The 54144-nt window shown below is 70.1% G+C and carries 60 protein-coding genes and 3 tRNA genes (1 of these 63 only partly in view); 26 read left to right on the top strand and 37 right to left on the bottom strand.

Going from position 1 to position 54144, the window contains the following annotated elements; genetic code table 11:
• Together JFB92_RS01315 and JFB92_RS01310 are read left to right on the top strand one after the other, a co-directional pair.
• Positions 1-262, top strand: the 3' end of a protein-coding gene (locus tag JFB92_RS01315; protein ID WP_199034128.1) for a choice-of-anchor A family protein. The gene continues 1196 nt to the left of window position 1, outside the view; the window shows 262 of its 1458 coding nt (coding positions 1197-1458); its start codon lies off the left edge, out of view; the stop codon is at positions 260-262.
• A gap of 86 nt (positions 263-348) precedes the next feature.
• Positions 349-1011, top strand: coding sequence for a pentapeptide repeat-containing protein (locus JFB92_RS01310; RefSeq protein ID WP_199034126.1), 663 nt, complete (start codon positions 349-351; stop codon positions 1009-1011).
• Positions 1012-1503: 492 nt separating this feature from the next.
• On the opposite strand, the gene JFB92_RS01305 is transcribed toward JFB92_RS01310, so the two are convergent.
• The 8 genes from JFB92_RS01305 to JFB92_RS01270 form a co-directional block, all read right to left on the bottom strand.
• The gene (locus JFB92_RS01305) at positions 1504-1827 is read right to left on the bottom strand and encodes a hypothetical protein (protein ID WP_199034124.1); all 324 of its coding nucleotides are present in this window, start codon (positions 1825-1827) and stop codon (positions 1504-1506) included.
• 83 nt (positions 1828-1910) lie between these two features.
• Positions 1911-2702 carry a carboxymuconolactone decarboxylase family protein gene (locus JFB92_RS01300; RefSeq protein ID WP_199034122.1) on the bottom strand — a complete coding sequence of 264 codons (792 nt, stop codon included), beginning with the start codon at positions 2700-2702 and terminating at the stop codon, positions 1911-1913.
• 240 nt (positions 2703-2942) lie between these two features.
• On the bottom strand, positions 2943-3914 hold the full coding sequence (locus JFB92_RS01295) for an intradiol ring-cleavage dioxygenase (RefSeq protein ID WP_199034120.1): 972 nt from the start codon (positions 3912-3914) through the stop codon (positions 2943-2945).
• A 49-nt stretch (positions 3915-3963) separates the two neighbouring features.
• The gene (locus JFB92_RS01290; RefSeq protein ID WP_199034118.1) at positions 3964-5262 is read right to left on the bottom strand and encodes an RNA polymerase sigma factor; all 1299 of its coding nucleotides are present in this window, start codon (positions 5260-5262) and stop codon (positions 3964-3966) included.
• Positions 5263-5616: a YciI family protein gene (locus JFB92_RS01285; RefSeq protein ID WP_199034116.1), complete on the bottom strand. Its 354-nt coding sequence runs from the start codon at positions 5614-5616 to the stop codon at positions 5263-5265.
• Between the two features lie 4 nt (positions 5617-5620).
• On the bottom strand, positions 5621-6208 hold the full coding sequence (locus JFB92_RS01280; RefSeq protein ID WP_199034114.1) for a dihydrofolate reductase family protein: 588 nt from the start codon (positions 6206-6208) through the stop codon (positions 5621-5623).
• Positions 6209-6447: 239 nt separating this feature from the next.
• Positions 6448-6524: transfer RNA gene (locus JFB92_RS01275), tRNA-Pro, on the bottom strand.
• Positions 6525-6612: 88 nt separating this feature from the next.
• Complete coding sequence (locus JFB92_RS01270; protein ID WP_199034112.1) at positions 6613-7509, bottom strand: metallophosphoesterase; 897 nt, start codon at positions 7507-7509, stop codon at positions 6613-6615.
• A 24-nt stretch (positions 7510-7533) separates the two neighbouring features.
• Here JFB92_RS01270 and JFB92_RS01265 point away from each other — a divergent pair, with 24 nt between their 5' ends.
• From JFB92_RS01265 to JFB92_RS01240, 6 genes are all read left to right on the top strand, one after another.
• Complete coding sequence (locus JFB92_RS01265; protein WP_199034110.1) at positions 7534-7989, top strand: GatB/YqeY domain-containing protein; 456 nt, start codon at positions 7534-7536, stop codon at positions 7987-7989.
• Positions 7990-8268: 279 nt separating this feature from the next.
• Entirely contained in the window at positions 8269-9873 is a 1605-nt protein-coding gene (locus JFB92_RS01260; protein WP_199034108.1) for a peptide chain release factor 3, read from the top strand.
• 1 nt (position 9874) lies between these two features.
• Positions 9875-10720 (top strand): 16S rRNA (adenine(1518)-N(6)/adenine(1519)-N(6))-dimethyltransferase RsmA, encoded by an 846-nt coding sequence (gene rsmA, locus JFB92_RS01255; RefSeq protein WP_199034106.1) that lies wholly within the window; start codon positions 9875-9877, stop codon positions 10718-10720.
• The gene (locus tag JFB92_RS01250) at positions 10717-11649 is read left to right on the top strand and encodes a 4-(cytidine 5'-diphospho)-2-C-methyl-D-erythritol kinase (RefSeq protein WP_233162134.1); all 933 of its coding nucleotides are present in this window, start codon (positions 10717-10719) and stop codon (positions 11647-11649) included. Before rsmA ends, JFB92_RS01250 begins: the two co-directional genes overlap by 4 nt.
• Positions 11650-11775: 126 nt before the next feature.
• Entirely contained in the window at positions 11776-12117 is a 342-nt protein-coding gene (locus JFB92_RS01245) for a hypothetical protein (RefSeq protein ID WP_199034104.1), read from the top strand.
• Positions 12118-12127: 10 nt separating this feature from the next.
• Positions 12128-13528 (top strand): WXG100 family type VII secretion target, encoded by a 1401-nt coding sequence (locus JFB92_RS01240; RefSeq protein WP_199034102.1) that lies wholly within the window; start codon positions 12128-12130, stop codon positions 13526-13528.
• 7 nt (positions 13529-13535) lie between these two features.
• On the opposite strand, the gene JFB92_RS01235 is transcribed toward JFB92_RS01240, so the two are convergent.
• From JFB92_RS01235 to JFB92_RS01205, 7 genes are read right to left on the bottom strand one after another with little or no spacing between them, the layout of a single operon-like run.
• Positions 13536-14297: a type III pantothenate kinase gene (locus JFB92_RS01235; RefSeq protein ID WP_199034100.1), complete on the bottom strand. Its 762-nt coding sequence runs from the start codon at positions 14295-14297 to the stop codon at positions 13536-13538.
• Positions 14298-14300: 3 nt separating this feature from the next.
• On the bottom strand, positions 14301-15182 hold the full coding sequence (gene nadC / locus JFB92_RS01230) for a carboxylating nicotinate-nucleotide diphosphorylase (protein ID WP_199034098.1): 882 nt from the start codon (positions 15180-15182) through the stop codon (positions 14301-14303).
• Positions 15179-16840, bottom strand: coding sequence for an L-aspartate oxidase (locus JFB92_RS01225; protein ID WP_199034369.1), 1662 nt, complete (start codon positions 16838-16840; stop codon positions 15179-15181). The genes nadC and JFB92_RS01225 overlap by 4 nt, the downstream gene beginning before the upstream one ends.
• Before the next feature lie 58 nt (positions 16841-16898).
• The gene (locus tag JFB92_RS01220) at positions 16899-18368 is read right to left on the bottom strand and encodes a S10 family peptidase (protein WP_199034090.1); all 1470 of its coding nucleotides are present in this window, start codon (positions 18366-18368) and stop codon (positions 16899-16901) included.
• Positions 18369-18379: 11 nt separating this feature from the next.
• The gene (gene panD, locus JFB92_RS01215) at positions 18380-18802 is read right to left on the bottom strand and encodes an aspartate 1-decarboxylase (RefSeq protein ID WP_199034088.1); all 423 of its coding nucleotides are present in this window, start codon (positions 18800-18802) and stop codon (positions 18380-18382) included.
• On the bottom strand, positions 18795-19640 hold the full coding sequence (gene panC, locus JFB92_RS01210) for a pantoate--beta-alanine ligase (protein ID WP_199034080.1): 846 nt from the start codon (positions 19638-19640) through the stop codon (positions 18795-18797). Before panC ends, panD begins: the two co-directional genes overlap by 8 nt.
• Positions 19637-20530, bottom strand: coding sequence for a Rossmann-like and DUF2520 domain-containing protein (locus tag JFB92_RS01205; protein WP_199034078.1), 894 nt, complete (start codon positions 20528-20530; stop codon positions 19637-19639). Before JFB92_RS01205 ends, panC begins: the two co-directional genes overlap by 4 nt.
• Before the next feature lie 126 nt (positions 20531-20656).
• On the opposite strand from JFB92_RS01205, the gene JFB92_RS01200 reads away from it, so the two are divergent.
• Positions 20657-21598, top strand: a complete 942-nt coding sequence (locus tag JFB92_RS01200) for an SAM-dependent methyltransferase (protein WP_199034076.1) — start codon at positions 20657-20659, stop codon at positions 21596-21598.
• Positions 21599-21625: 27 nt separating this feature from the next.
• Here the strand turns inward: JFB92_RS01200 and JFB92_RS01195 are convergent, their stop codons facing one another.
• Both JFB92_RS01195 and JFB92_RS01190 read right to left on the bottom strand, forming a co-directional pair.
• The gene (locus JFB92_RS01195) at positions 21626-22495 is read right to left on the bottom strand and encodes an RpnC/YadD family protein (RefSeq protein WP_199034073.1); all 870 of its coding nucleotides are present in this window, start codon (positions 22493-22495) and stop codon (positions 21626-21628) included.
• 75 nt (positions 22496-22570) lie between these two features.
• Positions 22571-23410, bottom strand: coding sequence for an AraC family transcriptional regulator (locus JFB92_RS01190; protein ID WP_199034071.1), 840 nt, complete (start codon positions 23408-23410; stop codon positions 22571-22573).
• Between the two features lie 107 nt (positions 23411-23517).
• Between JFB92_RS01190 and JFB92_RS01185 the strand changes: the two genes are divergently transcribed.
• Positions 23518-24177: an NAD(P)H oxidoreductase gene (locus JFB92_RS01185; protein WP_199034070.1), complete on the top strand. Its 660-nt coding sequence runs from the start codon at positions 23518-23520 to the stop codon at positions 24175-24177.
• Here the strand turns inward: JFB92_RS01185 and JFB92_RS01180 are convergent.
• Positions 24169-24831 (bottom strand): phosphotransferase, encoded by a 663-nt coding sequence (locus tag JFB92_RS01180; protein ID WP_199034069.1) that lies wholly within the window; start codon positions 24829-24831, stop codon positions 24169-24171. The two genes, JFB92_RS01185 and JFB92_RS01180, sit on opposite strands and share 9 nt — an antisense overlap.
• Before the next feature lie 70 nt (positions 24832-24901).
• On the opposite strand from JFB92_RS01180, the gene JFB92_RS01175 reads away from it, so the two are divergent.
• Entirely contained in the window at positions 24902-26548 is a 1647-nt protein-coding gene (locus JFB92_RS01175) for an ABC-F family ATP-binding cassette domain-containing protein (protein ID WP_199034068.1), read from the top strand.
• A gap of 21 nt (positions 26549-26569) precedes the next feature.
• Here the strand turns inward: JFB92_RS01175 and JFB92_RS26420 are convergent, their stop codons facing one another.
• Positions 26570-27892: an outer membrane protein assembly factor BamB family protein gene (locus JFB92_RS26420; protein ID WP_199034067.1), complete on the bottom strand. Its 1323-nt coding sequence runs from the start codon at positions 27890-27892 to the stop codon at positions 26570-26572.
• Between the two features lie 200 nt (positions 27893-28092).
• On the opposite strand from JFB92_RS26420, the gene JFB92_RS01165 reads away from it, so the two are divergent.
• Positions 28093-28428 (top strand): hypothetical protein, encoded by a 336-nt coding sequence (locus JFB92_RS01165; RefSeq protein ID WP_199034066.1) that lies wholly within the window; start codon positions 28093-28095, stop codon positions 28426-28428.
• A gap of 35 nt (positions 28429-28463) precedes the next feature.
• Here the strand turns inward: JFB92_RS01165 and JFB92_RS01160 are convergent, their stop codons facing one another.
• The 4 genes from JFB92_RS01160 to JFB92_RS01145 all read right to left on the bottom strand — a co-directional run bounded on the left by JFB92_RS01160 (position 28464) and on the right by JFB92_RS01145 (position 31038).
• The gene (locus JFB92_RS01160) at positions 28464-28697 is read right to left on the bottom strand and encodes a helix-turn-helix domain-containing protein (protein WP_199034065.1); all 234 of its coding nucleotides are present in this window, start codon (positions 28695-28697) and stop codon (positions 28464-28466) included.
• Positions 28697-29191, bottom strand: coding sequence for a DUF2975 domain-containing protein (locus tag JFB92_RS01155; protein WP_199034063.1), 495 nt, complete (start codon positions 29189-29191; stop codon positions 28697-28699). The genes JFB92_RS01160 and JFB92_RS01155 overlap by 1 nt, the downstream gene beginning before the upstream one ends.
• A gap of 123 nt (positions 29192-29314) precedes the next feature.
• Entirely contained in the window at positions 29315-30145 is an 831-nt protein-coding gene (locus tag JFB92_RS01150; protein WP_199034061.1) for an HAD family hydrolase, read from the bottom strand.
• A gap of 44 nt (positions 30146-30189) precedes the next feature.
• Positions 30190-31038 (bottom strand): HAD family hydrolase, encoded by an 849-nt coding sequence (locus JFB92_RS01145; RefSeq protein ID WP_199034060.1) that lies wholly within the window; start codon positions 31036-31038, stop codon positions 30190-30192.
• Positions 31039-31154: 116 nt separating this feature from the next.
• Here JFB92_RS01145 and JFB92_RS01140 point away from each other — a divergent pair, with 116 nt between their 5' ends.
• Positions 31155-31514, top strand: coding sequence for a DUF488 domain-containing protein (locus tag JFB92_RS01140; RefSeq protein WP_199034059.1), 360 nt, complete (start codon positions 31155-31157; stop codon positions 31512-31514).
• 1 nt (position 31515) lies between these two features.
• On the opposite strand, the gene serS is transcribed toward JFB92_RS01140, so the two are convergent.
• Complete coding sequence (serS, locus tag JFB92_RS01135) at positions 31516-32772, bottom strand: serine--tRNA ligase (protein WP_199034058.1); 1257 nt, start codon at positions 32770-32772, stop codon at positions 31516-31518.
• 66 nt (positions 32773-32838) lie between these two features.
• Between serS and JFB92_RS01130 the strand changes: the two genes are divergently transcribed.
• The 5 genes from JFB92_RS01130 (at position 32839) to JFB92_RS01110 (ending at position 36342) form a co-directional block, all read left to right on the top strand.
• Complete coding sequence (locus JFB92_RS01130; protein WP_199034367.1) at positions 32839-33180, top strand: metallopeptidase family protein; 342 nt, start codon at positions 32839-32841, stop codon at positions 33178-33180.
• A 165-nt stretch (positions 33181-33345) separates the two neighbouring features.
• Complete coding sequence (locus JFB92_RS01125) at positions 33346-33756, top strand: TOBE domain-containing protein (RefSeq protein WP_199034057.1); 411 nt, start codon at positions 33346-33348, stop codon at positions 33754-33756.
• Positions 33753-34493, top strand: a complete 741-nt coding sequence (gene modA, locus JFB92_RS01120) for a molybdate ABC transporter substrate-binding protein (RefSeq protein WP_199034056.1) — start codon at positions 33753-33755, stop codon at positions 34491-34493. The genes JFB92_RS01125 and modA overlap by 4 nt, the downstream gene beginning before the upstream one ends.
• Positions 34490-35290 carry an ABC transporter permease gene (locus JFB92_RS01115; RefSeq protein ID WP_199034054.1) on the top strand — a complete coding sequence of 267 codons (801 nt, stop codon included), beginning with the start codon at positions 34490-34492 and terminating at the stop codon, positions 35288-35290. Before modA ends, JFB92_RS01115 begins: the two co-directional genes overlap by 4 nt.
• Complete coding sequence (locus tag JFB92_RS01110) at positions 35287-36342, top strand: sulfate/molybdate ABC transporter ATP-binding protein (protein ID WP_199034053.1); 1056 nt, start codon at positions 35287-35289, stop codon at positions 36340-36342. Before JFB92_RS01115 ends, JFB92_RS01110 begins: the two co-directional genes overlap by 4 nt.
• Positions 36343-36347: 5 nt before the next feature.
• On the opposite strand, the gene JFB92_RS01105 is transcribed toward JFB92_RS01110, so the two are convergent.
• The 4 genes from JFB92_RS01105 to pheA all read right to left on the bottom strand — a co-directional run bounded on the left by JFB92_RS01105 (position 36348) and on the right by pheA (position 40030).
• A complete protein-coding gene (locus JFB92_RS01105; protein ID WP_199034051.1) occupies positions 36348-37601 on the bottom strand; it encodes an MFS transporter in 1254 nt (417 codons plus the stop codon).
• A gap of 68 nt (positions 37602-37669) precedes the next feature.
• A complete protein-coding gene (locus tag JFB92_RS01100; RefSeq protein WP_199034050.1) occupies positions 37670-38299 on the bottom strand; it encodes a winged helix-turn-helix domain-containing protein in 630 nt (209 codons plus the stop codon).
• Positions 38300-38422: 123 nt separating this feature from the next.
• Positions 38423-39088: a GOLPH3/VPS74 family protein gene (locus JFB92_RS01095; protein WP_199034049.1), complete on the bottom strand. Its 666-nt coding sequence runs from the start codon at positions 39086-39088 to the stop codon at positions 38423-38425.
• Positions 39089-39112: 24 nt separating this feature from the next.
• Positions 39113-40030, bottom strand: coding sequence for a prephenate dehydratase (pheA, locus tag JFB92_RS01090; protein WP_199034048.1), 918 nt, complete (start codon positions 40028-40030; stop codon positions 39113-39115).
• 203 nt (positions 40031-40233) lie between these two features.
• Here pheA and JFB92_RS01085 point away from each other — a divergent pair.
• The 6 genes from JFB92_RS01085 (at position 40234) to JFB92_RS01060 (ending at position 44593) form a co-directional block, all read left to right on the top strand.
• Positions 40234-40306: transfer RNA gene (locus JFB92_RS01085), tRNA-Glu, on the top strand.
• A gap of 76 nt (positions 40307-40382) precedes the next feature.
• A tRNA-Asp gene (locus tag JFB92_RS01080) sits at positions 40383-40457 on the top strand.
• Positions 40458-40562: 105 nt separating this feature from the next.
• Positions 40563-41033 (top strand): type II toxin-antitoxin system RatA family toxin, encoded by a 471-nt coding sequence (locus JFB92_RS01075; RefSeq protein WP_199034047.1) that lies wholly within the window; start codon positions 40563-40565, stop codon positions 41031-41033.
• 30 nt (positions 41034-41063) lie between these two features.
• Positions 41064-41561, top strand: a complete 498-nt coding sequence (locus JFB92_RS01070) for a DinB family protein (protein ID WP_199034046.1) — start codon at positions 41064-41066, stop codon at positions 41559-41561.
• 105 nt (positions 41562-41666) lie between these two features.
• On the top strand, positions 41667-43715 hold the full coding sequence (locus JFB92_RS01065; RefSeq protein ID WP_199034045.1) for an RNA degradosome polyphosphate kinase: 2049 nt from the start codon (positions 41667-41669) through the stop codon (positions 43713-43715).
• The gene (locus JFB92_RS01060; RefSeq protein WP_199034044.1) at positions 43715-44593 is read left to right on the top strand and encodes an NUDIX hydrolase; all 879 of its coding nucleotides are present in this window, start codon (positions 43715-43717) and stop codon (positions 44591-44593) included. The genes JFB92_RS01065 and JFB92_RS01060 overlap by 1 nt, the downstream gene beginning before the upstream one ends.
• On the opposite strand, the gene JFB92_RS01055 is transcribed toward JFB92_RS01060, so the two are convergent.
• The 3 genes from JFB92_RS01055 to JFB92_RS01045 form a co-directional block, all read right to left on the bottom strand.
• On the bottom strand, positions 44590-45210 hold the full coding sequence (locus JFB92_RS01055) for an SRPBCC family protein (protein WP_199034043.1): 621 nt from the start codon (positions 45208-45210) through the stop codon (positions 44590-44592). The two genes, JFB92_RS01060 and JFB92_RS01055, sit on opposite strands and share 4 nt — an antisense overlap.
• Positions 45211-45470: 260 nt before the next feature.
• Positions 45471-46493, bottom strand: coding sequence for a DUF2332 domain-containing protein (locus tag JFB92_RS01050; protein ID WP_199034041.1), 1023 nt, complete (start codon positions 46491-46493; stop codon positions 45471-45473).
• A 10-nt stretch (positions 46494-46503) separates the two neighbouring features.
• A protein-coding gene (locus JFB92_RS01045; RefSeq protein ID WP_199034039.1) for an IS5 family transposase occupies positions 46504-47318 on the bottom strand; the annotation gives its coding sequence in 2 pieces (ribosomal slippage) (positions 46504-46988 and positions 46988-47318; 816 coding nt in all).
• A gap of 170 nt (positions 47319-47488) precedes the next feature.
• Between JFB92_RS01045 and JFB92_RS01040 the strand changes: the two genes are divergently transcribed.
• Positions 47489-48373: a hypothetical protein gene (locus JFB92_RS01040; protein ID WP_199034037.1), complete on the top strand. Its 885-nt coding sequence runs from the start codon at positions 47489-47491 to the stop codon at positions 48371-48373.
• 6 nt (positions 48374-48379) lie between these two features.
• On the opposite strand, the gene JFB92_RS01035 is transcribed toward JFB92_RS01040, so the two are convergent.
• Positions 48380-49513, bottom strand: coding sequence for an alkene reductase (locus JFB92_RS01035; RefSeq protein ID WP_199034035.1), 1134 nt, complete (start codon positions 49511-49513; stop codon positions 48380-48382).
• A gap of 56 nt (positions 49514-49569) precedes the next feature.
• On the opposite strand from JFB92_RS01035, the gene JFB92_RS01030 reads away from it, so the two are divergent.
• Entirely contained in the window at positions 49570-49950 is a 381-nt protein-coding gene (locus JFB92_RS01030; RefSeq protein WP_199034034.1) for a MerR family transcriptional regulator, read from the top strand.
• A gap of 7 nt (positions 49951-49957) precedes the next feature.
• On the opposite strand, the gene JFB92_RS01025 is transcribed toward JFB92_RS01030, so the two are convergent.
• The 5 genes from JFB92_RS01025 to JFB92_RS01005 all read right to left on the bottom strand — a co-directional run.
• Positions 49958-50599 carry a response regulator gene (locus tag JFB92_RS01025; protein ID WP_233162131.1) on the bottom strand — a complete coding sequence of 214 codons (642 nt, stop codon included), beginning with the start codon at positions 50597-50599 and terminating at the stop codon, positions 49958-49960.
• Positions 50589-51905: a sensor histidine kinase gene (locus JFB92_RS26415; protein WP_199034033.1), complete on the bottom strand. Its 1317-nt coding sequence runs from the start codon at positions 51903-51905 to the stop codon at positions 50589-50591. The genes JFB92_RS01025 and JFB92_RS26415 overlap by 11 nt, the downstream gene beginning before the upstream one ends.
• Positions 51896-52630 carry an ABC transporter permease gene (locus tag JFB92_RS01015; RefSeq protein WP_199034032.1) on the bottom strand — a complete coding sequence of 245 codons (735 nt, stop codon included), beginning with the start codon at positions 52628-52630 and terminating at the stop codon, positions 51896-51898. Before JFB92_RS01015 ends, JFB92_RS26415 begins: the two co-directional genes overlap by 10 nt.
• Positions 52631-52655: 25 nt before the next feature.
• A complete protein-coding gene (locus tag JFB92_RS01010; protein ID WP_199034031.1) occupies positions 52656-53564 on the bottom strand; it encodes an ABC transporter ATP-binding protein in 909 nt (302 codons plus the stop codon).
• Between the two features lie 237 nt (positions 53565-53801).
• The coding region (locus JFB92_RS01005; RefSeq protein WP_199034030.1) for a hypothetical protein at positions 53802-54144 on the bottom strand (343 nt) is incomplete at its 5' end.

Below are 54144 nucleotides of genomic sequence, written 5' to 3'. Positions count from 1 at the left end.
GACTTCCGACGGGCCGACTTCCGACGGACCCACCAGCGATGGACCGACTTCCGACGGGCCGACGAGCGAAGGTCCAACGTCTGACGGACCCACTAGTGACGGCACAACCGGCACGGACGCCGCAGGCGGGAGCCACTACTCCACCAGAGGACTGCCCATCACCGGAACCTCGCTGGTCGTACCCGCCATAGTGGCCGGGGCCCTGCTGACCGTGGGCGCGGTCGTCATGTTCGCGGCACGACGCAGGCGGAATCTCGACTGACGGCCTCGTGCCCGGCGAGGACCTCACGCCCGGCGGATGTCGGCGGTCTGGCCTAGGCTTCGGCTGATCACAGTCGAGGAGGTCGCGTGAAGTTCAGGAAGATCGACGAAGACCGGTCCATGCGGAGCCCGGACATCGAAGCCGAGCGGTTGGAGGCGCTCGACGAGGAGCTCGACCACGATTTCGAGTTCGGCGAGCGGCTGCTCGACGGCGTCGACTGGTCCGAGGGGATCGGGGACGGCGTTCTGGAGTCGAGCCTCGTCCGCAACTCGGATTTCTCGGGGACCGTCCTGTCTCCCCTGGAGATCGTGGACACCGGCATCGACCACTCGGTGCTCTCGAACGCGCGTCTGGAGCAGGTGACGGCGCGGCGGCTGGAGATCACCGACTGCCAGCTGGTCGGACTGCAGGCGCAGTTCTCCTTGGCGAGCGATGTGTACGTTGCCGACTGCCGCGCCGACTTCGCCGGGTTCTCGATCGGCACCGCCAAGGGTCCGGTCGTGTTCGAACGGTGCCGTTTCGCCGAGGCGACGTTCCTCGGCGACCTCTCGAAGGCCGTCTTCATCGACTGCACGTTCCCGGGCGCCGACTTCACTCGCGTCTCCAATGCGCGCGGATGCGACTTCCGGCGCTCGGAGTTGGGCGGAGTCCAAGGCCTGATGAGCCTCAAAGGCTCGCTCATCACCGCCGACCAGGCCGTCGAGATCGCCGGCGAGCTGGCGGTCGCGGCCGGCTTCGTGCTGTCCTAGCGCTCAACGCCGCCGCCACGGCCGGGCCGGGGTGCAATAGAATCCCGTGCCATGCCATCGGTGAGCGTTGAAGCGCTTATTACGGACCGTGCCGGGCGCGTGCTCATCCTCAAGCCGCTCCGCAACGCGTCCTGGACACTCGTCGGCGGCGAGGCCGGCGAAGAGGAGCGCCCGGACTGCGCGCTCGGCGACCAGATCCTTCGGAACACCGCGCTGACGCTCGCCGTGGGGCGAATGCTCAGCGTCGATTGGGAGGCGCCGGCCCGCAAACGCGCCAAGGCGGCGATCCACATCGTCTTCGAATGCGGCAACATCGAAGCGGACGCGATGATCAAGCTCCCGATGGACGAGTTCGGTACGTACCGGTTCGTCGGTCCGTCCGAGGCTATCGACCTCCTTTCCGACGGTGCAGGCGCCCGACTCCAGTCCGCGCTTCGCGCCCGGAGTTTCGGCGGGTCGGTCTACCTGCCCTCGCTGAGCAAGTCCGCCAGGTTATCCGGGCATCACCCCCTCCCGGCCGCTGCGGCGCGCGATCTTCGCCTGGAGGTAGGCGTCGATGGCCGCTTGGACCGCGTCGAGCCTGCCCCGAAAGTCCTCGTCGTCGGTCTCGGCCAGCTCCCGCATGGTGGTGCCGCGGCGGCGCAGGGACTTCTGGAGCCACTGCTGCCACCCCTCCGCGGCCAGGGCCGCCCGGCCGAGCTCGGACAGCCTCGTGGCATCCCCGCCGCAGCGCAGCAGCCACTTCATCGCTTCGAAGGCCAGCTCCTTCGCGATCAGTTCGGCCTGTCGGCGGTCGGACAGTGTCGGTGCGCCCATTCCGCTCTCCTCCCTTTCGGTTTCCCGCTGGCTACGCAGTGTGCTTTCGAGGGTACGGACGGGACCGACATTTCCCGGCTCGATCATTCCCGGGCTGCGAAGACTTCCCGGGCGGCGTTCATGGCGTTGATCGCGGCCGGGAATCCGGCGTAGACGGCCATCTGCATGATCGTCTCGACCACCTCGTCCTTGGTGCCGCCGACGTTGAGCAGTCCGTGGACGTGGACCTTCAATTGGGGCAGCGCGCTGCCGAGGGCGGTGCAGGCGGCGATGGTGACGACCTCGCGGGCGCGAAGGTCGAGCCCGGGCCTGACGTAGATGTCGCCGAAGGTGAACTCGATGATGTAGCGGGCCAGGTCCGGCGCGATGTCCTCCAGGCTCGCGATGACCGCCTCGCCGGCCTCGCCGTCGATCTCGCGCAGGGCCTTCCAGCCGCGCGCGTAGCGCTCCTCGGAGGTGCCGGGGCTCTGGTGATCGGCGGCGGCATCGCCGTCGTGCTCGCCGAAGACCCGCTTGGCCTCGCCGAGGGCGTTGATGGAGGCCGGGAATCCGGCGTAGGGGACCACGTGCATGATCGCCTCGACGACCTCCGTGCGGCCGCATCCGATGTTGAGCGCGCCGCCGATGTGGAATCGCAGTTGGGGCGCGGCGTGGCCGAGGGCGGTGAGCGCGCCGATGGTGGCGAGCTGGCGGTGCCGCAGGCTCAGCGCCGGGCGGGAGTAGACGTCGCCGTAGGGGAATTCGACGATGAGTCGACCGAGGTCGGGGGCGATGTCGGCCAGGTCGCGCAGGAGAGCCGGTTCCTCCTCGCCGCCGAGCCGCCGGAGGATCGCCAGCCCGCGATCATACCGTCCACGCTGCTCAGAGATGTCCATGTTGACGCTCCGTCTCTGGTTTCACTGCTGTCGCAACCGAACCCGGTGAATGAGGGGTCTTCGGACATGATGCCAGGCTCAACCGGTTCGGAGTGCATGTGCAGTATCGGAGCAGAACCCGACCACTTGGTTTCTCGTGAGTAAAGTTTGATTCGTGTCGGCGAGCGGCGGCGGCCCGGGAGATCAGGGCCGCCTGCCATGTCGCCGTGCCGCCTGACCGGGCCCGACCGAGCGCTCGTCCTAGGCGTCGCCGTCTCCCGGTCCGCCCGACGGCGGCTCGCCGGAGGGCATCTCGCCGCCGCCGGGCCCGCCGCCGTCTCCCCCTCCGGAGGGCGCCTCCCCGCCGCCTCCGGCCTCAGTCTCGGTGTCGACGCCGACCGGCAGAGTCACGGTGTACCCGCTCGAGACGTCGCCGGTCACCGCCGCGATCTGGGACTCGCCGCCGTCGTCGCTGAAGACGTTGTCGGAATCGAGCGAGGTCTGCGCGAGATTCTCGACCGACTGCTCGTAGCCGTCCTCGGCGTAAACGGTGTCGCATACGTCCTCGGGCAGCGCGATCTGCGAAGTCGCGATGACGTTCGAGCTGTCGGTGATCGAGTCCTCGTCCGGGTAGACCTCGAAGTGGATGTGCGGCCAGCGACCGGAATAGCAGGCAGGGAAGATGCTCGTGAAGCGCACGACGCCGTCCGAGTCGGCGATCTGGACACCGCGCAGGTAGTTCTCGTTTTCCAGGCCCTCGGCGTACATGGAGTACTCGCCGTCGCGGTTGCAGTGCCACACGTAGACGGCGACGCCCTCGAAGGCGGCGTTGCCGTCGGCCATGTCGTAGAGGGTCAGTTCGAGCGTCATCGGCACGCCCTCGGCGATGGCACCGCCGGTGCCGAAGCTGGAGCGGATGTCGCTGCGGACGACGCCGCTCTCCTCGAGCACGTTGACGCCGTTGGAGCCGTCGCCCGGGTAGGGGCCCGCGGTCTCCTCGGGAATCTCGGTGAGGTCGTCGGCGCCGGTCGAGTCGGCGGCACCGGTGTCGGAGTTCGAACCGCACGCGGCCAGCCCGACGGCGGCCGCCCCGACCCCGGCGTACCGCAGGACGCCCCGGCGGCTCAGCAGCGTCCCGATGTCGAACGCGAGCCCCTGGTCGACCAGCTCCTCCTCGGGTCGGTCGTAGGGGCGGCCCTCGTAGGTCGGCGTCCTCTCGCTCCGCGTCTTCATTGCGGCACTCCTCTCTCGTCGAGGACGCCAATATTCCAGGGGATCCTCGTCAGCGCGCTGTGAACAGTGTTGGAGAAGGCTCAAAGTTCCAGAACCGGACAAGTACCCCGATGCGGTCCCGGGACGCGGGTAACAGGCGGTCGAGCCGGTCCCGGAGAAGCGACCGCTCGGCGGGATTGCCGGTGCGGTCGAGCGTCCGCCGGTAAGAGGCTCGGGCTTCCTCATCTCTGCCCAGGCGGCGGAGGAGGTCGGCGCGGATCGCGTGGAACAGGTAGTGCGGTTCGAGGTCGAGCCGGTCGACCGCAGCCAGTGCGGGCTCCGGCCCTTCGACCTCGGCCAGCGCCACGGCCCGGTGAAGGGCCGCGACCGGGTTGGCGGTGCGGGCGAGCAGCTGGTCGTACAGGGCGAGGATCTGCGCCCAGTCGGTGTCGGCGACGGTCGGGGCGTCGTCGTGGACGGCGTTGATCGCCGCCTGGATCTGGTACGGGCCCGGCTGGTCGCGGCGCAGGCAGCCCCGGACGATGGTGTGGCCCTCCTCGATCTGCCCGCGATCCCACCGGCTCCGGTCCTGGTCGGCCAGGAGGACCAGTCCCCCGTCGGGTCCGATGCGGGCCGGGCGGCGCGCGTCGATGAGCAGCATCAGCGCCAGCAGGCCGTCGACCTCGGGCTCGTCGGGCATGAGCTCGCGCAGCGCTCGGCCGAGCCGGATCGCCTCGCGCGCCAGGTCGGGCCGGTCGGCGTCCTCGCCGCCGGTGGCGAGGTACCCCTCGTTGAAGACCAGGTAGACGACGGCCATCACCGACCGGAGCCGGTCGGGCAGGTCGGCCTCTCGCGGGACGCGGTAGGGGATGCCCGCGTCGCGGATCTTGCCCTTGGCGCGGGTCAGGCGCTGGGCCACCGTCGGTTCCTTGGACATGAGCGCGCGGGCGATCTCGCCGGTCGTCAGCCCGCCGAGGAGCCGGAGCGTCAGCGCGACCTGCGAGACCTGGGCGAGCGCGGGGTGGCAGCAGGTGAAGATCAAGCGCAGTCGTTCGTCGTGCACGGGGCCCTCCTCGCGCGGCGGGTCGGCGGCCCGCAGAAGGGCCGCCTCGGTGTGCCGCCGGCCGCGGGTCTGTTCGCGGCGGTGGCGGTCGACCGCCCAGTTCCGGGCGGTGGTGATGATCCAGCCCGCCGGGCTGGGTGGGATGCCGCCGTCCGCCCAGGAACGCACGGCCTTGGTGAACGCCTCCTGCACGGCGTCCTGGGCGAGGTCGATGTCGCCGACGGATCGGATGAGCACCGACACTGCGCGGCCGTACTCGGCGCGGAATACCGCCTCGATCCGCGCGGCGTCGGTCGCGTGCGGCATCTATGTTCCGGGGTCGGTCTGGAACGGTCTGACCTCGATCGGCAGGGTCGTGGCGGCGGCGAGCCGGTCGGCCCAGGCAAGGGCCTCGTCGAGGTCGGCGGCGTCGATGATGGTGATACCGCCCAAGTGCTCCTTGCCTTCGGCGTAGGGCCCGTCGGTGATCAGGGTCCGTCCTTCACTATGGCGGACGACGGTGGCCGTGCTCGGCTCGTGCAGGCCGTCGGCGAAGACCCAGGCGCCGGCCCTCCGCATCTCGGCGTTGAGCCGGTCGAGCTCGCCCATGATGCGGGTCAGCTCGTCCGGCGGCGGCGGTGGGCCGTCGGGCTGCTGGATGGAAAGCAGATACCGCTTCATCGGATCAGACCTCCTCCGGACGGTAGGTCGCCAGGAGCACCCCGGTGGTGGTCGTGATGCTATCAACGAGGACCAGCCGAATCCGGTCGATCGAGTCGTCGAACAGGCGGCTCCCGGTGCCGAGCACGAGCGGGTGGATCATCAGCAGCAGCTCGTCGACCAAACCGGACCGCAGCAGGCTCCGGACGAGAACGCCGCTGCCCATGACGCAGATGTCGCCTCCCGGTTCCGCCTTGAGCTCGGCGACCGACTTCGCCGCGTCGCCGGGCAGCAGGACGGAGTTCTGCCAGGGCAGCGGCTCCGACAGAGTGTTGGAAGCCACGTACTTCTCGGCCCGGTTCAGCGCCTCGGTGTACGGGTTGTCGCCTTGGCGCGGCCAGAACGAGGCGAAGTCCTGGTAGGTGCGCCGCCCCAGCAGGATCGGCCCGCCCGCCTCCATCGAACGGCCGAGCCGCTCGCCCATGACCTGGTCTTGACCGCCCGCGGCCCAGCCGCCGTGCTCGAAACCGCCCCGGACGTCCTCATCGGCACGCCCCGGCGCCTGCATGACCCCGTCCAGAGTCAGGTGGTTGATGACGAATACCTTGCGCATCGCCACACCTCCGATCGCATCAGATGAATCCCGCCGGCTCCTTGCCGGCCTTCACCACCCATACGAACGAACGTCCGCCGAATCGACATCGCCCCGGAAAAAATCCCCGAGAACCGCCGAACTCAACCCCGCCCCGCCCGCGAACAGCCCGCATCCCACCATGGACTTGCCCGCCAGAAAACAAGAACGGCCCGAACCTCACAGGTCCGGACCGTTTCCTATGTCTTGATACATCACAATGGTCGGGTTGACAGGATTTGAACCTGCGACCCCCTCGTCCCGAACGAGGTGCGCTACCAAGCTGCGCCACAACCCGAGGTACTTGACCGAGAAGAAATGCTACCCGAGGTGGGGTCCGGGTGTCGAACGGGGTCCGGGCGGGCCGGGCCCCGTCACACCGGGATTCAGAGTTCGCTCGGGACGAAGGTCAGGAGGCTGGCCTCGGGTGCGCAGGCGAAGCGGACGGGCGCGAACGGCGAGGTGCCGAGGCCGGCCGAGACGTGGAGCCACATGTCGTCCCAGTCGTGGAGGCCCTTGACGCGGGCGCGGTCGATGCCGCAGTTGGTGACCAGTGCGCCGACGCCGGGCACGCAGACCTGGCCGCCGTGGGTGTGGCCGGCGGCGACGAAGTCGTAGCCGTCGGAGGCGAAGGCGTCGAGGACGCGCGGTTCGGGCGTGTGGGTCAGACCGATCGACAGGTCGGCATCGGACGGGACGCCGCCGGCGACAAGCTCGTAGTCGTCCAGGTCGAAGTGCGGGTCGTCGACGCCGGCGAAGTGGACGTTCAACCCCGAGATGCGGGCGTCGGCGTCGGCGTTGTTCAGGTCGGTCCAGCCGCCGTCGACCAGGACCTTGCGCAGGTCCTCGGTCGGGAGCGGCTCACCGTACTTGTGCTCGTGGTTCGGGTTGAAGTACTGGAGCGGGTTCTTGAACACCGGCGCGTAGTAGTCGTTCGACCCGAACACGAACACGCCGGGGGCGCGGAACAGCGGCCGCAGCGTCTTGGAGACGAGCTCGATCGAATCGGGGTGGCCGAGGTTGTCGCCGGTCAGCAGCACCAGGTCCGGGTCGAGCGCGGCCAGGGACGCCACCCAGTGGGCCTTGCGGACCTGGCCGGGCGTCATGTGGAGGTCGGAGATGTGGAGGACTCGGATCGGTTCGGCTTCCGGCGGCAGGACCGGGACCGCGAAGTGGCGGAGCGTGTACTGGACACGCTCGTATAGGGAGGCATACGCGAGGGCCAGCGCGCCGGCGCCGACCCCGATCCCGGCTGCTGCGGCAAGGCCACGGCTCATCTTCATACCCCAACGGTAGATTGTCGAGATATGAGTGAGCTAAAGACCCAGTTGGAAACGGATATGCGAGCCGCCCTCAAGTCGAAGGACAAGGTGACGCTGGGCACGCTGCGGATGGTGCTCACGGCCGTCAAGAACGAGGAGGTCTCGGGCTCCGCCGCCCACGAGTTGAACGATGACGAGATCATCAAGGTGCTCACCAGGCAGGCGAAACAGCGCCGCGAGGCGGCCGAGGCATTCCGCGAGGGCGGGCGCGCCGAGCAGGCCGAGGCCGAGCTGGCCGAGGAGGCCGTGATCAAGCGCTACCTGCCCGAGCAAATGGGTGTGGAGCAGATCACCGAGCTGGTGCGCACGACGATCGCCGACGGCGGATTCTCCGGCCCGGGGGACATGGGCAAGGTCATGAAGGCGGTCAAGCCGAAGGTCACCGGCCGGGCCGACGGGAAGATCGTGGCCGACATCGTCAAGCGCGAGCTGTCCTCGTAACGGCTGGAGCCGTCCACATCCCCCACCCACCCGTTAAGGGGAAGAAAGTACCCGGCCAGCTTGGCGACCGGGACCGACAGGAACCCGGGTGAGAAGGCCGCCGAGTGGCTGGAAACACCCGAAAGTGTGGCCCGGCCCGGGCGAATACGCCTGTGAGGCGCGGCGCGCGGGTTCGGGCGCGGTGGCATTCACGGCTATCGTTGAGCGGCGGGCCGATCCGTTCGTCACACCGCGCCCGCCGAGCCCGACACGATCCGCGCGCCACACCATGAGGAATCCATGTCCAGCCAGATCAAGGCCGAATCCGCCCGTCGTCGCACCTTCGCCGTCATCTCCCACCCCGACGCCGGCAAGTCGACGATCACCGAGGCCATCGCCCTGCACGGCCAGGCCATCGCCTCGGCCGGCGCCGTCCACGGCAAGGGCGACCGCAAGGGCGTGGTCTCGGACTGGATGTCCATGGAGCAGGACCGCGGCATCTCCATCACCTCCGCGGCCCTCCAGTTCGAATACCGCGACTGCGTCGTCAACCTCCTCGACACGCCCGGCCACGCCGACTTCTCCGAGGACACCTACCGCGTCCTGACCGCCGTCGACGCCGCCGTCATGCTCCTGGACGCCGCCAAGGGCCTCGAACCCCAGACCCTCAAGCTCTTCGAGGTGTGCCGCGCCCGCCGCATCCCGGTCATCACCTTCATCAACAAGTGGGACCGCCCGGCCAAGGACGCCCTCGACCTGCTCGAGGAGATCGAGGAGCGCATCGGCATCAAGCCCACGCCCGTCACCTGGCCGGTCGGCATCGGCGGCGAGTTCCGAGGCGTCGTCGAGCGGATGGCCATCGCGGGGTCCAAGGCCCCGGGCATGGTCCGCTACGAGCGCTCCCCCGGAGGCCAGCAGCTCGCCGTCACCGAGGCCCTGGACGCCGACGAGGCCGAGTCCCGCTTCGGCGAGGACTTCACCCGCGCGGTCGAGGAGTCCGAGCTGCTCTCCGAGGTCGAGGCCGACTTCGACCAGAAGACCTTCGAGGCCGGCCAGACCACGCCCACGCTCTTCGGCGCCGCCCTGGTGCACTTCGGCGTCGGGCAGCTGCTGGACCTGCTGGTCGACATCGCGCCCTCCCCGTTCGCCCGCGAGGACGTCCACGGCGAGCCCCGCGAGCTGGAGGCAGGCTTCTCCGGCTTCGTCTTCAAGTCCCAGGCCAACATGAACGCCTCCCACCGCGACCAGCTCGCCTTCGTCCGCGTCTGCTCCGGGCACTTCGAGCGCGGCATGCAGGTCACGCAGGCCCAGGGCAAGCGCACCATGTCCACCAAGTACGCCCAGACCCTCTTCGGATCCTCCCGCGGCACTCTCGAGGAGGCCTGGCCGGGCGACATCATCGGCCTGGTGAACGCCTCGGGCCTGTCGGTCGGCGACAGCATCTACGCGGGCAGGCAGGTCGAGTTCCCGCCGCTGCCGGCGTTCGCGCCCGAGCACTTCGGGGCGCTCCAGATGCACGACACCTCCAAGGCCAAGCGCTTCCGGCGCGGCATCTCGCAGCTCGACGCCGAGGGCGTGGTCCAGGTCCTCTACTCCGACCGGCGCGGCGAGGCCACGCCGGTGCTGGCGGCGGTCGGACCGCTCCAGTTCGAGGTGACCCTGGCGCGCCTGGCCGCCGAGTTCGACGTCCCGGCCGCCATCGACCACCTGCCGTACCGGCTGGCGCGCCTGACCGACGCCGAAGGTGCCAAGCGGCTGGCCACGGCCCCGGGCGTCGAGGTGTTCTCGCGGCCGCGCGACGGCGCGCACCTGGTGGCGCTGCCGAACAAGTACCGCATCCAGACCATCGTGAACGACTACCCGGGTGTGAAGCTCGAACCGCTCCTGGCCGGGGGACAGTCCTGACATGGCCCGCCAGCTGACCTCCGGCGACATCCGGACCCTGGTGGGGGGACTTGGCATCCAGCCCACCAAGAAGTGGGGCCAGAACTTCGTGGTCGACGCCAACACCGTCCGCCGCATCACCGCGGCGGCCGGCCTGGGGCCCGACGACGTGGTGATGGAGGTCGGCCCGGGGCTCGGCTCGCTGACCCTGGGGCTCATCGAGGTCGCCCGGCGGGTCGTCGCCGTCGAGATCGACCCCAAGCTGGCCCTCGCGCTGCCCACGACGGTCGCCCACCGGGCCCCCGACGAGCACGACCGCCTGACGGTCGTGGAGGCCGACGCGGCGCGCATCGCCCCCGAGGCCCTGCCCGAGCCGCCGACCGCACTGGTGGCGAACCTGCCGTACAACGTCGCCGTGCCGGTGGTCCTGCACGCCCTGGAGACGTTCCCCACCCTGGTCAAGGGGCTGGTCATGGTCCAGAAGGAGGTCGCCGACCGGCTCACGGCCGGCCCGGGGTCGAAGATCTACGGCGGCCCCTCGGTCAAGCTGGCCTGGTACGCCTCCTCCAGGCGGGCCGGATCGGTGTCGGCCAACGTGTTCTGGCCGGTCCCCAATGTCGCCAGCGGCCTGGTCGCCTTCGAGCGGAGAGCGTCCCCGGACGCGGACCGGGCCCAGGTCTTCGCCGCGGTCGACGCCGCGTTCGGGCAGCGCCGCAAGATGCTCCGGCAGGCCCTCAAGGGCTGGGCGGGCTCGGTCGACGCCGCCGAGGAGATCCTCGGCCGCGCCGGGATCGAACCCACAAGACGGGGTGAATCGTTGGACATCGGAGAGTTCGTCGCCCTCGCTACAGCCAAGGAGACCCGTTGAGCGGACAGACCGCGCCAGAGCTGCCCGAAGCCGCCGTCACCGTAGACGTGCCCGCCAAGATCAACCCGCACCTGGGGGTGGGCGACGCCAGGCCCGACGGATACCACTCGCTGTCCACCGTCTATCAGGCGATCTCGCTGTACGACACGGTCACCGTCACGCGCCGCCGTGAGAGCGGGATCGCGGTCTCGATCGCCGGCGAAGGCGCCGACACGCTCCCGGCCGACGAGACGAACCTCGCCGCGAAGGCCGCGAAGCTGATGGCGCTGTACGGGAACATCGAGCCGGACGTGGACGTGCACCTGTTCAAGCGGATCCCGGTCGCCGGGGGCCTGGCCGGGGGCTCGGCCGACGCGGCCGGGGCGCTGGTGGCGTGCGCCCGGCTGTGGGGCATCGAGATCGGGGACGCCGAGCTGCGCCGCCTGGCCGCCGGACTCGGCTCCGACGTGCCGTTCTGCCTGGCCGGGGGGATCGCGGTCGGTTCGGGCCGCGGGGAAGAGCTGGTCCGCGTCGAGGCGGCCGGGACCTGGCACTGGGTCGTGGCGACCACCGACACCCAGATCTCGACGCCGGAGTGCTTCGCGGAGGTCGACCGGCTCCGCGGGGAGAGGATCGGCCGGTTCTCAGAAGACGTGGACGCGATCGTGAAGGCCTTCGAGGCCGGGGCGAGCGCCGACGAGCTGTCGCGCCTGCTGGTCAACGACATGGAGGCCGCCGCCGTCAGCCTGCGTCCCCAGCTGGCCTCGCTCATGCACGCCGGGCTGGAGGAGGGCGCGCTGGCCGCGCACGTGTCGGGTTCGGGTCCGACGATCCTGTTCCTGGTGGGCGACAAGCCGCACGCGGTGTCGCTGGCGCGCAGGCTCCGCATGCGGGGCGGGGCCCGCAGCGTCCACCTCGCCGAGGGGCCGGTGGCGGGCCCGGCCGCTTGAGGCGCCGGAGCGCCACGGCCGCTTCGGGACCGGGCGAATCGGCAGGTCCTCGCGTTGGTGTCGCGTTGATAGCCTGAGACGAGGAGACGCAACCGACATCCGCCCTCCCACCCCCGAGGAGCACGAATGGCCGTCCGAGTAAGCACCGCAGACCTGGAGACGTATCTGCGGCGGGTCAGAACGAGGCTGGAGCAGGCCAGGGCCGCTCAGGAGAAGATGGCCTCCGAGGTGTGCATGCAGGAGCTGCGGCCCGGGACCTTCGCCGCGGCCGAGCAGTTCAGGACCATGCACGCGAACAGTGCCGTGGACTACGAGGACCGGCTGCGGCAGTATGTGGACGCGCTCGCGGGCCTGGAGGCTGGCGTCCAGACGGTCATCGCCAACTGGGACGAGGCCGACGCCGCCGGCGAGGCCGACTTCGATCGGCTCGACTCCGCGCTCACCGCCGACTACGACGGCCAGCTGTAGGGGGCCCGCCATGGATGAACCTGGAATCCCGACCGGACCGGGCGTGCGGGTCGGACACGTCGACCTCCTTCCCGACCACGACCAGATCGCGGGCGAGTACGCCTCCGGTTCTCCGGTGGGCACGATGCGCACCGACCTGGTCCGCAATGCGGACCTGGGCACCGTCACGGCCGCCGCCGACGCGTGGGCGAGCGTCCACGACGCCTTCGAGTCCATTCCGGGCGACATCGAGTCCGATCTGGACGAGATCCTGTCCGAGTGGGAGGGCGACGACGCCGAGCAGCTCCGCTCGCGCGTCGAGGGCCTGGTCGAGTTCGGCCGGGACATCGCCGAGGGGCTGAAGCACAACGCGAGCGTGATCCTGCCGTACGTGCACGAGAAGCTGGGGGAGGCCGAGCACTTCGCCCCCTACCCCGAGCAGTGCTTCCCCGGGAGCATCCCGCTGACCGGCCCCGGATCCCGGGCGCTGACCGAGGGCGAGAAGTTCGCCGAGTGGCAGGCCAGGGGCGGCGAGTGCCCCCACGCGATCTGCACCGACTCCTGGTTCGGCGGGACCTACTACGAGTGGAGGGACCGGACCCTCTACGGCGAGGAGCGCCGGGCCATGACCGGCGCGATGACCTACGGGGTCCAGGCGATGACGATCGCTTCGAGCAACTGGCACCCGGCCCCGCAGCCGACCTCGCCGCTGCTGGACGACACCACCGAGGCTCCCGAGGTCGACCTGGGCCCGGGGACGCGGATCCCCGATTCGAACGTGCCGCCCGGGACGGGCTCGGGCGGCGGGAGCGGACCGGGGACCGGCGGCATGCCGCCCTCCCCGCCGCCGCCGACGGGCGGCGGGGACTTTGGCGAGGACCCCTCCGACGGGGTCGACTCCGGCGAGCTCGGGCCGCCGCGCCCCGACCCCGGAGAGCGCGAGGAGTTCCGCGACGGCGAGCGGCCGATCCTGGAGCTGCCGAACGACGACGTGGCGCTCCACCCGTGGCTGATCGCGACGATCCCCGGCGACGAATGGGAGCGGATGGCCCGCTCCATGCCGCCGGAGCTGTGGGAGCGGCTGGCCGCCCAGAGCCCCGAGTCGATCCCGCCGGAGCTGGCAAAGCACGCGCCCGAGCACCTGTTCGACTCTTTCCCCTGCAACGATCCGGATTGGGAGCCTCCGCTCGATCCCGACGGGAACCCCGTGCCGTTCGCGGTCTTCGACCCCGAGCTGGCCGAGCACATGACCCCGGAGATGGAGCACGCGATCGAGGACTACGACTCCGGCGAGGGCAAGGAGGAGTGGGAGTCCCAGTACTCCGAGGGTTCGGGGTCGGACGGCGGGCCTTCGAAGGACGTGACCACGCGCAGCTGGTACGCCGAGGTCGAGAGCGAGCGCGAGGACCGCGATTGGGGCGCCGCCCGCTGAGGCGGCCTCAGACGTTGCGGTGCCAGATCATCCGCAGGCCGTGGAGGGTCAGGTTCGGCTCGAAGTTGGTGATGGTCTCGCACTGCTCGGCGACGACCGAGGCGAGGCCGCCGGTGGCGACCACGGCGGTCGGTTCGGCGCCCAGTTCGGCGGTGATGCGGCGGACCAGGCCGTCGACTTGGGCCGCGGTGCCGTAGACCATGCCCGACTGGAGGCATTCGACGGTGTTCTTGCCGATGACGCTGCGGGGTTTGACCAGCGGGATCTTGAGCAGGTTGGCCGCGCGGGACGCGAGGGCGTCGATGGAGATCTCGATGCCCGGGGCGAAGGCGCCTCCGAGGAAGTCGCCGTGCTCGGAGATGACGTCGATGTTGGTGGAGGTGCCGAAGTCGACGGTGATGCACGGGCCGCCGAACAGGTGGAAGGCCGCGTGGGTGTTGGCGATGCGGTCGGGTCCGGCCTCGCGCGGGTTGTCGATCAGCAGGCGAACCCCGCTCTTGACGCCGGGGCCCATGGTGACGAGCTTGGCGTCGGGATAGTAGCGCTTGGCCATCTTGGCGACCTCGGCGCCCTGCTGCGGCACCGTTGAGGACAACGCTATCCCGGTGAGGTCGACGCCGTCGCCGTCGAGCAGGGCCCGGAAGGTCAGGCCGAGCTCGTCGGCGGTGGCGTGCGGGTCGGTGCGGATGCGCCAGGAGTGGACGAGTTTGTCGTCCTCGAACACTGCCAGGACGGTGTTGGTGTTGCCGATGTCGACGCACAGCAGCATGTGCTACTCCTCGAAGTCCAGGCCGATGTCGAGAATGGGCGAGGAGTGGGTGAGGGCTCCGACCGAGACGTAGTGGACGCCGGTGGCCGCGTAGTCGACGGCGTTGTCGAGGGTGATGTTGCCGGTGGCCTCGAGTTCGGCGCGGTCGCCGACGGTCTCGACGACCTCGGCCAGCTCTTTGGGGCTCATGTTGTCGCACAGCAGGAACACGGCTCCGGCCGCGACCGCTTCGAGGGCCTCTTCGAGGGTCTCGACCTCCACTTGGATATCGATGTCCGGTTCGGAGGAGCGGACGGCGCGGAAGGCGGCGGTGATCGAGCCGGCCGCCTCCTTGTGGTTGTCCTTGATCATGGCCACGTCGAACAGGCCGAAGCGCTTGTTCTCGCCGCCGCCGACGCGCACGGCGTACTTCTCCAGGGCCCGCAGGCCGGGCGTGGTCTTGCGGGTGTCGAGAACGGTGGTGTTCCAGTCGGCGAGCAGGTCGGCGAACCGGCGGGTGTGGGTGGCGATCCCCGACAGGCGCGAGAGCAGGTTCAGGGCGGTGCGCTCGGCGGCCAGCAGGGCGCGGGTGTGGCCGGTGATGCGGGCCAGCGCCTTCCCGTCGCGGACGCGGGCGCTGTCGCCGGCCAGGTAGGTGAACTCGATCTCGCCCGGCATGGCGTTGAAGACGGTGTGCGCGACCGGCAGGCCGGCCAGGACGCCGTCGGCGCGGGCGGACATGACGACCGTCGAGGTGTGGTCTGGGCCGAAGATCGATTCGGAGGTGACGTCGCGCCGCGCGGGCGAGAGGTCCTCGTCGAGGTACTCCTCGACGGCGACGTACACGTCCTGCGGGTCGAGGCCGCCGGCGACGAGCCGGGCCTCGGCGTTCAGGTCTTCGCTCATGCGCTCTCCCAGGTGGTGTCGAGGTCCCCTTCGGGTCCGATCGACAGGTGGAGGTGGCCCAGCCAGTCGTCGGAGGCCTCGGGGTGGTCCTCGCGCCAGTGGCTGCCGCGGGTCTCGCGCCGCCGGTGGGCGGCGGCGGTCAGGGCGGTGGCCACGGTCAGGAGGTTCGTGGCCTCCCAGGTGGCCGGCCGGGGACTTCCGGACACATTGTCCCCCAAGCCGGTGAGGGCCTCGGCGGTGGCTTCGAGACTCGTCTGCGAGCGCAGGACTCCGGCCCCGGCGGTCATGGCCTCCTGGAGCGGGGCCCGGGAGGTCGTAGAGCAGACCCAGCTCTCGCCCCGCCCGATCTCGGGGTCGCCGGGGCTGGGCTTGTTCTCGGCCAGGTCGGCGGCGATCCGGTGGGTGAAGACCAGGGCCTCCAGCAGGGAGTTCGACGCGAGCCGGTTGGCGCCGTGGAGGCCGGTGCAGGCGGCCTCGCCGGCGGCGTAGAGGCCGGGGACGGTGGTGCGGCCGTGCAGGTCGGTGCGCACGCCGCCGGAGGCGTAGTGGGCGGCGGGGGCGACCGGGACGAGGTCGGTGACCGGGTCGATCCCCAAGGCCCGGCAGAAGCCGGTGACGGTCGGGAAGCGCTCCTCGAGCATGGTCCGGCCCAGGTGGCGGGCGTCGAGCCATACGTGCGGCTCGCCTTCGGCGCGCATGCGGGCGGTGGCGGCCTTGGCGACCACGTCGCGGGGGGCCAGCTCGGCGAGCTCGTGGGCGCCGACCATGAAACGCTCGCCGCCGTGGTCGCGAAGGTGGGCTCCCTCGCCCCTGATCGCTTCGGTGATCAGGGGTTGTCGGTCCCCCTCGCTATTTTTTAGGTACAGGGCCGTCGGGTGAAACTGAACGAATTCGAGGTCGGTGACGTCGGCCCCGGCGCGCAGCGCCAGGGCCACGCCGTCCCCGATGGACACCGAGGGGTTGGTGGTCGACTGGAAGATCTGTCCCATGCCGCCGGTGGCGAGCACGACCGCGCGGGCCTCGACGCCGCCCACGCCGTGCTCGACGCCCTCGCCGAGGACGTGGAGGCTCACTCCGGCCGCGCGGCCGTGTGAGTCGGTGAGCAGGTCCAGCACCATGGCGTTCTCGATGATGCGGATCCACGGGTCGCGCAGGACCGCCGAGTGCAGGGCGCGCTGGATCTCGGCGCCGGTGGCGTCCCCGCCGGCGTGGACGATCCGCCGGGCCCGGTGCCCGCCCTCGCGGGTGAGCTGGAGCGAGCCGTCGGCGTGGCGGTCGAACTCGGCGCCGAGGTGGATCAGGTCGGCGACCCGGCCGGGGCCTTCGGTGACGGTCACCTCGACCGCGGCCGGGTCGCACAGGCCCACCCCGGCGACCTGCGTGTCCACCGCGTGCGCGGCGGGGGTGTCGAGCGGGTCGAGCACGGCGGCCACGCCGCCCTGCGCCCACCGCGTCGAGCCGTCGTCGATGTGGACCTTGGTGACGACGGTGACGTGGAATCCGGCCTGCCGGAGGTTGAGGGCGCAGGTCAGGCCCGCGACGCCGGAGCCGATGACGCACACGTCGGTGGTCTCGGTCCAGGACGGGGCGTCGGCCCGCAGCCGCCGCGGCAGACGGGGCAGATTCACGCTTCCGCAAGCGTCAGCGTGACCGTGCATCCGCGGCGGCGGCGTGAGCGATGGTGTCACCGGTTCGATGCTCTCCTGATTCCGTGCCCTAGCTCCGCCCGGAGGCTCTCCGGACGAAGTCGGCCAGGTCGGCCGACTGCTGGACGCGCGAGGGTCCGTGCACGTACATCATGTGCCCGGTCGGGTATTCGGCGGTCTCGATGCGCTCGCGCGCTTCGAGGGGGATCTCGAGGTGGTCGAGTGTGTACTCGATCGCCTCGATCGGGACGCCGCCGTCGTAGCGGCCCATCGACACGTGCACCTTCAGGTCGGGGTTGATGCGCATGGCGCCGGCAAGCCGGTCGACGACGTCGACCGCGTCGCCCTCGAACTCCTTGTACGACCACGGGTGCACCGCCCGGGAGAGGGTCTCGTAGACCGCCTCGTTCTCGTACTCCAGCTCGGTGCGCAGGTAGTACTGGAGCGCGGCGGTGTAGGGCCCGTCGATGGCGTGCAGGAACGGGTCGTACGGCATGACCTCGTGGATGGCGTTGTCCACCGGGCCGGTGAAGCGGGTGTCGAGCCGGCCGGTGACGAGTTTGCGGTGCCGTTGCAGCTCGGCGTAGAAGCGGGTGTGCTCCAGGCGCAGGTTGGCGCGGTCGACGTACTCCTCGCTGACCCCGGCCAGCGAGGCGATCTTGGCCACGGCCGCCGCCCGCTCCTCGGGGTCGAGGTTCTGGCCCTTGGCCAGGATCGTGCGGTACTGGTCGGCGTAGGCGCGGGCCTCGGCCACCAGGTCGTCGAGTTCGCGGTCCGGATGCAGCCCGTGGTAGTGGGCGGTCGCCGCGTAGGTCGGCAGGAACAGCGGGTTCGGCAGGTCCGAGCGCTTGGCGTGGTACAGCGTCTCCATGTTGAACGCCGGGGCCAGGAATATGACGCCGTTGAGGAACATGCCGAAGCGGGTCTGGAGGTATTCGGCCAGGGCCCCGCCTCGGGTGCCGCCGTAGGACTCCCCGATCAGGAACTTCGGCGACAGCCAGCGGTTGTGGCGGGTGGTCATGAGCCGGATGATCTCGCCGACGGCCTCCATGTCGCCGGTGAAGCCGTGGTACGGGCCGGCCTTCTCGCCTTCGGCCGCGCGCGAGTACCCGGTCGAGACCGGGTCGATGAAGACCAGGTCGGTGTGGCGCAGGAGCGTCTCGTGGTTGTCGAGCAGCCCGTACGGCGGCGGGGTGAGGTTCCCGACGTCGCCGGAGTCGACCCGGCGCGGCCCCAGCAGGCCCAGGTGCAGCCAGATCGAGGACGAGCCGGGCCCGCCGTTGAACGCGAAGGTGATCGGTCGGGTGGTGACGTCGGCGCCGTCGAGCTCGTAGTAGGTGATCGAGACCTCGGCCTTGGGTTTGCGGCCGTTGTACTTCTCGTCCTCGGTGACCTCTTCGTGCAGGACGATCCGCCCGGTGGTGGCGGCGTAGCTGAGGTCGCCGAGGGTGTGGTGGGTGGTCTTGAGGTCGTCGGCCGGTTCCGGTTTGTCGGCCTTCTTGGGGTCGTCGGCCGGCTCGGTCTTCTTCTCTTCGGTCATGGTCAAGAAACTTACCGCTCGGCTAGTGGCGATGCCACCGCGTTGCCGGCCGTTCCCGGGGCCGGGTGGGCCTTGTCGTCGTCGACCTCGATGATCTCGTTGTTCTCGTCGACGTGGACCACGCGCGGGGTGAACGAGCGCGCCTCGGCGTCCTCCAGCTGGGCGTACGAGATGAGGATCACCAGGTCGCCGGGGTCGACCAGGTGGGCGGCGGCGCCGTTGATGCCGATGACGCCGCTGCCGCGCTCTCCGGCGATCGTGTAGGTCTCCAGGCGGGCGCCGTTGGTGATGTCGACGATGGAGACCTGCTCGCCGTCGAGGATGTCGGCGGCCTCCAGCAGGTCGGCGTCGACCGTGACCGATCCGACATAGTGCAGGTCGGCCTGGGTGACCGTGGCGCGGTGGATCTTGGACTTGAACATGGTCCTAAGCATCGGGATCTCCGATCATGCTGGCCCCTATCGAGACCGGGGCGTTGTCGATGAGGCGGGTGGTGCCCGCCCTGGCGGCGATGAGGAGCCTGGCCGGGCCCTGCTCGGGGGCCGGGCCGAGCTCCGGGGAGCGGACGGCGATGTAGTCGACCTCGAGTCCGGGCTCGGCGTCCAGGACCTTCTCGGCGGCCGCGAGCGGATCGGTCGAGTCCTGGGCGGCGCGGAGGGCGTGGGGGATGGCCAGTGCGGCGGCGCGCTCGATGTCGGAGAGGTAGACGTTGCGGCTGCTCCGGGCCAGGCCGTCGGCCTCGCGGTCGGTGGGCACCGAGAGGATCTCGACGCCCATGTCGAGGTCGCGGACCATGCGGCGGACCATGGCCAGCTGCTGGAAGTCCTTCTCGCCGAAGCAGGCGAGGTCGGGCCGGGTGAGGGCGAAGAGCTTGGCGACCACGGTGAGGACTCCGGTGAAGAACCCGGGCCGGGAGGCCCCTTCGAGGATGTCGCCGCCGGGTCCGGCGTGGACGGTGGTGAGTCCATCTCGGCCTTCGGGGTACATCTCCCTCTCGCTGGGCGCGAACACGAGGTCGACGCCTTCCTCCTCGCACACGGCCGCGTCGGCCTCGAGCGTGCGCGGGTAGCGGTCGAGGTCCTCGCCGGGCCGGAACTGGAGGGGGTTGACGAAGACGGTGACGATGACCGCGTCGGCGGCCTCGCGGGCCCGCCTGATGTTGGCGCGGTGGCCGTCGTGGAGGGCGCCCATGGTGGGCACGACCGCGACGGTCCCGGTCATGGCGGCCCGGGCGGCGGCCAGTTCGGATCTTGAGTGGACGATCCTCGTCATCGGGGGTTCTCCTCGGGGTGGGCGAGTGCTGCGAGCAGTTTCTCGGCCTCGGCCGGTCCGATCCGGCCGGACGCGAGCGAGCGCTGTACGGTGCGGCGGGCCACGGCCCGGTAGGTCGGCCCGAATTCGCCGCCGTCGAGGGCGGCCGCGTGGGCGGCGACGGTCCCGGCGTCGCCGCGGGAGACCGGGCCGGACAGCCCGGCGTCGCCGTGGCGCAGGGCGTTGTCGAGCGCGGCCGAGGCCAGGGGCGCCAGCAGCTGCTCCGGCGCGTCGACGCCCATGCTGCGCAGCTGGTCGACGGTGTCGTTGACGAGCGTGACCAGGTGGTTGGCCGAGTAGACCAGCGCCGCGTGGTAGCGGGTGCGGTCGGCCTCGGCCAGGTGCTCGGCCTCGCCGCCCATCTCGACGACCAGGGCCTCGGCGATGAAGCGGGCGTCGGCCTCGCCGGTGACGGCCCAGGAGATGCCGGTGAGTCGGTCGAGGTCCTCGTTGCCGCCGGTGAAGGTCATGGCGGGGGCGATCGCGGCGGTCAGGGCCCCGGCCTCGGCCGCGGAGGCGAGGACGCCGGCCCCGTTGGCGCCCGAGGTGTGCACGACGATCTGGCCCCTCCGGTAGGGCAAGGCGCGCGCCAGGGGCGCGAGGGCGTCGTCGGGGACGGCCAGGACGAGCAGTTCGGCCGCGGCGGCCACGTCGGGCGGCGGGAGGATCTCGGCTCCGGGCAGGTGCCGGGCGGCGCGGGCGCGGGAGGATTCGGAGACGGCGCTGGCCGCCACGACGCGGTGGCCGGCGCGCGCGAGCGCGGCTCCGACTACGGAGCCGACCCGTCCGGCGGAGACGATGCCGACGGCGAGCCTGCTGGCCTGACGGCTCCCGGCGCTGGGGCGATCCATGATGTTGATCCAGTCCTTTACGAGGTACCGGTCGTTGCTTACTGATTAATTGTGCTTCGCCAGTACGCGGACGCCAGCCCGGGAGCCTGGGAGTGGCAAGATTCACTCGCCGGTTAGGGTCGGTGGATGCACGGGTTCGAGCGGTGGCGCGCCGCGATGGAGCGGGCCCTGTACGGGCCCGGAGGCTTCTACCGCAGGGAGAAGCCTTCGCACCACTTCGCCACCAGCGCCCAGACGCCGGTGTTCGCCGAGGCGGTCGCGCGGTTGGCCGAGGCGGTCGACGAGATGCTGGGGCACCCGCCGGTGTTCGACGTGGTCGACGTCGGCGCGGGCAACGGCGAGCTGATCGGCCACCTCGCCGCCCACCTCGACGAGCGGGCCCGCCTGGCCGCGGTCGAGCTGCGGCCCCGGCCCGCCGATCTGCCCGGGCGGATCGAGTGGCGCCCCGAGCCCCCCGAGTCCGTCACCGGCCTGGTGATCGCCTGCGAGCTGCTGGACAACGTGCCCTGCGAGGTCGCGGTCATGGACCCGGCCGGCCGGGTCCGCTACGAGGAGGTCGACGAGAGCGGCCGCACCCGGCCCGGCGACCCGGTCGAGGACGAGGACGCCAAATGGCTGGCCCAGTGGTGGCCGCTGCGCGTCCCGGGCGAGCGGGCCGAGATCGGCAGGCCGCGCGAGGCCGCCTGGAAGGCCCTGTCCGACCGGGTCCTGGCCGGCACGGTCGTGGCGATCGACTACGGGCACACCATGGAGCGCCGACCCGAGGCGGGCACGATGACCGGTTTCCGCGACGGCCGGTCGGTCCGGCCGGTCCCCGACGGCACATGCGACATCACCGCGCACGTGGCCGTGGACGCGCTCGAATGCGACCGGTTGGTCCGCCAGCGCGAGGCGCTGGCCGAGTTGGGCCTGCCGGTCGAGCGCCCGCACATCGCCGAGGCCTACCGGGACCCGACCGCCTACGCCCTCGGCCTTGCCAGGTCCTCGGCCTCGGCGCGCCTGACCGATCCGACCGGCCTGGGCGCGCACTGGTGGATGATCGCCCGCCGTCACCGGTCGCGGGGATGACGGGGCGCGGCCGCGGACCGTCTCGGGCTAGTCCACGAACAGGCCGGCCGCGCTGCTCGCGGACGGCGCCCGCAGCAGCCATCGCATCAACAGATCCTCATCGTCGCAGTTCATGATGCGTTCCCGATCGGCTCTGTCGATGTCGATCCCCCGGTCTTCGAAGAATGCCAATACTGCCTTGGCCAGCCCTTCGACACGGCCCTCGGCACGGCCCTCGCGGCGGAATTCAGAGACGTATCCGTAGCTCATGGTCTTCATTATGTTCCTCCAGTTCTGTCGGGTACAACCTTCGCCGAGACCTCCCTCGGTGAACTCGAACCAATACCTAGCCGTCTCGGGCTCGAGCGTTTCGATCGCTCCTACCAGTGGCCGCATGGCCTTTTCGACATCCGCATCGAGTCGGTGGGTCAGCAGGGCGAGGACGGCGAACACCACGTCTTCGGCCGCCTCCGCGGGGTCGGTGATGAGCGGCATGTTGTCGGGGCCCGCCACATGCGGGAACACCCTCAAGGAGGGCCGCTCGGGCGGGCCCAGGGCGAGCGAGCGTCGAGCCCAGTCGGCGGTGCTCCGCTTAGGGGTGAGCACCAGCAGGCTGGCCGGGATCGCGTACTTGCTCTCCAGGTAGCTGAGGTAGTACGCCCATCCCGGGATCTTCTCGTCCGACGGCTCGGTCTGCGGCTCGATGACCAGCAGGCGACCTCCGGCCGCGGTCTCGGCCTTGAGAACGGTGTCGACGCGCCTCTCGAGCGCTTCGATCGTCGTCAGATCGGTATCGAGGACGTCGACCTCTTCGACTTCGGGGAAGTCGACGGCCAGGACTCGCCTCAGGGTGCGCGTGAACAAGCCCGGTTCGTCGCGGAAGATGCGATGCAGCGCTTCATGGGGGATCTTCGCCATGAACTGAGGATATGAATCGGTGCAGGCGAATCGCGGCATTGACGTCTCGCACCAGATGTCGGGTGTCCGACACTGCTATGCGGCCGTTGGACGTCGCAGTCCGGCGCGGAACTCGGTGGGGCTGACGCCCTTGCGGCGCTTGAAGGCCGAGCTGAACCCGAACGGGTCTGCGTAGCCGACGACCCTGGCGACCTGCGCTATCGTCCTGGACGGGTCGGCCAGGAGGTCCTCGGCCAGTTCCATACGCCACGACGCGAGGTAGGACATCGGCGGCTCGCCGACGACCTCGTTGAAGCGCTTGGCCAGCAGCGCCCGCGAAACCCCGGCCTCGGCCGCCAGCGAGGCGACCGTCCAAGCGCGGGCCGGCTCGCTCTGGATCGCCTCCAGGGCCGGGCCGACCACCGGATCGGCGAAGCCGCGGTACCAGCCGGGCGCGGCCTCGCCCTCCTGGTCGAACCAGGACCGGAGGGTGCAGACCAGGCCCCAGTCGAAGAGCCGGTCGATCAGCGCCTGGGTGCCGGGGCGACGATCGGCGATGTCGCGGGAGGCGGCCTCGAGCCAGGCGCACACGGTCGGGTTGTCGTCGACGACGATCAGCTCCGGCAGCACCCGCAGCAGCAGTTCGTGGCGGCGGCCGGAGGGCCAGTAGGAGCCGAAGAACGCCGAGGTCGGGCCGGGGGCGTTGTCGACGAAGCGGACCGGTCCCCGGTCGGGGAACACCGCGGTGTGCCCGCTGGCGACGTCGGCCTCGCCGCCGTCGCCGAACATGATCGTGACCCCGCCGGTGACCACCGTGACCATGGTCAGCGGCGCCTGGTCGTCGCAGTGAATGAGCCAAGGCGGCTCCATCTCCTCGTTGCACAACTCCGCGCCCTCGGCACGGATGCCCCTCAGGAGCACGCTCAATGGATCCATACCGCAAGCGTAGACGCTCTCACATGGAATCGAGATCCACGGCCATAGTCCGTCCACGGATTCGGGGGGTGTACTCGACTGGTCAACCGAATTGCGAGGAGAGCAGCATGAACGAGAACCCCACCGCACTGGTCGTCGTCGCCCACCACCGCCGCGACTCGCTGACCGTCCACATCGCCGATCAGGTCACGGCGCGCCTGAAAGAGGCCGGCTACGCCGTCGACGTGCTCGACCTGCACGCCGAGGACTTCGACCCGCTCATGACCGTCGCCGACCAGCCCGACTGGGACGACCGCGACAAGGTCTACTCCGAACCGGCCCAGGCCCACCAGCGGCGGATCCTGGCCGCGGACGCGATCATCCCGGTCTTCCCGATCTACTGGTTCAGCGTCCCGGCGGTCCTCAAGGGATGGATCGACCGGGTGTGGGGCTACGGCTTCGCCTACGGGCGCAGCAAGCCGCGACTGGCCGGGAAGAAGATGCTCTGGCTCGGCCTGGGCGGCGCCGCCGACGACGACGACGAGTCCGTCCCGGCCATGCAGGAGGCCATGGACACGACCCTGCGCGACGGCGTCTCCCGCTACTGCGGGATCGACGAAGCGGCCGTGGAGATGCTCCTCAACGCCGAGGCCCAGCCGCAGACGATCGACGAGCACGGCAACCTGGTCGTCGGCGAGGCCATGTCCGGCGAGGCCCGCCGGGCCCACTACGCCGAACTCGACCGCCGGGCGCGCGACCACGTCGCCAAGTTCCTGGGCCTAGTTTGAGGCTGCGGCGGCCTTCTTCAGGGCCCTGCTGATCTCGGCGGCCTCGACGCTCGTGTCGGCTTCGCGGTAGGCGATCGCGGCCTCGATGGCTTCCGCCGAGGCCCGCTCGGCGAGTGCCGCGCAGAGTCCGCCGAGTTCGGTGGCGATCCGGTCGGCCTCGGCCCCGAAGTCGTCGGGTTCGACGCCGGCCAGGATCGCCCATGAGACGGCGAAGTCGGCCGCGTCGGCTCCGCGGGCCGCGTTGGTCCAATCGACCAGACGGGGTCCGTCGTCGGTGACGATGACGTTCTCGGGGTGCAGGTCCAGGTGGAGCAGGCTGTCTCCGCCCAGGTCGACGCCGCGCGGGGCGCCCGGGAGCCATTCGGGGGCCGGAATGCGGTGGAGACGCTCGTGCAGGTCGATGAGGATCGCGGCGGCCTGCGTGCCGCCGATCCGCCCGGCGATGAGTTCGGCCGCAAGGGTGGGGCCGTGGAGGCGTTCCATGGTCATCTCGCCGCCGGAGACCTCGAGGACCTCCGGGACTGGGTATCCGGCCTCGCGCACATGGCGCATGGTCCGCGCCTCGTCGGACACGTCGAAGTCCGCGCGCCGCAGCACCCGGCCTTCGTCCAGTGCGAACACCTGGGAGGCGCGCCCGGCGCCGATGAGTTCCATGTCTCGAAGCCTACTGGCACGAACGCGAAATGCCTTTGACGCCCAGGTGCCGTGCGCCCACACTCATCGCATGGGCTTCGTTGAACTGGCCGGGGTCGGCTACCGCCTCACCGACGGCAGAACGCTGTTCTCCGAGGTCTCCTTCAGAGTGGGCGAGGGCCGGAAGACGGCCCTGATCGGCGCCAACGGGACCGGCAAGACCACGCTGCTGCGCATCCTCACCGGCGACCTGACCCCCGACGCGGGGACGGTCGCGCACGGCGGCGGCCTGGGCGTCATGCGCCAGCTGGTCGGCATGCGCGAGGGCCTGCGGCCGCTCCAGAGCCTGGCGCTCTCGCTCGCGCCGCCGAACCTCCGCAAGGTCGCCGACCGCTACGACCGGGCCGAACGGGTCATGTCCGGCGACGGCACCGAGTCCGCGCAGCTGGCCTACGCGCAGGCCATGGCCGACTGGGGCGAGGCCGGCGGCTACGAGTTCGAGGTCCTGTGCGACACGGTCTCGGTCGCGCTGCTCGGCTCGACCTGGGAGACGGCGAAGTCGCGGCCGCTGCGCACCCTCTCGGGCGGCGAGCAGAAGCGGTTCGCGCTCGAACTGCTGCTGCGGGGCCCCGACGAGGTGCTGGTGCTCGACGAGCCCGACAACTTCCTCGACGTCCCCGCCAAACGCGAGCTGGAGCGGTCGATCCGCGAATCGGACAAGTCGATCCTGTTCGTCTCGCACGACCGCGAGGTCCTGGCGGGCGTCGCCGAGTCGATCGTGACTCTGGAGGCGGGCACGACCTGGACCCACGGCGGCGGCTTCGCGACCTGGCATGAGGCCCGCGCGGCCCGGCATGAGCGGTTCGAGGAGCTGCGGCGGCGCTGGGACGAGGAGCACCACAAGCTGCGCGAAATGATGCTCATGTACAAGAACAAGGCCGCCTACAACTCCGACATGGCCTCCCGGTACCGGGCCGCGCAGACGCGGCTGCGCAAGTTCGAGGAGGCCGGTCCCCCGCCGCTGCCGCCGCGGCCGCAGAACCTCCGGATGAAGTTGGCCGGCGGTCGCACCGGCAAGAAGGCCGTGGTCTGCTCCGCGCTCGAACTGGAGGACCTGACCTTCCCGTTCGACGTGGAGGTCTGGTACGGCGACCGGGTCGCGGTCCTGGGCGCCAACGGGACCGGCAAGAGCCACTTCCTGCGGCTGCTGGCCCGGGGCGGGACCGACCCCGAGGCCGAGACGGCGGCCGGGCGGGGACTGGAGGCGGTCGCGCACGACGGGGACGCGAGACTGGGCGCCCGCGTCCGCCCCGGGCACTTCTCGCAGACGCACGAGCATCCCGAGTTCGACGGCCGGACACTGCGCCAGATCCTGTGGGAGGGCGGCGAGGACCGCCCCAGCCTGGACCGGCAGCGGGCGATGAGCGCGCTCAACCGCTACGAGCTGACCGCCCAGTCCGAACAGGACTTCAAGACGCTCTCGGGGGGCCAGCAGGCGCGGTTCATGGTGCTGCTGCTGGAGCTGTCGGGCGCGACGCTGCTGCTGCTCGACGAGCCGACCGACAACCTCGACCTGGAGAGCGCCGAGGCCCTGGAGGCGGGCCTGGCCTCCTTCGAGGGGACGGTCCTGGCGGTCACGCACGACCGCTGGTTCGCGCGCGGCTTCGACCGGTACCTGGTCTTCCGGAGCGACGGCGAGGTCGTCGAATCCGACGAGCCGGTCTGGGATGTGCGCTGAGCACGCCCCAGGCCGCGGCGGTCAGCCGGTGGCGAGGTGGATCTCCAGGAACGCCTTCTGCTCGAGGTCGTCGTAGCCCTCGGCGAGCGCGTAGCCGGGACCCACTTCGAGGAGGTCAGTCGGCAGTTCGAAGGCCAAATCCTCGGAGGTGCGGGCGTCGAGCGCCAGCGGCGGGCGGGCGCCGCCGGTGTACTCGGCGTAGATCACGCCCTTGTACAAGAGGTTGATCCGGCTGGGGAGTTCGCGCTCCGCTCCGATCGACTCGTCGTCCCAGAGCACCTCACCGGTCGTCGAGTCGATCGCGAACACGGTGCCTTGGTTGTCGTAGCAGACCATCGGCGATTCCCGATCGAACTTGCAGAACAGCGCCCCTGCCGACTGGGTCGACTCGAACACGGGTTCGCCGGCGGCCGCGTCGACCACTACGTATTCGTCGGACTCGTCCCCGTACTGGCCGGTGATGTCGGCCGTGAATTTCACGAGCCCGTCTCCGAAGTTGTGGCTCTCGATATTGATGCCGGATTCGAACTCGTGGCTCCAGAGGGTCTCGTCGGTGTTCAGATTCACGAGCATCCCGGCGGGGTGGTCGCCGTCGCGGTCGAGGTCGTCGCCGGCCTCGAATGCGGCGAGGATCTCGCCTTCCGCCGCGACCGCCCTGATCTCGTCGGAGATCCACACCGAGTCCCCGGTGGAAGTGTCCAGCACGTGCGAGCGCGTCTGCTCGTTGTGGGCGCCCCAGGCCAGCACGATGTGCTCCGCGTCGGTTTCATGCACCGTCAGGAACGGGTTGACCCCGCGATTCCAGGACTCCAGCTCCTGGGTCCAGGCGACCGAGCCGTCCTCGGCGTGGAACGCCTGCACGAGGATGGTCTCCTGCTCGGCCTCGGACCCGGTGACCGGAGGGACGTACGAGAAGATTCGCACAAGCAGCATGCCGTCTTCGGACGGCGCGAACACGGTCTCCAAGTGCGACGATGCTTCGGCGTCTGCCGGGACCGATGCGTCGTCGAGCGCGGCTTCGGTGACCGTCTCGCCGGTGGCCAGGGAGTAGGAGACGACCGTGTCCTCGTCTCGGGGCTGGATCGAATTGTCCTCTACCAGGTAGGCGCCGTAGAGGAGCCCGTCGCGGGTCTGGTGGAGGGAGGGCCTCGGGACCTCGTGCACCTCGCCGAACTCGAGCGGCGGGTCGATGTCGGGCAGCGCCGCCGCTTCGGCCTCCTCCGGTTCGGCCGCCTCCGTGGACTGCGAGTCATCGGATTCGATGGTTCCGTCGTCTGCGGAGGCGGAGCAACCGGCCGCGAGCAGCAGGCTGGACAGGGCGAGGATCGATCCGGCTTTTTTCACACGGCGATACTGGCCGACTCCGATTGCCGTTCGCTTGCCGTTGGCTTGCCGACCTCGTCCCGGCGGCCTCACTCGGCGCCGTCCTCGGTCCGAGCGGCACGGCACTCCAGTGGCAATCGAATGGCAAGCGCGGTCGCATACCGTTCTCTCTCGCCCGTCCGAATTAGGACCCCGAATCATCTGAAAGCGACTCGAAACACATGTTGATCTGGCAAGGCAAAGGCATCCTCGTCCTCCTCCCGGCCATCCTGTTCGCGGTCTTCGCCTCCCTGACCGAGGTGGTCGTCTCCTCGAACAGAGACGTGGCGACCGGTGGCGGGCTCCTTCTCGGCGGCATCGCCGGAGGGGCGCTCATCTGGTGGTTCGACCGCTGGCTGGAGCGGCGGAACCCGCCGCGGACCCTGGTCGACCAGCAGACCGGCCAGCAGGTCGCCGTCAAGCGCCGGGACTCGCTCTTCTTCATCCCCATGCGGTTCTTCCCGTACCTGTACGGCGCCGCCGCCGTCGGCGGCATCGTCCTGCTCGTCACCGCCTGAGCGAGACCGGGGCCGTCCTCGCGGCGGTCCCGGTGTCATTCCCCGGCCGGCGGCTCGGGGCGGGCGTCGGGCTCCCAGCGCAGGAGATCACCGGGCTGGCATTCGAGGACCTCGCACAGCGCATCGAGGGTCGTGAAGCGGACGGCCTTGGCGCGGCCGTTCTTGAGCACCGAGAGGTTGGCCGGGGTGATCCCGACGCGTTCGGCCAGGGCGCCCACGGACAGCTTGCGCTTGGCGAGCATGACGTCGATGTCGACGATGATCGGCATCAGATCACCTCGTCCAGCTCGGACCGGAGGCGGTCGGCCTCGGTGTCGCGGTCGATCGCCTGGGCCAGCAGTTGCCGCAGCACCAGGACGATGAGGGCGATCCAGGCGATGACCACGGCGATCCCGACGATCAGCAGCACGACGCCGGGCGCCACGTCCTCGCCGGGGGCTGCCAGGAAGCCCAGAGTGAACACCAGCAGTGAGGCCGCCACGCAGGCACCTATCACGATGTCGACGTAGCGGAAGGCGGCCGGGGAGAACACGTTGCCCTTCCGCACCAGCGTTAGCAGCTTCCACACGCACACCGCGAACACCTGGAAGGCCGTGAGGCTGAGCTCGAGGACGACGACGTAGGCCACGCCCAGACCGCTCAGCCCGTCCGAGTCGGCCCCGTCGGCGGCCACCATCGGGATCATCACAGTCTGCATGAACAGTGCTCCGCCCATCGCCACGGTGAGGACGATGCGCAGAGCGAGCACGGCCAGTGTTCCCATCGAGACTCCTTCTATCGACCTACGGTATGAACATATCGATATTCGATAGATAATGTCAAGTCGCGGGCGTGCTCGGATGAACTCGGAAGCAGGGAGACGGCCGCGTCGGTGCGGGAGCCGGTCTCAGACGAGCTCGTCGAGGACGTACTCGAGGTACTGGGCGACGCCGTCGTCGTCGTTGGAGTCCAGGGCGATCTCGTCGGCCACCTCTTTGACCCACGGGTGGGCGTTCGGCATGGCCACCGCGTGGCCGGCGGTCTTGAGCATCGGCAGGTCGTTGGTGGCGTCGCCGAAGGCCAGCACGTCCTCCCAGCCGATGTCGAACTTGTCGAGGACGACCTGGAGCCCGGCGGCCTTGTCCACCCCGACCGGGCAGACCTCGAGCATGCCCACGCCGGACTCGGTGATGACGACCTTCTCCAGGTCGACCACGCCCATGGCGGCCTCCAGCAGTTCGGTCCCGGAGATCGCATCGGAGACGAAATAGCCCTTGACCATGGGGCCGGTGAAGGCCAGCTCCCTGGGGAGGGTCTCCAGGCGCACGGCCGGCCACGGCCAGTCCGGCCAGTGGTCGCCGGTGATGTCGCGGACGGGGTCGGCCGGCTCGGCCAGGGCCCGCAGGGGCCCGACCTCGGCCTCGATGCGCGCCACGGCCTCGTGCAGGACCTCCCCGGCCACCGAGCGGTTGGTCATCTCGACCACCGAGTCGTCGTAGCGGCACTCGTAGACGAACGCGCCCTGCCCGAGCACCAGGAAGTCGGCCGATGGGATGTCGCGGCGGCACAGGTCCAGCAGCCGCGGGCCGCGGCCGGTGGCGCCGACGACGATGACGCCGGAAGCGGCCAGGCGCTTGAGCGCGGCCATGCTGCGCGGCGAGACGCTGTCGTCGGACCGGACGAGGGTGCCGTCCAGGTCCGTGGCGACGAGCCGGGGCGCTTTCGAAAGGTTGATCATGCGTCCTCCTCGTTTGCTGGCTTCGGCCCGCCGGTCCCGTTCGTTCAGAACCACCGCTCCAGGACTTCGGCCACGCCGTCCTCCCACACCGAGGGGGCGACTTCGTCGGCGGCGGCCCGCACTCGCGGGACCGCCTGGCCCATGGCCACCGAGTAGCCGGCCCACTCGAACATGGTCAGGTCGTTGTGCGCGTCTCCGAAGACGACGGTGTCGGCTGATGATACGCCGTAGTGACGCGCGATCCTGGCGACTCCGGTGGCCTTGGTCACTCCGGGTGGTCCGATGTCGATCCAGCCGTTGAAGCCCACCTCGACGTGGTAGTCGGCCGGGTCGAGCGCGGCCGCCGCGGCCAGGCGCAGCGCCTTGGGATCCTGAGTGCCGGGGTCGCGGCCGTTGTCGGAGGCCACGCGCGCGATCAGGCGCGGCACCGGCCGCTCGGCGGCCTCGTCGAGGCCGATCGGACCGGCGAACTTGCCGTGGAAGTCGGTCGCGAACCCGCTCGTGTGGTACCAGCCGTCCAGGTCCCGGGCGACGGCGAACTCCACGGTGGAGTCGGCGGCGCGGAAGGCATCGATCGCCGGCCCGGGGTCGACCGTGGCCTGGTAGGTGATGCGCCGGTCGCCGAGGTCGTATTCGCTGGCTCCGTGTGAGGCGGACGCGAAGCCCTCGATCAGCTCCAGGTCGTCGGCGGTGCGCTCGGCGCCCCAGACCGCCCGGCCGGTGACCACCGCGACCGGGACGCCGGCCTCGCGGACGGCCCGCAGGGCCTTGATCACGCGCTTGGTCGGCTTCGTGGCCACGCCGTAGTGGTAGTCGACGACGGTGTTGTCGAGGTCGACGGCTACGAACTTGGGCGGAGTCTGCTTGAGAGTCGACGGGGCGTGAGCGCGCACCATGCAACAGTATCCCGTCGAAGGTGAACGCCATGGGTGCCCGCGTCTGAACTCACGTCGAAGCGAAATCGCCCCGAAACTACCCATTGACGCCCGCCGGGGCATACGGTTCCCTCATGGCCGACATCACGATTGAGCGCGTATACGACTACCGCCGCGACCCGGACCGCGCCGGCGCGGTCTTCCTGGTGGACCGGCTGTGGCCGCGCGGAGTCAGCAAGGCCGACCTCGACGGGGTCGAGTGGGCGCCCGACGCCGCGCCCTCCCCGAACCTGCGGATCTGGTTCGGGCACAGCGCCGAGCGCTTCGAGGAGTTCTCCGGGCGCTACCGGGCCGAGCTCGACTCCCGCCCCGAGCACGCCGAGGCGATCCTCGCCGCCGCCCGCTCGGGGCCGGTGACACTCCTCTACGCAGCCAAAGACCCGCAGGTCAACCACGCCGCCGTACTCAAAACCTGGTGCGAGGAGCAGCTGTAGTTCACTTCGGTTCGATGACGTCCTTGCCGAGGAACGGCCGCAGCGCGGCCGGCACCGCCACCGAGCCGTCCGGCCGCTGGTTGTTCTCCAGGATCGCGACCAGCCAGCGGGTGGTCGCCAGGGTCCCGTTGAGGGTGGCGGCCACGGCGTTCCTGCCGCTCTCGTCGCGGTACTTGACGTTGAGGCGGCGGGCCTGGAACGTGGTGCAGTTCGACGTCGAGGTCAGCTCGCGGTAGCGGCCCTGGCTGGGCACCCACGCCTCGCAGTCGAACTTGCGGGCCGCGCTGCTGCCGAGGTCCCCGGCCGCGGTGTCGATGACCCGGTAGGGCAGCTCCAGCTTCTGGAGCATCCGCTCCTCGAAGCCCAGCATCCGCTCGTGCTCGGCCTCGGCGTCCTCGGGACGGCAGAAGACGAACATCTCGACCTTGTCGAACTGGTGGACGCGGATGATCCCGCGGGTGTCCTTGCCGTAGGAGCCGGCCTCGCGGCGGAAGCACGAGGACCAGCCCGCGTAGCGCACCGGCTGCGACAGCTCCCCGAGGTTCTCGCCCGAGTGGTAGGCGGCCAGCGGCACCTCGGACGTCCCGACCAGGTACATCTCGTCGCGTTCGAGGTAGTAGACCTCGTCGGCGTGCTCGCCGAGGTAGCCGGTGCCCTCCATCGCCTCAGGCCGGACCAGGACCGGCGGGATCATCGGGGTGAACCCGGTCTCGACGGCCTGCTGGATGGCCAGGTTGAGCATGGCGAGCTGGAGCATGGCGCCGTCGCCGGTCAGGTAGTAGAAGCGGGCCCCGGAGGTCTTGGCGCCGCGCTCGGTGTCGAGCAGGCCCAGGGCCGTGCCGATCTCGAGGTGGTCGCGGACGTTTTCGGGGACGGCGGTCTCGCCGACCTCCTTGAGCACGACGAAGTCGTCCTCGCCGCCGGCGGGGGCCTCGTCCGCGACCAGGTTGGGGATGGCGTGCCCGGCGGCCTCGAAGGCGGCGGCGGTGGCGGTCACGCGGGCCTCGGCGGCCTTGACCTCTTCGGCGAGGGTCTTGGTGCGGTCGAGCAGGGCCTGCTTCTCGTCACCGGAAGCTTTGGCGATCTGCTTGCCCAGGCCCTTCTGCTCTGCGCGGAGGCTCTCGAAGGACTGGAGGGCACTGCGGTGGTCGGAGTCGGCGGACAGCAGCGCGTCGACGGCCTCGGTGGAGGCGCCCCGCTTCTGCTGGCTGGCGCGGAACAGGTCCGGATTCTCTCGCAATGCACGCAGATCGATCACCGCCATAGATTACCGGCCTGACTTATCCACGAGTCAAAGCCATATCGTGGGTGTGTGGCGGTAGAGATGAATGTCGAGGATTTCGAGGCGGCGGTGGCCGACGCGCTGGACGCGGTGCCGCAGCAGCTGATGGCGATGCTGGACAACGTGGCGATCCTGGTCGAGGAGGAACCGGACGGTCCGAATCGAACACTGCTGGGGCTGTATCAAGGGACGGCCCTGACCGACCGCGGCTGGGAGTACGGCGGGGTCCTGCCGGACACGATCACGATCTACCGGGGGCCGACGCTGCGGATGTGCTCCTCGGCCGAGGAGGTCGTCGAGGAGGTCGCGGTGACGGTGGTCCACGAGATCGCCCACCACTTCGGGATCGAGGAGGAGCGCCTCCACGAGCTGGGCTGGGGCTGATTCCGGGCCAAAGCCTTCAAATCGGACCCCCGGGGCCCCTTTTTCAACTCTGGCTCGCGGGTCCGACGATTCGACACCGCAAGTGCGCGCGAATCGGCATTGCAGTCTCGTGAATACGAGCCGTTTCCGGTTTTCTCCTCGCATCCGCGAGGATACGATTCGATAGTGACTGAGTTTCGGATCGGGGAGGCCGCCGAGCTGCTCGGGGTCAGCCCCGACACCGTGCGGCGCTGGATCGACTCCGGGCGGCTCGCCGCCGCCCGCGACGAGGCCGGGCGGCGGGTCGTCGGCGGCGCGGACCTGGCCGCGTTCGCGCGCTCCCGGGCCGCCGCGCCCGAGTCCGGGTCCGAGTCGTCCTCCGCGCGCAACCGCCTGCGCGGCATCGTCACCGACGTCGTCAAGGACACCGTCATGGCAAAGGTGGACCTCCAGGTCGGCCCGTTCCGCGTCGTCTCGCTCATGAGCCGCGAAGCGGTCGACGAGCTCGACCTCCGGGTCGGCTCGGCGGCCGTCGCCGTCGTCAAGTCGACCGCCGTCGTCGTCGAGCGCGCCCCCGGAGACAAGGAGGTCCCGTGAAACGCACCGCCGCCGCGCTCACCGCCCTCGCGCTCGCCCTGACCGGCTGCTCCGGCGGCGGGGACGACTCCGAGACGATCCACGTCTTCGCCGCCGCCTCCCTGACCGAGACCTTCGAGCGGATCGGGGCCGACTTCGAGGCCGACCGCCCCGGCGCCGACGTCGAGTTCAACTTCGCCGGCAGCTCCTCCCTTGCCGCCCAGATCGAGCAGGGCGCGCCCGCCGACGTCTTCGCCTCCGCCTCGCCGGTCAACATGGGCTCCGTCGTCGAGGCCGGGTACGCCGAGGACCCGGTCACGTTCGCCCGCAACCGGCTCGTCATCGCCGTGCCCGCCGGCGACCCGGCCGGGATCGCATCGCTCTCGGACCTGGCCGACCCGGCGCTGCGGGTGGCCGTGTGCGCCGCCGCGGTCCCCTGCGGCGCCGCCGCCGAGACCGCCCTCGCCGAGGCCGGAATCGAACTGACCCCGGCCACCTACGAGTCCGACGTCAAGGCCACCCTCGCGAAGGTCACCCTCGGCGAGGTCGACGCCGCCCTGGTCTACCGCACCGACACCCTCGCCGCGGACGACGAGGTCGAGGCCGTCGACTTCCCCGAAGCGGCCGCCGCGGTCAACGACTACGAAGCGGCCGCCCTCGACGGCGCCGGGGCGCCCGCGGCCGAATTCGTCGCCTACCTCGGCTCGGAGGCCGCGCTCGCCGTCCTCATCGACGCCGGATTCGAGGCCCCCTCATGAGGGCCGCGCCGCGCCGGCGCCGGCGGGTCCCGGCGGCACTGCTGGTCCCGGCGATCGCCGGCCTGGCGTTCCTGGTGCTGCCGCTGATCGGGCTGCTCGTGCGCGCGCCCTGGTCGACCATGCCGCAGCGCCTGGCCGAACCCGAAGTACTCCAGGCGCTCTGGCTCTCGCTGCGCACCGCCACGGCCGCGACCGCCGTCTGCCTGGTCTTCGGCGTCCCCATCGCCTGGCTGCTGGCGCGCGTCGACTTCCCCGGCCGCGGACTCGTCCGCGCCCTGGTCACCGTCCCGCTCGTCCTGCCGCCCGTGGTCGGGGGCGTGGCGCTGCTGCTCGTGTTCGGCCGCGGCGGACTGATCGGGTCCTGGATGGAGGACACCTTCGGGATCGGCCTGCCGTTCACCACCGCCGGAGTGGTGGTGGCGATGGCGTTCGTGGCCATGCCGTTCCTGGTCGTCTCGGTCGAGGGGGCCCTGCGCGGGGCCGACGAGCGCTACGAGGAGGCCGCCGCGACCCTCGGCGCGGGCCGCTGGACCGCCTTCACCCGCGTGACACTCCCGCTCATCGCGCCCGGGGTCGCGGCCGGGGCCGTGCTGTCGTGGGCGCGGGCGCTCGGCGAGTTCGGGGCCACCATCACCTTCGCGGGGAACTTCCCCGGAAGGACGCAGACCATGCCCATCGCCGTCTACCTGGCCCTCGAGACCGATCTGGAGGCCGCGATCGTGCTCAGCCTGATCCTGCTGGCCGTCTCCGTGGTCGTCCTGGCCGGGCTCCGCGACCGGTGGACGGCCGCGCCATGACCCTCCTGGACGCGAACCTCGTGGTCGACCGCGGCGCCTTCCGCCTCGACCTGCCGCTGCACGCCGCGCCCGGAGAGACCGTCGCACTGCTGGGCCCCAACGGGGCCGGGAAGACCACCGCGCTGCGGGCCCTGGCCGGCCTCGAGGCGCTCGGCGGCGGGCACGTGCGGCTCGACGGCCGCGACCTCGACCGCCCCGCGGACAGGACGTGGGTTCCGGCCGAGCGCCGCCGCATCGGCGTGGTCTTCCAGGACTACCTGCTGTTCCCGCACCTGAGCGCCCTCGACAACGTCGCGTTCGGACCCCGCAGGCGCGGCGCGCGGCGCGCCGATGCCCGCGCGGCGGCCGCGGCGTGGCTGGGGCGGGTCGGCCTGGAGGAGCTGGCGCACCGCCGCCCCGGACGCCTCTCGGGCGGCCAGGCCCAGCGAGTGGCCCTGGCCAGGGCCCTCGCGGTCGAGCCGACGCTGCTGCTGCTCGACGAGCCGCTGGCGGCCCTCGACGCCCGCACCCGCCTGGACACCCGCGCCGAACTGCACCGGCACCTGGCCGAGCACGCCGGGGCGGCCGTCCTGGTCACCCACGACCCGATCGACGCGCTCATGCTCGCCGACCGGCTCATCGTCGTCGAGGACGGCCGGGCCGTCCAGACCGGCGACGCCGAGGCGATCACCGCGCGGCCCCGGACCGACTATGTCGCCCGTCTTGTCGGACTCAACCTGTACCGTGGCCGGGCAGCGGGTCACACCGTCCACTTGGAAGGGGGTCGGGAACTGACGGCGGCGGACCCGCTCGACGGCGACGCGTTCGCGGCCTTCGCGCCGACCGCGGTGGCCCTGTACCGCGACCGGCCCGACGGCAGTCCCCGCAACACCTGGCACGCGACGGTCTCCGGCGTGCACCGCCACGGCGACAACCTGCGGGTACAGCTCGACGGCCCGCTCCGTGCGGCGGCCGACGTCACTCCGGCCTCGGCGGCCCACCTGGGCCTAGGACCGGGCCAGCGCGTCTGGGCGGCGGTCAAGGCCACCGAGATCCGCGTCTACCCGGCCTAGCGGCCTCACACCGAGGCCAGTTCGGGCTCGGGCTCGGTCACGCGCGCCTTCTCGGTCCGGACTCCGCGGCGCAGCATCGGCACGCAGGCGGAGACGACCGCGATCGTGGCCAGGCCGGCCGCTATGAACGCGGTCCGCACGTCCACGGCCGTCTCGAGGACGCCGCCGATGGCGAGCCCGATGAGCGAGGCGCCGTTGACCAGGCCGTTGATGCGGGCCGAGGCCCGGCCGCGGTACCGCTCGGGCACCCGCCGGGCCACCGAGATCTGCATCGAGGAGTTCTCGGTGGCGTTGAGGACACCTCCGAGCAGGTAGAGCGGGACCAGCAGCGCGACCGTCGGCAGCGGCGCTCCCATCGCCATGACCACGGCTCCGGTCAGACCCAGGCATCCCATGAGGATCCAGGCGACGGTCCCGGCGTCGGTGACGCGGCGGAAGACCGCGGCGGCCACCCAGGCGCCGGCGGCCATGCCGCACGTCCAGCAGGCGTTGATGAGTCCGTAGGTGCTCTCGCTGGCGCCGTACGTCTCCCTGACGAGGAAGACCTCGAGCACGTTGATGGCGGCCAGGGCCGCGACGGCGGCTCCGGTGCCGATGACCATCACCAGCAGGAGCCGGTCGGCGCGCAGCGTCCACGGCTGCCGCCTCGATTCCCGGTGCTCGGGCTCGGTGGCCCTGACGCCGCCGCGACGGGTGCGGATGTCGCAGGCGAGCAGCGCGGCCAGTCCCGCGCCGCAGGCCGCGGCGATCAGGGCCGTGCCGGAGCCGTGGTGGGCGATCACGAAGCCCGCGGAGGCCGGGCCGGCCGCCATGCCGATGAGCAGACCGGTCTGGATCATCGCCACGGCCCGGGGCAGGTCGTCCTCGGTGGTCATGTTGGGGACGAGCGCGCTGATCGTGGGCCGGATCAGTGCGTTCGCCGAGGAGGTCGCGAACGCCAGCACCAGCAGCGCCGGGACCGCGTCGGTGAAGGGCATGGCCGATATGGCGGCGGCCTGGAAGGCTCCGGCTCCCAGCAGGAGGATGCGGCTGTCGAAACGGTCGGCCATGCGGCCGGTCAGCGGAGCGAGCACGACCAGCGGCAGGATCGCGCAGATGATCATGGACGCGACGGCGATACCGCCGTGTCCGTCGGTCTGCAGGCGCAGCGCGAGGGTGAACTCGGCGGTGAACATGGCGGTGCCGGTGAGGAACGAGCAGGCCGCGGCGGCGTAGACGTCGGTCCAGCGGGTGCCCTCGAGGAAGGATGTGAAAGACATATTTCGAAAGTACTCTTTCACATCCAGGTATGAAAGAGGTTTTTCATATTTTCTCGATTTTTCCGCCGCTAAGGCAAGGGATAGAGGCGCAGCAGGTGCCTCACGATCACGGTCCCGTCCTCGGCGTCGCCGTTCTCGACATAGGCGAGCGAACGCCGGGCGTACTCCTCGATCAGCTCGTGGGCCCGCCGCTTGAACTCCTCGACCTCCTCGGGCCGCAGCCGGAACCTGCCCTCCGAGACCGTGCTGAGGTTCCGAAGCGCCGGGTCGTCCCGCCGTCCGCTCTCGAGGTACCGCAGGAACTCCTTCTCGCTCTGCGCCGCGAAGGTCGCGGTCATGGTGCGCTCGACCGCCAGGTCGGACTCGGAGGCGTCCTCCTCGGCCTCGATGTTGAATTTGTGGACCTTGAGCCGCCACACCCGCTCCCGGGCATCCCCGCGGCTCGGCGCCTCTTCGATGAATCCGGCCTTGGCCAGGGTCCGCAGGTGGTAGCTCATCGCGCTCGGGCTCATGCCCGCCTCCTCGGCGATCTCGGTCGCCGTGGCACCGTCGAATCCCTGGACGCGGCGGGCGCCGAGGAAATCGAACACAGCCATCCGCGCCGGGTGGGCGAGCGCGCGCATCCGCTCCGGGTCGGTGATGTGCTCCCGTGCGATCGGAGGTTCGGGCTCCGGCTCCATCGGCGGTTCCGGGGGCACGGGAGGCTCCGGCGGAACCGGTGGAACGGGCGGCACCGGCAGCTCGGACTCCGAATTCGAAGCAAATCCTTCAGGCATACCTCTAGCAAACCACGCCGCGCTCCGGAACAGTCCGGCCTCCGATCATCCTCCCGAGGACGAGGCGGCGGCGGAGGCTGCGGTCGCGGCCACGACCGCGGCCATCACCGCGGCCTGGGTCTCCTCCACGGCCTTGCGGGCGGCCTCCCCGGCCCACGAGCCTTCGGCGATCACCTTGAGCGCCTTGCGGACATCGCGCGGACGACGGTCAGGCACCGCCAGCTTCTCCATGTGCAACGCGTACACCAGGGAGGCGAGCGCGGCGGTGCGGGCGTCGAACGCCCGTCCCGCGTCGACGGCGGTGCGCAGGCGCGATCGGGCGTCGGCCTCGACGGTCGGCTGGCCCGGCAGATACCGGGAGTACGGGAACAGCCCGAGCGCCTTGTCACGGTGGTGGCGCAGGACCCCGCGCTCGACCAGCGATTCGCGGACGAGCTTGAGGCGGCCCTTGGCCGTCCGCTGCACCACCTGCTTGGGCTTGCGCGGCCGATCGGCCGCGATCTGGCGCAGGCCCCCGTCGAGTATCGGGTCGCCGAGGGGAGACGGGTCGGTCACGCGCACCGTCCCGTCCTCCATCCCGACCCGCTCGGCGAGAACGAGCTCGAGCAGGATCGCGCCGCCGAGGGCGGTCTCGACATGGCTTCCGGCCCGGTTGAACCCGGACCGGTCGTCATAGGCCAGCAGGAGGAGTTCGTCGAGCAGCGAAGTCATGCGGCCAAAGATAACTCCGGAAGGCTACCGGTGTCCGCGCTCCCGCAGGCTGTCCAACCAGGCGGCGGCGTCGGCGAAGTCGGCGTCGGTCTGACCCGGCGGCGGGCTGACCGGGTCGTCGGAGCGGTCGCGGCGGTAGGAGCCGAGGTACCTCACGTCGGCGCAGATCCGGTGCAGGCCCTTGAGCGCCTCGCCCATGCGGGCGTCGGCCAGGTGGCCGTTGCAGTCCAGGAAGAACGCGTAGCGGCCCAGGCCCTCCCCGGTGGGGCGGGACTCGATGCGGATGAGGTTGATGCCGCGGATGGCGAACTCGGTCAGCACCGCCAGCAGCGCGCCCACCCGGTCGTAGTCGATGTAGACGGCCAGGGAGGTGATGTCGTTCCCGGTCGGCTCGGGCGGCGGCCCGGGCCTGACGACGTGCACGAAGCGGGTCTCGGCCGAGGGGTTGTCGCCGATGTCGAAGTCCTGCACGGTCAGTCCGGCGGCCTCGGCGGTGAACGGGGCGCACACGCACGCGTCGACCTCGCCGCGGGCGACGCGCTCGGCGGCCTCGGCGGTCGACAGCGCCTCGGTCGCGCGCGCCTCGGGCAGCTCGCGCCGCAGGTAGCGGCGGACCTGCGCGAGGGCGTGCGGGTGGGAGGCGACCGAGGTGATCCGGTCGGCCGGCCGCTCGGAGGCCAGCACGAAGGTGACCGGGAGGACCACCTCCCCGGCGATGACGAGCGGGTCGCCGCCGGCGAGCTCGTCGGCGGTGACGGTGACCGTGCCCTCCTGGGAGTTCTCCAGCGGCACGAATCCGGCGTCGACCTCGCCGCGCCTGACCGCGTCGAGGACCTCGGCGACCGAGGACTTCGGGGTGGTACGGGCCCCCTTGGCCTCGGGCAGGCGCCGCAGCGCGGCCTCGGTGAACGTGCCGCGCGGCCCCAGGTAGGCGAACTCCATGGAGGCAACGCTAGCAAGGCGACCGCGGCGAGTCCCGCGAGCCGCGAATCGGCCTGGATGAGACGGCGGTCTCAACACCGCCCCGGCGTGGACGGGACGGTCGCGGTCACGTATGCTTGTCGGGCCCAAGCGGAATTCCGCGGTGGTAAAGCCCAGCGAAATCGAGATGCGGCACAATGCGCCTCCTGTCAATATCGCTGTGGGCCCCCATCGTCTAGAGGCCTAGGACGCCGCCCTTTCAAGGCGGTAACACGGGTTCGAATCCCGTTGGGGGTACGCCTAGGCGCGACACCGGTCACACGGAAGCGCCTGGTATAACTAAAGAGGTCTTGCGACCTTGATAGCGATTCAAGGTCTCGTGGAGCAGCCAGGAGTGCTCGCCGCCCTGTCAAGGCGGAGGTCGCGGGTTCAAATCCCGTCGAGACCGCAGTTTCAACCCGCTGGTTCACCAGCGGGTTCTTTTGTCGTTCGGGGACTTGTTTCGGTCCACATTGCTCAGGAATTCGGGGGCGGGGGCCAGAAGGGTGTCACCATGCCGCAGGTCGAGGCGCGCCGGGTCGTCGAGGCGCCGATCGAGGTCGCGTTCGCCGTGTCGCAGACGACCGGGGCTGTGCGTACGCGGTGGGATCCGTTCATCCGGTCGCAGTCGCTGCTGGACGGCGCCGCCGGACCCGGCAAAGGGGTGCGGACGCTCACCAGGCACCGACTCGGATGGCGGATGGTCAGCGAGTACGTGTCGTACCGGCCGCCGGGGAACGTGGGGATGACGATGGTCTCCGGCCCGTGGTTCTTCCGGGTCTTCGGCGGCGGGTGGCGGTTCACCGCCGAGACGCCCGATCGCACCGTCGCGGTGTGGAAGTACACCTTCACCTGCCGGCCGGACTTCCTGCGCCCGGTGGCCGAGCCGGTGGGGCTGTGGCTGCTGCGCCGGGACATCGAGCGCCGCATCGACGCCTTCGCACGGGCGTGCGCCGATCCGGAGATCGTCGCAGCCGCGAGCTAGCCTCGACCGGTGACTTGGACAGCACCTGACGTGAAACGTGAAGATCCCCATCTGACCGGCGGCGAGCGCGCGACGCTGGAGGGCTTCCTCGACTTCCACCGCGAGACCCTGCGTCTCAAGTGCGCCGGACTGAGCGCGGACCAGCTCAGACTCGCTTCGGTGCCGCCGTCGAACATGAGCCTGCTGGGGCTGGTGCGGCACCTGACCGATGTGGAGAACTGGTGGTTCCGCGAACTTCTGCTGGGCGATACCGACTTCGACCAGTACCACCGCGACGAGGAACCGGACAGGGCCTTCGAGGCCGTCTCCGACGCCGACCCGGCCGCGGTCCTCGAACTGCACCGGACGGCCATAACCGCATGCAAGGAGGCCGCTGCCTCTCGCAACCTGGACGACACCTTCGAGCACCCCCAGGGCGGACCGTCCACGCTGCGGTGGGTCTACGTCCACATGATCGAGGAGTACTCCCGCCACAACGGGCACGCCGACCTGATCCGCGAGCGCATCGACGGCGCCACAGGGGAGTAGCGGCGAACTCGACGCGTCCGCGAGGCTTCGGTGCACCGCGGCGGCCGAGGCGATTTTCAAGGCGGATTCACCAACCGTTCACTTTTCTCGATAACATTGTGATGTATGACGAATAGTGAGCCTGTTCCCCTCGTTGGGGCCGATTTGCCGCAGGACCGGTTCCTCGACCGCGAGGAGAGCTGGCTGCGGTTCAACGGCCGCGTGCTGCGCCTGGCGCAGTCCCCGGAGCTGCCGCTGCTCGAACGGGTCCGCTTCCTGTCGATCTTCTCGTCCAACCTCGACGAGTTCTTCATGGTCCGCGTGGCCGGCCTCATGCGCCGCATCGCCACCGGCCTGCCGGTGCGCACCTCCTCGGGGCGCTCGCCCCACCGGGTCCTGAGCCACATCGCCGGCCTGGCGCACCAGCTGAGTCTGGAGCACGCCGCGTACTTCCGCGACGAGATCGCCCCGCTGCTGGCCAAGGAGGGCATCGAGATCCTGCGCTGGGAGGAGCTGGCCCCGAGCGAGCGAGCGCTGATGCACGAGCTGTTCAGCACCAGCGTCTACCCGGTCCTCACCCCGCTCGTGGTCGACCCGGCCCACCCCTTCCCCTACATCTCGGGCCGGTCGCTCAACCTCGCCGTCCAGGTCCGCGACCCCCGCAAGGGCGTCATCCGCTTCGCGCGCGTCAAGGTCCCGCCGCTGCTGCCGCGGTTCATCTCGGTGGGCGACGGCCGCTTCGTGCCCCTCGAGGACGTCATCGCCGCCCACCTGGCCCAGCTGTTCCCCGGCATGGACGTGCTCAGCCACCACACCTTCCGCGTCACCCGCAACCAGGACCTGGAGATCGACGAGGACATCACCGAGAACCTGCTCCAGACCCTGGAGCGCGAGCTGCTGCGCCGCCGCTTCGGGCCGGTGGTGCGGCTCGAGGTCGAGGACACCATCGACCCGGGGGTGCTCGATCGGCTGACCACCGAGCTCGACGTCGGCGACGAGGTCGTCTACCGGCTGCCCGGCCCGCTCGACCTGGAGGGCCTGGGTGCCATCGCCGACCTGGAGCGGGCCGAGCTGAAGTACCCGCCGTTCCGGCCCTCCGAGGCCGTGCTGCCGCCGGACGCCGACCTGTTCGCGGTCATGCGCGAGCAGGACATGCTGCTGCACCACCCCTACGACTCGTTCACCGCCTCGGTCGAGCGGCTCATCGAGGAGGCCGCGGTCGACCCGCAGGTGCTGGCCATCAAGCAGACCCTCTACCGCACCAGCGGCAAGTCCCCGATCGTCGACGCCCTCATCAAGGCCGCCGATGCCGGCAAGCAGGTCGTGGTCGTGGTCGAGATCAAGGCCCGCTTCGACGAGCAGGCCAACATCGACTGGGCCCAGAAGCTCGAGCAGGCCGGCTGCCATGTCATGTACGGCATCGTCGGCCTCAAGACGCACTGCAAGCTGGCGCTGGTCGTGCGCCAGGAGAACGACGGTTCCCTGCTGCGCTACAGCCACATCGGCACCGGCAACTACCACCCCAAGACCGCCAGGCTCTATGAGGACTTCGGGCTGCTGACGACCGATCCGGTGGTCGGCGAGGACGTCAACGCCGTGTTCAACCACCTGACCGGCTACTCCCACTCAGAGGAGCACTCCAGGCTGCTGGCCGCGCCGCACTCGCTGCGCCCGGGCCTGATCGACCGGATCGAGCGCGAGGCCGCCAACGCCGAGCGGGGGCTGCCGGCGCGCATCCGCCTCAAGTGCAATTCGCTGACCGACGAGGACATGATCGACGCGCTCTACCGGGCCTCGCGGGCCGGCGTCGAGATCGACCTGCTGCTGCGCGGCATCTGCGCGCTGCGCCCGGGCGTGCCGGGCTTGTCCGAGAACATCCGGGTTCGCAGTGTCCTGGGCCGCTTCCTCGAACACTCACGGGTGTACGTGTTCGAGAACGCCGGGGACCCGGAAGTATGGTTGGGCTCTGCGGACCTGATGCACCGCAATCTCGATCGGCGTGTCGAGGTGCTGGTGAGGGTGACCGGCGACGCCCACCGGGCGCAGCTGATCTCGGTGATCGACCGCGGTATGGAAGATGGAACGCGCACTTGGCGGCTGGGGCCGCTGGGCCTGTGGACGCGGCCGCGCACCGGCATCGACCACCAGGAAGTACTCATGCAGGAGCACCGTTGATGCAACCGGAGATCTTCGCCGCGGGCGCGGTTCTGTGGCGTCCGGGCCCGGACGAACCCGAACTGGCCCTGATCCACCGACCCAAGTACGGCGACTGGTCCTTCCCGAAGGGGAAGCTGAAGAAGGGCGAGCACCTGCTGGCCGCGGCCCAGCGGGAGGTCTTCGAGGAGACCGGGATCCGCCCGGTGCTCGGTCGGCCGCTGGCGCCGTCGTTCTACGACAAGGAGGGCCGCCTCAAGCGGGTCGACTACTGGTGCGCGACCGCCGCCGCCGAGGCGGTGGACCAGGCGGTCGATCCGCGCGAAGTGGACGGTCTGGAGTGGGTGCCGATGAGTCGGGCCGCGCAGCGGCTGACCCACGAGCGCGACCAGCCGGTCCTGGCCGACTTCGCCGGCAGCGCCGTGCGCGGGACGGTGCCCTACATCTTCGTCCGGCACGGCATCGCGACCTCGAAGGCGGACTGGTTCGACCTGGACGAGCTGCGCCCGCTGAATCTGCGCGGCCGCGAGCGGGCGTCCGAACTGGAGGTGTTGCTCTCCAGCTACCCGGCCGGGGTCGCTTACAGCTCCAACAGCGCCCGCTGCCTGGAGACCCTGCTGCCCTACTGCGCGGCCGAGGGCGTGCCGCTGACCGGGCTGCCCGAGCTCACCGCGGGCACGGCCAAGCCCGGCCAGGCCCTGGATCGGGTGGACCGCCTGCTCGACGCCGCCGAGCCCGCCGTGGTCTGCGGCCACGGCGAGTCCATCGGCGAACTGGTCGAGCACTTCTGCGACCGCCTCGGCGCGACTCCGCCGGAGAACCCGGCGCTGTCCAAGGGCTCGTTCTGGGTCTTCCACACCCACGAGGGCAAACTCGTCGCCACCGAACGCCACGATTAGTCGGCGAGGTCGGCTTCGGCGCCTTTCCGCATCGCATCGACGGTGTCGACCATCATGGTGGTCAGGGCGCCGTCGACGTAGTTCTGGAGCAGGGGCCGGACCAGAGCGTTGGTGGGCTGGAGCGAGTAGGTCCAGGTGAGCCTGGTGCCGTCGGCCTCGTCGGCGTACTCGAATCGCGCCACGCCGTGGTCGACGAACAGCCGCTGGCGGCCGGTGAAGCCCCAGATCATGTACTCGAAGGTCTCGTCGGTGTCCCGCAGGACCTCCTCGGCCAGGTAGTGGCCGTCCTCGAACTCGACTCGGCGGCGATCGCCGGTCCGGTCCCCGGCGGGATCGAAGTCGCCGGTGATCGGCGTGGTGCCGACCACTTGCGGGAGTTCGTCGTTGCCCTGCATCAGGTCGCCCAGTTCGAGGTCGGGCTGGTTCACCCACGCAAGGAAGTCCTCGCTGGGCAGGTCGATGAACACGGTCTCGGTGTGGCTGATGTAGCCGTCCTCGGCCAGGGCCGGGGCGGGGTCGGTGTAGTCCGGCGGTTCTTCCGGAGGGGCGAGGTACCGCATGACGCCGACGGCGGCCACGACTGCCGCCACCAGGACACCGGCGATGACGAAGAGCAAGATCCTTCTCCTGTCGGTTCCGCGTCGCTTGCGCACAATGTAGCTTCCGATCACTGAGGTTGACGTTGTCAACCGACATTAGTCGATGATGTTGACAACGTCAACCTGACGATGATTCGCCCAAGGGCGCGGCGCCACCCAAGGGCTCGCTCTGGGCCTTCCACAACCACGAGGGCGAGCTCGTCGCCACCGAATGACACGACTAAAAGCTGGTTTCAAGTTCGTTGTCGGTGGTGGGCCTCCAACGCGGCTGGTTGGTGTTACGAGCGAGTCGGGATGGCTGCGTAAGAGCGACCGTGCGGTGAGGTCAAGGCGGTCGGAATGCCGTCGACGGCGAGGAGGAAGCGGCCTTCTGTGCCGGTTCCTTCCGGGAGCTCGGCGGTGATGTCGGGGAATACCGCGGGCGCCTCGTTGCTGATCCAGGTGCAGTCGAGGTCATGGACCGTGTGGCGGAAGCGGGCGCGCTGTTCGGCGGGGAGGTAAGCGAGTACCGCCGAGTGGAACACCACGAGGCGCGCTTCGGGCGGCGCTGCGGTTGCGGCTTCTGAGAGGGCCTCGTTCAGGTCGGCGGTGACCAGGAGCGGGGGTTCCTGGGCAAGGACTGCGGCCGCTTGCGCTATCCGCTCGCGGCGATCGTGGTGTTCGGGCCAGACGAGCGATTCGAGCCATGAGCGGGTGTCAGGGTCGGTTGCATCCAGCGGGTTGCGGTCGATACCGGCGCGCCATACGATCTGCGGCAGCCGGGTCGGCGCTGCCGCTTGGCGCAGTTCGCATTCGAGGACTACCTTGCTCGGTCCGTTTTTGGGATCGAGTCTGGTGCTGCCGGAGGAGGTGTTGTAGCGGTAACTGTAGCGATCGGGATACAGGCAGAAGCCGGCGGAGGACCCGACTTCCAGCAGCGCGATCGGGCCCTCGATTGCGGCGAGAATAGGGAGCAGCGTCGCGCAACGCGCCGCTTCGTTGGTCTGCGTCGCGCGCTCAAGGATGACCGGCAGCACCAGTGCCCACCGCTCCAGCAGCCATTTCCGCCACTGCCGGTAGTCGCTCACCGGTGCGCCGAGGTGCCGCGAGGCGGCGAACACGAGATTCGGCTGCCGCTTCGAGGGCGGCAGTTCGGCGATGCGGTCACAGATGGTGTCGTCCTCGGAGACCCTTGAGGCCAGTTCCTCGTAGGTCGGCGAGACGCCCTCGGCTTCCACTGCGGCGAATCGCGCATAGAGGCGAGCGACGTCGGCCGACGAAGACGGTGCAGCGGCAGGTCTGTCAGTTGCATTGTGCGACATGCCCTCGATCCTATGAGCGTGCGTTATGAGCTCGGGCGAGGCGTCTCCAGCAGATGAGAGCGGCGGCGAGTTTGGTGAAGCCTTCATGCATGAGCAGGTGACGGTCCCAGCGGATGGCGAGGCGTTTGAACTGGTGGAAATGTGCGATGGATTGTTCGACTACCCACCGGATGGTCCCGAGCCCGATGATCTTCTTGCGGCCGCGCTGCGGGATGATCGGCTCGATACGTTTGGAGCGCAGCCAGTCGCGGAACGCTTGGGAGTCGTAGCCGCCGTCGGCCAGGATCACCTCGGGTCTGCGACGCGGGCGGGCGACCCGTCCGGCCACGGGCGGTATCGCTTCGACAAGGTCCTGAGCGGCCTTGATGTCGGGCACATTCCCTGCGGTGGTGATGATCGCGAGCGGGATGCCTGCCGAATCGCAGGCGATGTGGTGTTTCGTGCCAGGGCGGCCGCGATCTACTGGTGAGGGACCGGTTCCCTCGTCCCTTTTTTAGCCCTGACATGCGAACCGTCGACGCAAACCGTTGACCAGTTGATCTCGCCAAGCGCGTGCAACTCGGACAACAGGAACCGGTGGAGGCGGTCCCAGACCCCTGCCTCGCACCAGCGGCGGAACCGCCGCCAGCAGGTGATGCCAGACCCGAACCCAAGCTCAGGCGGCAGGTGCTTCCAGTTGATCCCGGTATAAAACACAAACAAGATGCCCTGCAAGCACTTCCGATCATCGAGCGGAATCGGACCGCGTGTTCCGGGCCGGTGGACTGGCAGCAGAGTCTCCACCTGGAACCAGAGTTCCTCATCGATCTCCCAGGGCTTCGCCATGCCGGTTCAACGAGCAAACCCGAAGCCGCGTGGCGCACAACCAGTCCGATCACCGGCGAACTTGAAACCAGTTTTAAGCCCCATTTTCTGTCGCAAATCCGACAAACGCACACCTTCGGCGTCACTCACTCGTTTCACATGCGAACCGTTGACACGAAGGGATGCCCCCGATGCCAGGCGACGCTCACGAGATCATCGTGAAGGCCATCCAAGACGAGCCGCTCACGGCCGCATGGCTGATGGACCTCGTCGACATGGACCGCCGAGCCGAGGTCTGCGCCGGTGCCGAGACTCGCGCCAACGCGGTCGGCTCACCGGGACTGACCGAACGGCGAGCCGACGCGGTGGTCAAGTTGTCCTTTCCCGGAGAGGAGGACCGGATCGTCATCTGCAAGGTCCAGAACGACTGGAAGGACGAGAAGTACTACCGGCTTCCCGGCTACATGGCCCGCGCATTCGAGGATCACCGGCTGCCGGTTGAGCTGGTACTGATCTGCCCGACTGATTCGCTCGCCCGCAGGTACTGGGAGGGCATCTACTTGGGGCCTGAGAACTCCATCTCAGTGCATTCGCTCGGGCCGTCGCATTTCCCGCAACTCATCAACTCGTCCGACCTGCCGACAGCGGGGGCCGCAGTGGTGTCGGCAGTCATCGGCAGGAGGCCGAAAGGGCGCAAAGCCGAACTCTTCATCTCCACGCTCGACCACTGGCTCGGTAAGATCGATCCGGGGCGAGCCGCCGACTACACGATGTATCTGCTCACGGTGCTGACCGGAGAGCCCGCCGAACTGCTGGAGGCACTCATGCAAACGAAGTCACGGCCTTACCACTCCGAATACAGCGACCGGCTGCGCAGCGAGGGTCGAGAAGAAGGCCGAGAAGAAGGAGCGGTGCATCACGCCCGCAACATCGTGATCATGCTGCTGGAGAACCGGCACGAAGGGCCGACACGCCGACAGCGCGAGCGCGTCGAGACCTGCACCGACCTCGGCCGGCTCGACGCCTGGATCAAGGCCCTGTCAACGGACCCGGAGGCGGACCTCTTCGACGAGTAGCGCATATCAGCTATCTACGGCAGCCGCATCCGATCGGATGCGGCTCTCGAGCGTCGGGTAGTCCAGGTAGCCGGTCTCGTCGCCGCCGTACATCGGCACGTCCTCGCGGACGGGATTGAGCGGCGCGTCGACGCGGAGGTGTTCGACCAGGTCCGGGTTGGCCAGGAACGGCCTCCCCAGGGAGATCAGGTCGGCGCCGGCCGCCAGGAGGTCCTCGGCCCTGCTCCTGCCACCGTCGGCGGGGATCGGCAGCTCCCTGCCGAGGACCGGGTTGGCGACCAGGGCGGCCTCCCAGCGCCGCCGCAGCTCGACGAACAGCGGATCTGCCGGGTCGGCGTAGACGACGTGGAGGTAGGCGATCCCGGTCGGCGTGAGAGCGTCGAGCAGCGCCGGATAGAGCCGGTCGGCGTCGTCCATGGCGATGCCGTTGTCGGGGTTGTCCGGGGAGACGCGCAGGCCGACCCGTTCGGGGCCGATCACGGCGGCCACGGCCTCGACCACTTCGACGACGAACCGGAGGCGGTTCGGGATCGAGCCGCCGTAGGCGTCGGTGCGGCGGTTGGTGCTGGTGGCCAGGAACTGGTTGAGCAGGTATCCGTTGGCCGCGTGGACCTCGACGCCGTCGGCGCCGGCGCGGACCGCGTTGCGGGCAGCCGCAACGAACGCCTCCACAGTGGATCTGATGTCGTCCGCGGTCATCTCGCGCGGCACCGGTGCGTCCCGGTGTCCGCTCCGGGTGTGGATGCCGCCGGGCAGGGCGACCAGCGAGGGCGCCATCGGGACCAGCCCGCCGTTGTCGGGGTGGCCGATCCGGCCGCCGTGCTCGAGCTGGAGGACGATCCTGCCGCCGGCGGCGGCGACCGCGTCCGTGACGCGCTGCCAACCGGCGACCTGGGCGTCGTCGAAGATCCCGGGGATGTCGGGATAGGTGAAGCCGACCTGCGCGGGCGAGCTCGCCTCGGCGACGATGAGTCCGGCGCTCGCCCGCTGAGCGTAGTACTCGGCCATCATCGGGGTCGGCACGCCGTCGGCGGTGGCGCGGTTACGGCTCATCGGGGCCATGACCAGGCGGTTCGGCAGCTCCAGGCGACCGATCCAGGCGGTGTCGAAGAGGCTCGGGGCCTTGCGTGTCTCCGTCATTCGCGTACCGTAGAAGTTGACACCAGTGTCAGGTTCAACGAATTGTGAGGAAGGCCATGCGCATCGGGGAGCTGGCGCGCCGCACCGGCGTGAGCGAGCGGTCGCTGCGGTACTACGAGCAGCAGGGCCTGCTGGAAGCCGACCGCACCCCCGGCGGGCACCGCGACTTCGGCGAATGGGCCGTCGACCGGGTCGTCCGCATCCAGGTCCTGTTCGCGGCCGGGCTCAACAGCGAGGCCGTCGGCCGCATGCTGCCGTGCATGCGCGACAGCGACGGCGGACCGAACGAGGTCGCCACCGATACCCTCGCCAGGGACCTGACGACCGAGCGCGAGCGCATCGACCGCGCCATCGCGGACCTGACGCGGACTCGGGCGATCCTCGACGAGGTCATCGCCACCGCCCGCCTGCCCGAGGACGCCGAACCGGGCCGGTGACGGGCCCTCAGCGCCCGCCCGGTTGCAGCAGGCCGCGCTCGTAGGCCGAGGCCACTGCCGCGGCACGGTCGCCGACCTCCAACTTCGCGTACACGTGCAGCAGATGGGTCTTGACCGTGGCCTCGCCGATGAACAGCTCGGCGGCGATCTCCCTGTTGCTGCGCCCCTTCGCGACCAGCGCCAGCACTTCGATCTCGCGGTCGCTCAAGGGCCCTCGCGCCGGGCGGCGGATGCGGTCCATCAGCAGCGAGGCCACCGACGACGACAGCACCGTCCCTCCGGTGTGGGCGGTGCGGATGGCGCGCCGCAGCTCCTCGGGCGAGGCGTCCTTGAGCAGGTAGCCGCTCGCCCCGGCCTCGATCGCCGGCAGCACGTCCGAATCGGTGTCGTAGGTCGTCAGCACCAGCACCTTCGACTCGACGCCGCGCTCGGCCAGGCGGCGGATCGCGCCGACCCCGTCCACGCCCGGCATCCGCAGGTCCATCAGGATCACATCGGGGCGCAGGACGAGCGCCCGCTCCACGGCCGAGGCGCCGTCGGCGGCCTCGCCGACCACCTCGATGCCCTCGCCGCCGAACATGCCGCGCAGCCCGTCGCGCACGACCGGGTGGTCGTCGACGACCAGGAGCCTGATCACCTCATCGGGCATCGACCACCGCCTTGGGTACCGCCGGGAGGCTGACGGAGACGACGGTGCCGCCGCCCGGGGCCGACTCTATCGACACGCTCCCGGCCAGGCGCGCGACCCGCTGCCGCATCGCGGCCAGCCCGAACCCGCCGCTGACGTTCGACTTGACGCGGGACGGCTCGAATCCGACGCCGTCGTCGCGCACGTCGAGCGCCACTTGATCATCCATGTAGGACAGCGTAATGCCGACGCGGCCCGCCTCGGCGTGCTTGCCGACGTTCGCCAGCGCCTCCTGCGCCGTCCGCAGCAGGGTCACCTCTATCTCGGGGTGCATGGGCCTGGCCTCCCCGGTCGCGGTGAACTCGACCGGCACTCCGCCGTTCGCCGACCACTTGGACGACTCCTCGGCGAGCGCGTCGGGCAGGTGCGCCTCGGCCAGCGTCGGCGGCCCGATCGCCTGGACGGTCCGCCGCGCCTCGGCCAAGCTCCGCCGGGCCAGGTCGGCGGCGCTGTCGAGGTGGCGGCGGCGCTCGTCCTCGCCCGCGGACCCGTCGGCGGCGTGGAGCTGCGTGATGATCCCTGCCAGCCCCTGGGCGACGGTGTCGTGGATCTCGCGGGCCACGCGCTGGCGCTCGTCGAGCATCCCGGCCTCCCTTGCCTGCGTCATCAACTGCATGTGGAGCCCGGCATTCTCGGCCAGTGCGGCCTCCTTCGCGGCGAGGGCCTCCTTGCGCTGCCTGCTTAGCTGGAAGATCTTCTCGCCCATCAGGAAACCGCCGCTGATCGCGAGCGTCTGGATGAGGACGATGACCGTGAACGTCGCGACGCCGTCGGCGCTGACGTCGCCGACGAAGAGGCTCTCGAGTCCGCTGGAGCCGCCCTCGGTGCCGGCGAGGCCGGAGTTGATGACGACCGAAGACGCTCCGACCCCGGCGACCACCGCCGGGAACGGCCGCAGTACCCCGGCGTGCATGAACCCGGTGATGACGAAGATGAAGAACAACCCGTCCCGAAACATCAGGTACGCGCCGAAAGCGAGCATGACCACGAAGTACACCGCCAACGCGACCGCCGGAGCCTCGGCCTTCGGCCCCAGCCGGGTATAGGTCAGGTAGACCCAGGTGGCGGCGGCGAGGGCCACGGCGAGCGTGACGAGCCGGTACGACCACGGCCGGTCCGAAAGAACCAGACTCAGCACGGTGCTCAGCGCCAAGGTGACGTACGGGAGCCAGCCGAGGATGCGCTCGTAGAGCTCGTCCAGCCTCGACTCGTGGTCGTCGAGCTCGTCGACGACCCGCGTCGCCTCCTCCACCGCGATCACTCCCACTTGAAGACCTTGGCCGACACCGCCCCGAACAGCAGCGCCGTGCCTCCCATTATCAGCAGGGGCCCGGCCGCCGGCGCGGTCCCGTTCCAAGCGTCGAGCAGCGACTGCACGCCGGGCGGGGTGAATTCGCCGATCCGGACGATCGCCTCGGGCATGAAGAACCTAGGCACGTAGACGCCGCCGAAGAACATGACGACCATGAACACGACCGTGGCCAGGCCGGTTGCGAGCCGGTTGTTCGGCGCCAGCGCCGCTATGAGCAGGCCGATCGCGAACACCGCGCCCATGCCCAGGATGAAGGCGATCGCGAATCCGAGAGGATGCTGCGGCAGGGGCACGCCGTAGGCCAGCCGCCCGACGGCGATGACGACCACCACCGAGACGACGGTGGAGGCGAGGCTGACGGTCAACTGGGCGCCGAGCAGTTTCGCCGGATGGACGGGGGTGGTCCACATCCGCCGCAGCATGCCGCGCTCGCGGTAGGTCGCCATGATCGCAGGAAGGCTGGTCAGGCCCATGATCGCGACGACCATGACCACCACCGAGGGCGCGAAGTAGTCGATGAAGCGCACGCCGTCGAATTCCTCGGAGGGCTCGCGGAGCGCCGGGACGGCACCGAGCCCCAGTATCAGGACGGTCGGCAGGAGCAGCGCGACTCCGAACGTCATCGGTTCGCGCACCAGCAGCCGGGCCTCGGTCCGGGTGAGTTTCCAGAAACTGTGCATTGCGGACTCCTGTCGGCGGTCGCGGTTACTGTTCGAGGGCGCGGCCGGTGAGGGCCACGAAGGCGTCGTCGAGGCTGGCCTGGTCGACCCGCAGGTCGGCGGCGACGATCTGCTTGCGGGCCAGCACGGAGGTGACGGCGTGCAGGAGATTGCCGCGGCCGGTGACCACCGTCTGGGCTCCGGCATGCTCGACACCGGTGACCTCGGGCAGGTCCAGCAGGAGGGTGTCGTCGAGCGGCGCGGAGGGCCGGAAGCGGACCCGCTGCTCCTCGCCGGCCCGCTCGGCCAGGCCGGCGGGGGTGTCGATGGCGACGACCTTGCCGGAGTCGATGACGGCGAGCCGGTCGCAGAGCCGCTCGGCCTCGTCCATGAAGTGAGTGACCAGGATGACGGTGACGCCGGAGTCGCGCACCTCCTCGACCAGTTCCCAGGTGTCGCGCCGGGCCTGCGGGTCGAGACCGGTGGTGAGTTCGTCGAGCACGGCGACCTTGGGGCGGCCGATCAGGGCCAGAGCGATCGAAAGCCGCTGCCGCTGACCGCCGGACAGCTTGGCGTACTGGGTCTTGCGTTTGGGGCCCAGGCCCAGCATGTCGATGAGGCGTTTCGCGTCGGCCGGGTCGCGGTAGAAGGAGCTGTAGAGGTCCAGGGCCTCCTCGACCCGCATCTTGTCGGGCAGGCTGCTCTCCTGGAGCTGGGCGCCCAGCATCTGCTTGAGTTCGGCGCCGTCGCGTCCGGGATCGAGCCCAAGGACGGAGATCCGCCCCGAGTCGGGGGTCCGGAGTCCTTCGACGCATTCGACGGTGGTGGTCTTGCCCGCGCCGTTGGGACCGAGGATCCCGAAGATCTCGCCTTCGTCGACGGTGAACGAGACCCCGTCCACGGCCCGATGCGAACCGTAGTCCTTGACCAGGTCCTTTACTTCGATGACCGGCATGTCGTCCTCCTCGATGTGTGCGCTGTCGAGGCTCACAGAATCGGGACGGGACGGCATCGGGCGCGCGGCGGAGGCTCCGGTGGATTCGGCGCCTCCACCGATCGGTGGATGCCGAGCCGGGCCTCGGCGGCCCGGCCCGGGGTTCTGATTCAGTCTTCGCCCATCAGGCTCGTGCGGGTCGGTCCCGGTCGCCGAAGGCCGGGCCCGCCATGGCGTCCCGGATGGGTTCGGCGTCGTTCACCGTGGTTCTTCGGCTACCGCCGGTGGTTCGTCATCGTCGGGGTCGTCCTCATCGGCCCAGCCGTAGAGTCCCTGGGTCTCGAAGACCCCGGCGACGATCCGGCAGCCGAGGCGGTCGGCGCGGTCGAACAACGCCGTGAGGGCGTCGTCACCGGCATCGGGCGGGACGATGCGGGCGAGGACGGCCCACATCAGGGCCGGCTGCTCGCTCGTCGGCACCTCGAGATAGCGGCTCGGTTCGCCGTAGCAGGCCTGGATGAGGGCCTCGGCGCGCCGCCAGCGCAGGTCCGGTCGTGCCTGGCGGAGTCCGGTGGTGCAGTCGGCGAGCTCGGCCCGGTCG

The organism is Glycomyces salinus, assembly GCF_016428645.1.
GTDB classification, from domain to species: Bacteria; Actinomycetota; Actinomycetes; order Mycobacteriales; family Micromonosporaceae; genus Glycomyces; species Glycomyces salinus.
The sequence above is the reverse complement of the archived record's forward strand: the minus strand, read 5'-3'. Positions and strand labels throughout refer to the sequence as shown.

Excerpts from the sequence above, each read along its gene's own strand:
- JFB92_RS01305 (WP_199034124.1), bottom strand. The coding sequence starts at position 1,827 with ATGGGCGCACCGACACTGTCCGACCGCCGACAGGCCGAACTGATCGCG.
- JFB92_RS01300 (WP_199034122.1), bottom strand. The coding sequence starts at position 2,702 with ATGGACATCTCTGAGCAGCGTGGACGGTATGATCGCGGGCTGGCGATC.
- JFB92_RS01295 (WP_199034120.1), bottom strand. The coding sequence starts at position 3,914 with ATGAAGACGCGGAGCGAGAGGACGCCGACCTACGAGGGCCGCCCCTAC.
- JFB92_RS01290 (WP_199034118.1), bottom strand. The coding sequence starts at position 5,262 with ATGCCGCACGCGACCGACGCCGCGCGGATCGAGGCGGTATTCCGCGCC.
- JFB92_RS01285 (WP_199034116.1), bottom strand. The coding sequence starts at position 5,616 with ATGAAGCGGTATCTGCTTTCCATCCAGCAGCCCGACGGCCCACCGCCG.
- JFB92_RS01280 (WP_199034114.1), bottom strand. The coding sequence starts at position 6,208 with ATGCGCAAGGTATTCGTCATCAACCACCTGACTCTGGACGGGGTCATG.
- JFB92_RS01270 (WP_199034112.1), bottom strand. The coding sequence starts at position 7,509 with ATGAAGATGAGCCGTGGCCTTGCCGCAGCAGCCGGGATCGGGGTCGGC.
- JFB92_RS01265 (WP_199034110.1), top strand. The coding sequence starts at position 7,534 with ATGAGTGAGCTAAAGACCCAGTTGGAAACGGATATGCGAGCCGCCCTC.
- JFB92_RS01260 (WP_199034108.1), top strand. The coding sequence starts at position 8,269 with ATGTCCAGCCAGATCAAGGCCGAATCCGCCCGTCGTCGCACCTTCGCC.
- rsmA (WP_199034106.1), top strand. The coding sequence starts at position 9,875 with ATGGCCCGCCAGCTGACCTCCGGCGACATCCGGACCCTGGTGGGGGGA.
- JFB92_RS01245 (WP_199034104.1), top strand. The coding sequence starts at position 11,776 with ATGGCCGTCCGAGTAAGCACCGCAGACCTGGAGACGTATCTGCGGCGG.
- JFB92_RS01240 (WP_199034102.1), top strand. The coding sequence starts at position 12,128 with ATGGATGAACCTGGAATCCCGACCGGACCGGGCGTGCGGGTCGGACAC.
- JFB92_RS01235 (WP_199034100.1), bottom strand. The coding sequence starts at position 14,297 with ATGCTGCTGTGCGTCGACATCGGCAACACCAACACCGTCCTGGCAGTG.
- nadC (WP_199034098.1), bottom strand. The coding sequence starts at position 15,182 with ATGAGCGAAGACCTGAACGCCGAGGCCCGGCTCGTCGCCGGCGGCCTC.
- JFB92_RS01225 (WP_199034369.1), bottom strand. The coding sequence starts at position 16,840 with ATGCACGGTCACGCTGACGCTTGCGGAAGCGTGAATCTGCCCCGTCTG.
- JFB92_RS01220 (WP_199034090.1), bottom strand. The coding sequence starts at position 18,368 with ATGACCGAAGAGAAGAAGACCGAGCCGGCCGACGACCCCAAGAAGGCC.
- panD (WP_199034088.1), bottom strand. The coding sequence starts at position 18,802 with ATGCTTAGGACCATGTTCAAGTCCAAGATCCACCGCGCCACGGTCACC.
- panC (WP_199034080.1), bottom strand. The coding sequence starts at position 19,640 with ATGACGAGGATCGTCCACTCAAGATCCGAACTGGCCGCCGCCCGGGCC.
- JFB92_RS01205 (WP_199034078.1), bottom strand. The coding sequence starts at position 20,530 with ATGGATCGCCCCAGCGCCGGGAGCCGTCAGGCCAGCAGGCTCGCCGTC.
- JFB92_RS01200 (WP_199034076.1), top strand. The coding sequence starts at position 20,657 with ATGCACGGGTTCGAGCGGTGGCGCGCCGCGATGGAGCGGGCCCTGTAC.
- JFB92_RS01195 (WP_199034073.1), bottom strand. The coding sequence starts at position 22,495 with ATGGCGAAGATCCCCCATGAAGCGCTGCATCGCATCTTCCGCGACGAA.
- JFB92_RS01190 (WP_199034071.1), bottom strand. The coding sequence starts at position 23,410 with ATGGATCCATTGAGCGTGCTCCTGAGGGGCATCCGTGCCGAGGGCGCG.
- JFB92_RS01185 (WP_199034070.1), top strand. The coding sequence starts at position 23,518 with ATGAACGAGAACCCCACCGCACTGGTCGTCGTCGCCCACCACCGCCGC.
- JFB92_RS01180 (WP_199034069.1), bottom strand. The coding sequence starts at position 24,831 with ATGGAACTCATCGGCGCCGGGCGCGCCTCCCAGGTGTTCGCACTGGAC.
- JFB92_RS01175 (WP_199034068.1), top strand. The coding sequence starts at position 24,902 with ATGGGCTTCGTTGAACTGGCCGGGGTCGGCTACCGCCTCACCGACGGC.
- JFB92_RS01165 (WP_199034066.1), top strand. The coding sequence starts at position 28,093 with ATGTTGATCTGGCAAGGCAAAGGCATCCTCGTCCTCCTCCCGGCCATC.
- JFB92_RS01160 (WP_199034065.1), bottom strand. The coding sequence starts at position 28,697 with ATGCCGATCATCGTCGACATCGACGTCATGCTCGCCAAGCGCAAGCTG.
- JFB92_RS01155 (WP_199034063.1), bottom strand. The coding sequence starts at position 29,191 with ATGGGAACACTGGCCGTGCTCGCTCTGCGCATCGTCCTCACCGTGGCG.
- JFB92_RS01150 (WP_199034061.1), bottom strand. The coding sequence starts at position 30,145 with ATGATCAACCTTTCGAAAGCGCCCCGGCTCGTCGCCACGGACCTGGAC.
- JFB92_RS01140 (WP_199034059.1), top strand. The coding sequence starts at position 31,155 with ATGGCCGACATCACGATTGAGCGCGTATACGACTACCGCCGCGACCCG.
- JFB92_RS01130 (WP_199034367.1), top strand. The coding sequence starts at position 32,839 with ATGAATGTCGAGGATTTCGAGGCGGCGGTGGCCGACGCGCTGGACGCG.
- JFB92_RS01115 (WP_199034054.1), top strand. The coding sequence starts at position 34,490 with ATGAGGGCCGCGCCGCGCCGGCGCCGGCGGGTCCCGGCGGCACTGCTG.
- JFB92_RS01110 (WP_199034053.1), top strand. The coding sequence starts at position 35,287 with ATGACCCTCCTGGACGCGAACCTCGTGGTCGACCGCGGCGCCTTCCGC.
- JFB92_RS01105 (WP_199034051.1), bottom strand. The coding sequence starts at position 37,601 with ATGTCTTTCACATCCTTCCTCGAGGGCACCCGCTGGACCGACGTCTAC.
- JFB92_RS01095 (WP_199034049.1), bottom strand. The coding sequence starts at position 39,088 with ATGACTTCGCTGCTCGACGAACTCCTCCTGCTGGCCTATGACGACCGG.
- pheA (WP_199034048.1), bottom strand. The coding sequence starts at position 40,030 with ATGGAGTTCGCCTACCTGGGGCCGCGCGGCACGTTCACCGAGGCCGCG.
- JFB92_RS01075 (WP_199034047.1), top strand. The coding sequence starts at position 40,563 with ATGCCGCAGGTCGAGGCGCGCCGGGTCGTCGAGGCGCCGATCGAGGTC.
- JFB92_RS01065 (WP_199034045.1), top strand. The coding sequence starts at position 41,667 with ATGACGAATAGTGAGCCTGTTCCCCTCGTTGGGGCCGATTTGCCGCAG.
- JFB92_RS01060 (WP_199034044.1), top strand. The coding sequence starts at position 43,715 with ATGCAACCGGAGATCTTCGCCGCGGGCGCGGTTCTGTGGCGTCCGGGC.
- JFB92_RS01050 (WP_199034041.1), bottom strand. The coding sequence starts at position 46,493 with ATGTCGCACAATGCAACTGACAGACCTGCCGCTGCACCGTCTTCGTCG.
- JFB92_RS01040 (WP_199034037.1), top strand. The coding sequence starts at position 47,489 with ATGCCAGGCGACGCTCACGAGATCATCGTGAAGGCCATCCAAGACGAG.
- JFB92_RS01035 (WP_199034035.1), bottom strand. The coding sequence starts at position 49,513 with ATGACGGAGACACGCAAGGCCCCGAGCCTCTTCGACACCGCCTGGATC.
- JFB92_RS01030 (WP_199034034.1), top strand. The coding sequence starts at position 49,570 with ATGCGCATCGGGGAGCTGGCGCGCCGCACCGGCGTGAGCGAGCGGTCG.
- JFB92_RS01025 (WP_233162131.1), bottom strand. The coding sequence starts at position 50,599 with ATGCCCGATGAGGTGATCAGGCTCCTGGTCGTCGACGACCACCCGGTC.
- JFB92_RS01015 (WP_199034032.1), bottom strand. The coding sequence starts at position 52,630 with ATGCACAGTTTCTGGAAACTCACCCGGACCGAGGCCCGGCTGCTGGTG.
- JFB92_RS01010 (WP_199034031.1), bottom strand. The coding sequence starts at position 53,564 with ATGCCGGTCATCGAAGTAAAGGACCTGGTCAAGGACTACGGTTCGCAT.